The sequence below is a fragment of the Pseudomonas sp. IT-P395 genome (assembly GCF_949767675.1).
Classification (GTDB): domain Bacteria; phylum Pseudomonadota; class Gammaproteobacteria; order Pseudomonadales; family Pseudomonadaceae; genus Aquipseudomonas.
The window spans coordinates 1-55392 of sequence record NZ_CATKPW010000022.1; the positions used below are offsets into that span (position 1 = coordinate 1).

Sequence of the window (55392 nt, forward strand, 5' to 3'; positions counted from 1 at the left end):
TCAAACACTTGCAGATTGGTTAAAAAGCGACCAAAGACAGCCATATATAGGTAGAAAACACGATCCCTTCTATATAGAAGGGATCGTCAGAGCACCCCAGCCGACTTCAACTCCGCCACCGCACCTGCGCCCAAACCCAACACACCCTGCAAAACCTCCAGCGTATGCTCGCCTAACAAAGGAGGCGCACGGCGATACTCCACCGGCGTCTGCGACATGCGGATAGGGCTAGCCACCTGCGGCACCATTCCCGCCAACGCGTGCGGCAGCTCTATCGCCAGGCCACGCGCCTTAACCTGTGGATCTTCAAACACCTGCGACAGATCATTGATCGGCCCACACGGCACGCCCGCCTGCTCCAGTTGAGCCACCCATTCGGCGGTAGTCTTGAATACCGTCGCCTGGCGAATCAGCGGAATCAACACCGCCCGATTAGCCACACGCAGCTTATTAGTAGCAAAACGCGGATCGTCAGCCCACTGCGGTTGCCCTGCCACCTCAGCAAACTTGCGGAACTGCCCGTCATTGCCCACGGTAAGAATGAAATCACCGTCGGCCGTAGGAAAGTCCTGATAAGGCACAATGTTCGGATGCGCATTGCCCAGACGCTTGGGCGCATTACCCGTGGTCAAATAATTCATCGCCTGGTTGGCCAGACAAGCCACCTGAACATCCAGCAACGCCATATCAATGTGCTGACCACCAACGTCGTGATCGCGATGAGCCAACGCCGCCAGAATCGCGACCGTCGAATAAAGCCCCGTCAGGATATCCGTCAGCGCCACACCGACCTTCACCGGCCCGGCACCTTCATCACCCTCGGGACGACCGGTCAGGCTCATCAGCCCGCCCAGCCCCTGAATCATGAAGTCATAGCCGGCACGCTTGGCATACGGCCCGGTTTGGCCGAATCCGGTAATCGAGCAATAGATCAGATTCGGATTGATCGCCTTCAACGATTCATAGTCGAGCCCATAAGCCGCTAGCCCACCGACCTTGAAGTTCTCGATAAGGATGTCCGACTTGGCCGCCAGATCGCGCACCAGCTTCTGCCCCTCGGGACGCGTGAAGTCGATGGTCACCGATTGCTTGTTGCGGTTGGCTGACAGGTAATAAGCCGCCTCTGACGTATTCTCGCCATAAGCGTCCTTAAGGAAGGGCGGTCCCCAGGCGCGAGTGTCGTCACCATTACCAGGGCGCTCGACCTTGATCACCTCGGCGCCAAGGTCGGCGAGTATCTGCCCGGCCCACGGCCCGGCCAACACGCGCGATAAATCCAGTACCCGCAGATGCGACAGCGCGCCCATGGTCGCTCTCCTATTAATAGAACGCCTGCAAGCCGGTTTGTGCACGCCCCAGGATCAGAGCGTGAACGTCGTGAGTGCCTTCATAGGTATTCACCACTTCCAGGTTGACCAGATGACGGGCCACGCCGAACTCGTCGGAGATGCCATTACCACCGAGCATGTCACGAGCCATGCGGGCGATGTCCAGCGACTTGCCGCAGGAGTTGCGCTTCATGATCGAAGTGATCTCGACCGCAGCGGTCCCTTCGTCCTTCATGCGCCCCAGACGCAGGCAGCCTTGCAGGGCCAGGGTGATCTCGGTCTGCATGTCAGCCAGCTTCTTCTGGATCAGCTGAGTAGCGGCCAATGGGCGACCGAACTGCTGACGATCCAGCGTGTACTGGCGAGCGGTGTGCCAGCAGAACTCGGCAGCGCCCAGCGCGCCCCAGGAGATGCCATAACGCGCAGAATTGAGACAGGTGAACGGGCCTTTCAGGCCGCGCACGTCGGGGAAAATGTTTTCTTCCGGCACGAACACGTTGTCCATGACGATCTCACCGGTGATTGACGCACGCAGACCGACCTTGCCGTGAATCGCCGGAGCGCTCAGACCTTTCCAGCCCTTCTCCAGTACGAAACCACGGATGTCGCCAGCATCGTCTTTAGCCCAGACCACAAACACATCAGCGATCGGGCTGTTGGTGATCCACATCTTCGCGCCGGTCAGGCTATAGCCGCCTTCGACTTTGCGGGCACGGGTGATCATCGCGCCCGGGTCGGAACCATGGTTTGGCTCGGTCAGGCCGAAACAGCCGATCCATTCACCGGAAGCCAGTTTCGGCAGGTATTTCTGTTTCTGCGCTTCGGTACCGAATTCGTTGATCGGCACCATTACCAGCGACGACTGCACACTCATCATCGAGCGGTAGCCAGAATCGACACGCTCCACTTCGCGAGCAATCAGCCCATAGCTGACATAGTTGAGGCCGCTGCCTCCGTACTGCTCGGGGATGGTCGCACCCAGCAGGCCGACTTCGCCCATTTCGCGGAAGATCGCCGGGTCAGTTTTCTCATGACGGAAAGCTTCGAGGACACGCGGTGCGAGGCTCTGCTGAGCGAACTGCTCGGCGGTGTCGCGGATCATGCGCTCTTCTTCGGTGAGCTGTTGATCCAGCAGCAGGGGATCGATCCAGTTGAAGCTAGCTTTAGCGCCCATGATTGTGTCCTCGCAAATCGGCTGAATTAACGTGGCATTGATCCTAGGCGCGGTTCGCTGTCGCGGCAAACGAGGATTTCGCATTCTGTTGTGCTAATTTCTCACTCCGAAACGTCGTGAAATGCCTTTTATGCGGCGCATTAGTGAGGTTGACGTACATGCGCAGGAAGATCCCCAGCACCACCGCCCTGATCAGCTTCGAGGCCGCCGCACGCCACGAGAGTTTTACCCGCGCTGCCGAAGAACTTTCCCTCACTCAAGGGGCCATTTGCCGACAGATCGCCAGCCTTGAGGAGTTCCTTGGCGTGGAACTGTTCCGACGCTCGCGACGCGGGGTGAAGTTGACCGAGGCGGGGCTTTCATACAGCCGCCGAGTTGCGACGCAACTCGACGCGGTTGAGCGCGACACCCTCTCAGTGATGGGTCAGCAAGGCACCAATGTGATCGAACTCGCGGTGGTGCCGACCTTCGGCACACAGTGGCTACTGCCACGTCTCAAGGATTTCCAGCTCAAGCACCCGGAGGTCACGGTCAACCTGACCAACCGCACCCGGCCCTTTCTGTTTGCCGATACCGAATTCGATGCGGCGATCTACTTTGGCGATGCCGACTGGTCGGGTACCGAATCCCACAGGCTGATGGGCGAAAATCCGATGCCGGTGTGCAGCCCCGCCCTACTCGGTAACAAGACGCACCTGACAGCCGAGGCAATCGCCGAGCTACCGTTGTTGCAGCAGACCACCCGCCCCTATGCCTGGCGTCAGTGGTTCAACTCACAACACCTGAATATCCCCCGGGACATGACAGGCCCGCGCTACGAGCTATTCTCCATGCTTGCCCAGGCCGCCATGCACGACATGGGCATTGCGCTGATTCCACCGTTCCTGATTCAGCGTGAGTTAGCCGAGAAGCGCCTGGTGATTGCCAACCCCCAGGCACTCTCAAGCATCAAGGCCTATTACCTGATGATTCCCGAACGAAAAGTCGAATCAGCGTCATTAAAGGCATTTCGTGACTGGCTGGTAACCCAAGCGCAGAGCTACAGCCTAGAAGGGTAAAGGCTCACAGCGATAGCTAACCCCGTAGTCAGGAAATTCAAAGCCCTACAGATATAAGTATTTGTCGCAATTGCACAGACTGTATCCGAAAGTCGTACAGACGTCCCACAAGCGCCTGAAGACGTGGCTTTGAGCCTTCATTGACGACGCATTGATGCCTATTCACGTCACCGATGAGAAATTTTTCCATAATCGGCCAGAATCCTTGCAAGGCACGGTCTGCAAGGGATTCAGCTAGCCATCTGCGACATTCGGTCACGGCATGACTTGTAGTTAATTTTCCGTCACCCGTCATAATCCCTTGAAGGGCATAAACTTCGCCTGCAAAATGCCGCGCCCCGCCCTGATTTGGCGGGATCGTGCTGATCGGCCGCCCCAGTCGCACCATCCGTAGTGCATGGGTTTACTCAATAAGATCACGCAGGAGATTTGACGTGCACATTGGTGTTCCTCTCGAAACCCAGACCGGTGAAACACGGGTTGCTGCAACCCCGGAAACCATTAAAAAGCTGATCAGCCAAGGTCATAAGGTCACTGTGCAAACCGGCGCCGGCGTAAAAGCCAGTGTGGTCGACAGTGCCTATGAAGCGGCAGGCGCAACCATTGGCAGTGCCAATGATGCGTTTGGCGCCGAGCTGATTCTCAAGGTGGTCGCCCCGAGCGATGCCGAACTGACGCTGATCAAGCGCGGTACGGTGCTGGTCGGCATGCTCAACCCGTTCAACAACGAAACCATTGCGAAGATGACCGAGTGCGGCATTACCGCGTTCGCCCTCGAAGCGGCGCCGCGCACATCGCGCGCGCAGAGTCTCGATGTGTTGTCGTCGCAGGCGAACATTGCCGGCTATAAGGCTGTGTTGCTGGCCGCTCACCACTACCCACGCTTCATGCCGATGTTGATGACCGCTGCGGGCACCGTGAAAGCGGCGCGCGTGCTGATTCTTGGCGCGGGCGTGGCCGGGTTGCAGGCGATTGCCACGGCGAAACGCCTGGGTGCGGTGATCGAAGCGTCTGACGTGCGTCCGGCGGTAAAAGAGCAGATCGAATCCCTCGGTGCGAAGTTCGTCGACGTGCCTTACGAGACCGATGAAGAGCGCGAATGCGCCGTCGGTGTCGGTGGTTACGCGCGGCCAATGCCAGCGAGCTGGATGCAGCGTCAGGCGCAGGCTGTGCACGAGCGCGCCAAGCAGGCTGACATCGTCATCACCACCGCGCTGATTCCGGGCCGCAAGGCACCGACCCTGCTGAGCGCGGAGACTGTGGCGCAGATGAAACCGGGCTCGGTGGTCATCGACCTCGCCGCTGCTCAGGGTGGCAACTGCCCGCTGACCGTGGCTGATCAGGTCGTGGTCGAAAATGGCGTGACCATTTGCGGCCCGACCAACCTGGCCGGTGAAGTCGCTGCAGACGCTTCGGCACTGTACGCACGCAACCTGCTGGACTTCCTCAAGCTGGTTTTCACGAAAGAAGGCCAGTTCGACGTCAACCTCGAAGACGACATCGTCGCCGCGTGCCTGATGTGCCGCGACGGCCAAGTCATCCGCAAAAACGCCTAAGCAGGGATTCAGACGATGGAAGAGCTTATCTCCCCCGGTATCTACAACCTGATCATCTTCGTGCTGGCGATTTATGTCGGTTACCACGTGGTCTGGAACGTCACACCTGCGCTGCACACGCCGTTGATGGCGGTAACCAACGCCATTTCGGCGATCGTGATCGTCGGCGCCATGCTCGCTGCTGCACTGACTGTCACGCCGCTGGGCAAAACCATGGGCACCCTCGCCGTGGCACTGGCGGCGGTCAACGTGTTCGGTGGCTTCCTGGTCACCCGCCGCATGCTTGAGATGTTCAAGAAGAAAGCCCCGAAAGTAAAAGAAGAGGCGCCGAAGTAATGAGCATGAATCTCGTCACGACGCTCTACCTGATCGCGTCGATCTGCTTTATCCAGGCCCTCAAAGGCCTGTCGCACCCGACCACCTCACGGCGCGGCAACCTGTTCGGCATGCTCGGCATGGCCTTGGCGATCCTGACCACCGTCGGCCTCATCTATAAGTTGGGTGCTGAGCTGGCCACGGCCGGTATCGGTTACGTGATCGTTGGCCTGCTGGTCGGCGGTACGGCCGGTTCGATCATGGCCAAACGCGTTGAAATGACCAAGATGCCGGAACTGGTCGCCTTCATGCACAGCATGATCGGTCTGGCCGCAGTGTTCATCGCAATTGCCGCTGTTGTTGAGCCGCAGTCGCTGGGCATTGTCAAACAGCTGGGCGACTCGATTCCTGCGGGTAACCGTCTGGAGCTGTTCCTTGGTGCGGCGATCGGTGCAATCACCTTCTCCGGTTCGGTGATTGCGTTCGGCAAGCTGTCGGGCAAGTACAAGTTCCGTCTGTTCCAGGGCGCACCGGTACAGTTCGCCGGGCAGCACAAGCTCAACGCAGTGCTGGGTCTGGCAACGCTGGCGCTCGGTCTGACCTTCATGTTCACCGGCAACCTCACCGCGTTCGCGCTGATGCTGGCATTGGCGTTCGTGATGGGTGTGCTGATCATCATCCCGATCGGCGGCGCCGACATGCCGGTCGTGGTGTCGATGCTCAACAGCTACTCGGGCTGGGCGGCGGCGGGTATCGGTTTCTCGCTGAACAACTCGATGCTGATCATTGCCGGTTCACTGGTGGGTTCGAGCGGTGCGATCCTCTCGTACATCATGTGCAAGGCGATGAACCGTTCCTTCTTTAATGTGCTGCTTGGCGGTTTCGGCAATACGGCTGATGCTGGCCCGGCCGGTGCGAAAGAAGCACGTCCGGTGAAATCCGGTTCGGCTGACGACGCGACCTTCCTGCTGACCAACGCCGACACCGTGATTATCGTGCCGGGCTACGGTCTGGCGGTAGCACGTGCGCAACATGCACTGAAAGAACTGACCGAGAAGCTGACCCACCGTGGCGTGACCGTGAAGTATGCGATCCACCCGGTTGCCGGCCGTATGCCAGGGCACATGAACGTTCTGCTCGCCGAGGCCGAAGTGCCTTACGATCAGGTGTTCGAGATGGAAGACATCAACTCCGAGTTCGGCCAGGCCGACGTGGTGCTGGTGCTCGGCGCGAACGACGTGGTCAACCCGGCGGCGAAGAACGATCCGAAATCGCCGATTGCCGGCATGCCGATTCTCGAAGCGTTCAAGGCCAAGACCATCATCGTCAACAAGCGCTCGATGGCCAGCGGTTATGCCGGTCTGGACAACGAACTGTTCTATCTGGACAAAACCATGATGGTCTTCGGCGACGCGAAGAAAGTCATCGAAGACATGGTCAAAGCGGTCGAGTAATCCATCGCTGTTGCACCGAACGCCCCGACTCGTCGGGGCGTTTTTGTTTGCGCAAACGTCGGACAATTTGCCGCGTTGTTGCAGATCCGGTAACGGTGTTTTACTTCAAACCCGCTAAATAGACGCCTCGTTTGCGACCTTGGTAGCGGGACAGGCGCCCGTCAAATTCACTAGACTGCGCATCCTGCTACTCGTTGCCCGAGATAATAATCCATGTACCGTGACCGTATTCGCCTGCCTTCGTTGTTGGATAAAGTGATGAGCGCCGCCGACGCAGCTGCTCTGATTGAAGACGGCATGACCGTCGGCATGAGCGGTTTCACCCGCGCCGGCGAAGCCAAGGCTGTTCCTCACGCACTGGCCGAGCGCGCCAAGATCACGCCGCTGAAGATCAGCCTGATGACCGGCGCCAGCCTCGGCAACGACCTCGACAAGCAACTGACCGAAGCCGGCGTACTCTCGCGGCGCATGCCGTTCCAGGTCGACAGCACCCTGCGCAAGGCAATCAACGCCGGCGAGGTCATGTTCATCGACCAGCATCTGTCGGAAACCGTCGAGCAACTGCGCAACCAGCAACTGAAGCTGCCGGACATCGCGGTCATCGAAGCCGTGGCCATCACCGAACAGGGTCACATCGTGCCGACCACCTCGGTGGGCAACTCGGCGAGCTTCGCAATTTTCGCCAAACAGGTGATTGTCGAGATCAACCTGGCGCACAACGCCAACCTCGAAGGCCTGCACGACATCTATATCCCGACCTACCGCCCGACGCGCACGCCGATCCCGCTGGTAAAAGTCGACGACCGCATCGGCAGCACCGCGATTCCGATCCCGCCGGAGAAGATTGTCGCCATCGTTATCACTCAGCAGGCCGATTCGCCGTCCACCGTGTCATCGCCGGATGTCGACACCAACGCCATCGCCGATCACCTGATTACCTTCTTCAAGCAGGAAGTCGACGCCGGGCGCATGACCAACAAGCTCGGCCCGTTGCAGGCCGGGATTGGCAACATCGCCAACGCGGTGATGTGTGGCTTGATCGATTCACCGTTCGAAGACCTGACCATGTACTCCGAAGTGCTGCAGGACTCGACCTTCGACCTGATTGATGCCGGCAAGCTGAGCTTTGCTTCGGGCAGTTCGATCACCCTGTCGGAGCGGCGCAACAGCGACGTGTTCGGCAATCTGGAGAAGTACAAGGACAAACTGGTACTGCGGCCGCAGGAGATCTCCAACCACCCGGAGGTGGTGCGCCGCTTGGGCATCATCGGCATCAACACGGCGCTGGAGTTCGACATCTATGGCAACGTCAACTCCACCCACGTCTGCGGCACGCGGATGATGAACGGCATCGGCGGTTCCGGCGACTTCGCGCGCAACGCGCACCTGGCGGTGTTCGTGACCAAGTCGATCGCCAAGGGTGGCGCGATTTCCAGCGTGGTGCCGATGGTCAGCCACGTTGACCACACCGAGCACGACGTCGACATTCTGGTGACCGAAGTGGGTCTTGCCGATTTGCGGGGCCTGGCGCCACGGGAGCGGGCGCGGGTGATCATCGATAACTGTGTACACCCGGACTTCCGTCAGGCGCTGAATGATTACTTCACGGCGGCTTGCGCAATCGGTGGCCACACCCCGCACATCCTGCGGGAAGCGTTGAGCTTGCACATGAATCTGGAAGAAACCGGGCGCATGCTCGCGGTCTGATCCACACAGATAAACCGCCGACGCAAACACAGTTTGCGTCGGCAGAGTTTCTCAAGCCTCCCTCCCTGACAAAAACTGTACTGCTGTACTGGTCATTTCCTACAGACCTTGCCTACCTTTCCGAGTGAATTGAGCAAAAATGCACCACTTAAGTGCGGACAGGTACAGTTTGCTCAATTTTGACCCATACACCCCCTATAAACAGTTAACTGGTCACTCACAATACAGTTGAACTGTATCTAGAGAGACTTGGCAAACGAGAGGATCATGGGCACCAGTCAAACCACTACCTGATCCCGCCACAAGCGGAAGGATGTCAACCATGGAACGTACACTCAGTTCCGAACTGTTCTTCGAAGACAAAGCTGTAAACACCCAGGCTTCCCTGCCTCTGCGCGTTATCGCCAACCTGATGTTGTGGCAGCGCCGCATCTCCAGCCGCCATCAACTGGCTCGTCTGGATTCGCGTCTGCTGGCTGACGCCGGTATCAGCGAAGCACAACGCTACGAAGAGCTGAGCAAGCCGTTCTGGCGCTAAGTAGCGTCGCTGGCTCTGGTCGTTAGACCCACCGCCAGCAACCCGAATTGAAAAAACGAAACCCGTCGTGGGAAACCACGACGGGTTTTGTCGTTTTGGGCTCTTAAAAAGCCATACCAGTACAGTTCACATAATTCGAAATCAGACCATTACAATTGTAAGAGCTGCCGAAGGCTGCGATCTTTTGATCTTCAAAAAACCCAAGATCGCAGCCTTCGGCAGCTCCTACAGGTTTTTCGTCTGAGTGCTGGTTAGGTAACGGGTTCTGCGCCTAATATCCATACAGAACGTGGCGAATGTTGTGTCACTGGCGTCTGACTCCTCAGATACCGAGCCACCTCTCTCTACGGTTTATCCAAAGGAGTTACACCATGTCCCGTCTTCGTCTGCTCAGCGCTGCCGCCCTGCTGGCCGTGGCTGCCAACGCCAGCGCCACCAGCTTTATCGTCACCACCGACGCCGTTGTCGGTGCACTGAAGTCTTCGTCCGACGCAACTTCCGACGTCACCTCGTCCTTCCGTGACGACAAAATCGTTCTTGCCGCCCGTGACGACGCTGCCAGCTTCGTGGCCAGCGAGGGCGAAATCCGTGGGGTGAAACTGGAAAGCGCGCTGGATCACATCCGTCATCAGGCGCCACAGCTGCAAGCTACCGACGCGCAGTTGGCTCAAGCCATCCTGACGATCTAAGCGACTGGCACCGTTCGGGACACGCCGGTCGTGTCCCGATGTTTCGGCGCTGGCTCTGGCCCGGGCATTGCGCTAGCCTTTGGGCTCGCCAACAGTTACCGAGTCCAATGCGCTTTCTTCCAAATCTGCTGATCCCTTCCTTATTGTTTACCGCCTGCTGGGCGACGTCCGTCGATGCCTTTGATGCTTTCAATGCGTCGACCCAAGGCACTGTCGTCAGTGGTTACGCCACCAGCATGGTGTCTTCCGCGCCTTTCGACCGTAAACTGCTGCTCGCCGCTCACGATGACGCGGCCGCGTTTGTTGCCAGTGACGGTGAATGGCGAGGCGCTCGTCTGGAATCTGCGCTGCATTACTTGCGCAAAACCCGGCCGAAACTTCATGTCAGCGACCTTGAACTGGCAGAGGCAATTCTCGTCCAATAGTTATCCTGTACCCCCGTTATCCTTGCCCCTTCGGAGTCGTTCCATGCGTAGCCCGCTGATTGCTGCCGCCCTTGGCCTGTTTTTGTTGGCCGACGTGGCCCAGGCGCACACCCTGGTAGCCACCAGTAACATCATCGTTCGTGCCTCCCAGCGCACTATCGATTTCACCTCCGATACCACTACGTCGATTCGCGATTCGAAAATCATCCGCGAAGCCCACGACGACGCTGCCAGTTTCGTCGCCACTAACGGTGATATCCGTGGCGCACATCTGGAAGCGGCGCTCAATACCCTGCGCACTCGCGTGCCGGAAGCGCGCGACGCCAGTGATCAGGTTCTCGCCGAAGCCATCCTCGCGCTGTGAGGTCATTCGGCACCTGGCTGCTGGCCGGGGCGTTGTTGTTGCTTGGCAACAGCGCTCACGCCGGCCTGCAATTGCGGCTCAAGACCGACGGTCTGAGCCCCGCCCAACAACAGGCCAGCCAGGCGCTGATCGATGAGGCGATGCAAAAACTGCCGCCGAGCTTTATCGAGCGGCTGGATCGGCGCATCGATGTCGGCTGGACCGACGACATGCCCGCCAACGCCTATGGCCAAGCCACACTGGTGGCCGAGCTCGATCTGAATCGAAAACTGCTCGCCGGTCTCACGGATGGCAGCGCAGCCAAAGAAAAAACCAATCGCCCCCACGGCACTGTGCGCCAGGAACTGCTCGCCACGGTGCTGCATGAAATCACCCACATTTATGACCGCGCCCGCTTATGGCCGAATGCCGAGCGCACGCTGATTCAGCGCTGCACGCGCCGCTTTAACAGCGCCGGGCTGATCGGCATTCCCGACGAGTGTCGCGGCCAGAACGGCCGGCGCTTCACCCTCAGCGATGACCCGCGCCTGCTCGACCTCGCCGGTTGGCAGCAATACGTCGGCCGTCGGGGTGAACGCGAACAACACAACCGGCAGATCGCCCGCAGTCCGGACCTGTACGAAATCTCCAGCCCCAAGGAGTTCGTCGCGGTCAACATGGAGTATTTCCTCCTCGACCCGAGCTACGCCTGCCGCCGCCCGGCGCTGTATCGCTATTACCAGCAACACTTCGGCTGGGCACCGCCAGCCAAGGACGCCTGCAGCAAAACCTTCTCGTTCCTCAATGCCGGCAACGACTTCGCCAAACAACCCTTGGGGCAAGTCGATCCGGAACGGGTCTATGCCGTGGACTACCTGCTGGCCGAGGCCAATCAGAACTGGGTCAGCCGCTGGGGCCACAGCATGTTGCGTCTGGTGATTTGCGCACCGGGCCGCCCGCGTGGCCCGGATTGCCGGCTCGATCTGGATCAGCATCTGGTGCTGTCCTACCGCGCCTTTGTCGGTGATGTGCAGTTGTCGAGCTGGGACGGCCTGGTCGGCAAATACCCTTCGCGATTGTTCGTACTGCCGCTCGCGCAGGTCATCGACGAATACACCAAGACCGAGCTGCGCAGCCTTGCGTCGGTGCCACTGAACCTGTCCCGCGACGAGATCGAAGGCGTGGTCGAACACGCCGCCGAAATGCACTGGAGCTATGACGGCAACTACTTCTTCCTGTCGAACAATTGCGCCGTGGAAGGCCTGAAACTGTTGCGCAGCGGCAGCAACAACACACAGTTCGTCGGCCTCGACAGCATCATGCCCAACGGCTTGCTGGAAGTGATGAAAGGCCGTGGTCTGGCGGACACCAGTGTGCTGGATGATCCAAAAGAAGCGCTGCGTCTGGGTTACCGCTTCGACTCGTTCCGCGATCGCTATCAGGCGATGTTCGATGTGTTGAAGAAGCAATTGCCGATCAAGCAGAACACTGTTGAGGAATGGCTTTCGCTGACAGCCGAGGAACGCCGCGAGTGGTTCGAGCGGGCGGATTTGCGCACCAGCGCCGCGCTGCTGTTGCTGGAACAAGCCAGTTATCGGCGCCAGTTGTTGCTGGCTCAGGACGAGGTCAAGCAGCGTTACCTCGGTGCGCGTGAGCTGGAAAACGGCGGCATGGACAAGGCCAATGCGACCTTGCAGGAAATCCTCGCCAATAGCGGGTTCCTCAGCCGTCCGGCAGAACTGCTCGACACCAAGGGCTACGGATTGCCGCAGCCGACCGAGTTCACTCGACTGGAAGCGGAGAGCAGCCAGCGGCAGAAGAAGCTGCTGGCACTGTCCGGTGATCTCGACGCCGAAGTGCGCAAGTTGCTGGAGCCCAAGCGGGCCGCAGAGATTGCCGCCAGCGAGGAGAATGTGAAGCAGATTGGCGCGCATTTGCGCAAATTGCACAAGGCCTCCGGCGGACTGGAGCTGCCCTGAAAAAAAAACCGCAGCCATTGGCTGCGGTTTTTTTATTGCCTGCGGATCAATACAAAACGCCATCGAGAATTTCGTAGACGATCCCGGTGCCCACCGCGATCAGCACGATATCGCCCCCCGCCCGACGCCATTCGTAACCCGGATACACCGGCAAACGACCCAACGCGCGACCGTCCAGACGCTCACCGTAATACCCGTGTGGCAACGGCCGGCCACGTTCCAGATGAATCCCCGGAGGCGGCGGTGCACCGCGTACAAAGTAGCCATGATTGTCACGAATGGTCTGACGCACCGGGCCAAAATCGCGCGGCGGCGGACCGCCACGGTGATCGTTTTGCGGGCCACGATGATCATCGCGATGGTCATTACCATGATTGTCGTACTGGCCCTGCTGCGGGCCGCCGTGGTCGTGATCGTCGCGCGGATCGGCGCTGGCCAGCAGCGGTGTCGCACTGATCATCAGTACGCCCAATCCGGCCATCAGACGTTTCGGCATTTTCATCGGGTCTTTCCTCACGGCACAAACAGCAAAAAGGGATTCAGAACGTGGTTCTGAATCCCTCGGTCTTGCTGGATTAGTCTGTGTCGCGAGACGCTAATTCCTCTGTATCAGGAACTTTACCTTCAGCTGACGCGGGCCTTACGCACGCCTTCGGAGAGTGCCGAGCACAAGCTCAGTACACCGTCGACGGCTTGCGCCGGCGTAGTCGCATTGGCGATGTGATCGATCAACGCCGAGCCCACCACAACACCATCAGCCAGACGCGCAATGGCCGCTGCTTGCTCCGGGGTACGGATGCCGAAACCGATGCTGATCGGCAGATCGGTATGACGACGCAGACGAGTGACCGCCTCTTCAACATGCTCCAGGGTCGCAGCACCGGCACCGGTCACACCGGCTACCGAAACGTAGTAAACAAAACCTGAGCTGCCATTGAGCACTTTCGGCAGACGCGCATCGTCGGTGGTTGGCGTGGTCAGACGGATGAAGTCCAGACCGGCAGCCTGCGCCGGGTCGCACAGCTCGGCATTGTGCTCAGGCGGCATGTCTACGACGATCAGGCCATCGACGCCGGCCTCTTTCGCATCGGCGATGAAACGCTCAACGCCGTACATGTGGATCGGGTTGAAGTAGCCCATCAGCACCAGCGGCGTATCGCTGTTGCCTTCGCGGAATTCACGAACCATCTGCAGGGTTTTCAGCAGGTTCTGCTTGGCACCCAAGGCACGGATGTTCGCCAGTTGAATTGCCGGGCCGTCGGCCATCGGGTCGGTGAACGGCATGCCCAGCTCGATCACGTCGGCGCCAGCACCCGGCAAGCCTTTAAGGATCGCCAGCGAAGTGTCGTAGTCCGGATCACCGGCGGTGACGAAGGTCACCAGCGCGGCGCGGTTCTGTTCTTTGAGGTCGGCAAAACGCGTTTGCAGGCGGCTCATCAGTGTTTCTCCTGCTTGGACTGTTCCATGTGATGCATGACGGTCTGCATATCTTTGTCGCCCCGGCCGGACAGGTTGACCACCATCAGGTGATCTTTAGGCAGCTTCGGCGCACGTTTGAACACTTCAGCCAAGGCGTGAGCGCTTTCCAGGGCAGGGATGATCCCTTCCAGGCGGCAGCATTTGTGGAACGCGTCGAGGGCTTCGTCGTCGGTCACCGAGGTGTATTGAACGCGACCGATGTCATGCAACCACGCGTGCTCAGGGCCGATGCCCGGATAGTCGAGGCCAGCGGAAATCGAGTGGGCGTCGATGATCTGGCCATCGTCGTCCTGCAGCAGGAAAGTCCGGTTACCGTGCAATACACCCGGAACGCCGCCATTCAGGCTGGCCGCGTGCTTGCCGGTTTCGATGCCGTAACCCGCCGCTTCAACGCCGATGATTTCAACGCTCTTGTCGTCGAGGAACGGGTGAAACAGGCCCATGGCGTTGGAACCGCCACCGATGCACGCCACCAGGCTGTCCGGCAGACGACCTTCCTGCGCTTGCAACTGATCGCGGGTTTCCTTGCCGATGACGGCCTGGAAGTCGCGAACCATCGCCGGATAAGGGTGCGGGCCAGCCACGGTGCCGATCAGGTAGAAGGTGCTGTCGACGTTGGTTACCCAGTCACGCAGCGCTTCGTTCATTGCGTCTTTCAGGGTGCCGGTGCCGGCCACCACCGGAATCACTTCAGCGCCCAGCAGTTTCATGCGGAAGACGTTGGCCTGCTGACGTTCGATGTCAGTGGTGCCCATGTAGATCACGCAATCGAGACCGAAACGTGCCGCTACAGTGGCAGTGGCCACGCCGTGCATGCCGGCGCCGGTCTCGGCGATGATGCGTTTCTTGCCCATGCGTCGCGCCAGCAGGATCTGGCCGATGCAGTTGTTGATCTTGTGCGCGCCGGTGTGGTTCAGCTCTTCGCGCTTGAGATAAATCTTCGCGCCGCCGCAGAACTCGGTCAGGCGCTCGGCGAAATATAGTGGGCTCGGACGTCCGACGTAGTCACGCTGGAAGTAGGCCAATTCTTCTTTGAACGCCGGATCTTCCTTGGCCGCTTCGTATTCGCGGGCCAGATCGAGGATCAACGGCATCAGGGTTTCCGCCACGTAACGGCCACCGAACGAGCCGAACAGGCCGTTGGCGTCAGGGCCGTTACGCAGATCAGAGGTGTTCGAAGTCTGGGTCATGAGTCGCTCCAGGTGAATTCGGGTGGGAAGACAATGACGACCACTCTACCCCTGACCTTCTAAGCTGAAAACCGATAAGATCGCGACAACCTGTCAGGAAAACTCACAGATACCATGAGCCATGACCTTCCCCCGCTGAACGCCCTGCGCGCGTTCGAAGCGACCGCCCGGCTGAACAGCGTCAGTCAGGCTGCCGAACAGCTGCACGTCACCCACGGCGCGGTCAGTCGTCAGCTCAAGATGCTGGAAGAGCACTTGGGTGTCAGTCTGTTCGTCAAGGATGGGCGCGGCTTGAAACTCACAGATGCCGGCGTGCGGTTACGCGATGCCAGCGGCGACGCGTTTGACCGGTTACGCAGTGTGTGTGCGGAGCTGACGCAGAGTACCGCCGATGCGCCGTTCGTCTTGGGATGCTCTGGAAGTCTGTTGGCGCGCTGGTTTATTCCGCGCCTGGGGCGATTGAATGCGGATCTGCCGGACTTGCGTCTGCACCTGTCGGCGGGAGAAGGCGATCTTGACCCCCGTCGTCCAGGACTGGATGCCTTGCTGTTATTCGCCGAGCCACCTTGGCCGGCAGACATGCAGGTCTACGAACTCGCCGCAGAACGCATCGGCCCGGTGATGAGTCCGCTGTTCAGCGGCTATCAACGTTTGCAAACCGCGCCAGCCTCGGCACTGCTCAATGAACCGCTGCTGCACACAACTTCTCGCCCACAAGCGTGGCCAAGCTGGGCACAGCAAAACCACCTCGACGCAAAAGCGTTGAAGCTGGGGCAAGGTTTCGAGCATTTGTATTACTTGCTGGAAGCAGCAGTGGCAGGCCTTGGCGTCGCCATCGCACCGGAGCCGCTGGTGACGGAAGATTTGAAGGCCGGTCGCCTGGTTGCGCCATGGGGCTTCTGTGAAACCCCGGCGCAACTGGCGTTGTGGCTACCCAAGCGCGCCGCAGACGGGCGCGCTCGGCAACTGGCGCAATGGCTCAAGAACGAGCTGCGCCAAGGCGATCACTCGCCGCGCTTGAACAGCAAGTAAGCCGCAAGAAGGCCGATCGCACCGACTGCAACACCGGCAGTCGTCCACGGATGCTCCTGGGCGTAATCACGGGTAGCGATCCCGGTTTCGCGGGTTTTCACTTTAACTTCTTCATAGGCATCGCTGAGCAGATGGCGCGAGTGTTTCAGCGCGCTTTCAGCATTGCTTTTCAGCGCCTTGAGGGTCTTGCGCGACTCGTCCGAAGCGTCATCCTTCAGGCTTTCCAACGACTTGAGCAGACTCTCGATCTCGGCTTCCATGCTTTGCAACGAGGCTTTACGTAAAGAGGTGTTGGCCATGGTGGCTCTCCTGCATTGGTGATGAGTGGCGTGTGTTGGTTGGGACTTCAGCGGTTTGAGAAAGTGCAGAAAATCTGAACTTCGCCTGCACAAAGCCACCGAAATCAACAGTGCAGATTCACTGCTAGTCTCAATTCCACACGCCAAGGAGATCGTTATGAGTGACCATCACACGTACAAGAAAGTCGAGCTGGTCGGTTCGTCCGCCAGCAGCATCGAAGACGCCATCAACAACGCGCTGGCCGAAGCCAACAAGAGCATCAAGCATCTTGAGTGGTTTGAAGTGGTCGACACCCGTGGCCACATCAAGGACGGCAAGGCTGCGCACTTTCAGGTGACGCTGAAAGTCGGCTTCCGCATTGCCAGCAGCTGAGTTTGGTCTAGTCTTCTGAACTTGCGCGCTGGCCGAGTGCCATAGGAATGGCAAAGCGCTACAGGGTGAGTGCATCGGGTGAACGCTCGATGCCCGCCTTTTTTAATCCGACCAGGGAGTGCGACCGATGAAGAAGTTCATGTTGGCAGTAGGTTTGTTGAGCCTTGCGGGTGGTGCGTTTGCTGCCGGTAAGCCATGTGAAGAGCTGAAAAGCGAGATCGCGGCGAAGCTGGATGCCAAGGGCGTTTCCGGGTATTCGCTGGAGATTGTCGATAAGGGCGCAGCGGCTGGCGGCGACGTCGTCGGTACCTGCGAAGGCGGAACCAAGGAAATCGTCTACAAGCGCGGTTGATTGCGCCTGAAATACAAAAAGCCGACGTGAAGGCGTCGGCTTTTTTGTGTCTGAAAGTTTTGTGGTGTGTTTGAGATTGATCCCCCTCACCCCAGCCCTCTCCCCCAGAGGGGCGAGGGGGAAAGGGAGCAGATCGGGGGTTGTTCAGAACCTGAGTACGACTGGAGTTTTCAGGTCGATGTTGGGCGCAAGAACACCTCGGTCAGTCCCCTCTCCCTCCGGGAGAGGGCTAGGGTGAGGGTGTTTTTTGGCCTTTCAGCCCTTCATCACCTGCGCCAACAACTCGTAGGAATGCACACGATCAGCGTGTTCGTAGAGATCACTGGTAAAAATCAGCTCATCCGCCTGCGTCTGCTCAATCAGCACTTCAAGTTTGGCGCGAATCTTCTGCGGGCTACCCACCATCGCGAGCCCAAGGAAATCACCCACCGCTTCACGCTCATGCGGCAGCCACAGGCCGTCCATGGTTTTCACCGGCGGACGCTGCACCAGGCTCTGCCCACGCATCAACGCGAGAATGCGCTGGTACACCGAAGTCGCCAGGTAATCGGCTTGCTCATCAGTATCGGCGGCCACCAGCGGCACGCCGAGCATCACGTACGGCTTGTCGAGCACCGCCGAGGGTTTGAAGTGATTGCGATAAACGCGAATCGCCTCGTGCATGAAACGCGGGGCGAAGTGCGAGGCGAAGGCGTAAGGCAAGCCGCGCTCACCGGCCAGTTGCGCACTGAACAGGCTGGAACCGAGCAGCCAGATCGGCACATTGGTGCCGGTGCCCGGCATCGCGATCACGCGCTGATCCGGCGTGCGCGGGCCGAGGTAGCGCACCAGTTCGGCGACGTCTTCGGGGAAATCATCAGCGCTGCCGGAGCGTTCACGGCGCAACGCCCGAGCAGTCATCTGATCGGAGCCGGGCGCGCGGCCCAGGCCGAGATCGATCCGTCCCGGATAGAGGCTTTCGAGGGTGCCGAACTGCTCGGCGATGACCAGCGGCGCATGGTTGGGCAGCATCACGCCGCCGGAGCCGACACGAATCGTCGACGTACCACCAGCCAGATAGCCGAGTAATACCGACGTCGCAGAACTGGCGATGCCGTCCATGTTGTGGTGTTCGGCCACCCAGAACCGCGTGTAGCCGAATTTCTCGACGTGCTGCGCCAGATCCAGCGAGTTGCGCAACGATTGCGCCGGGCTGCCGTTTTCGCGCACCGGTACCAGATCGAGGGTGGAAAATTTTACGTCGGACAGTTGTTTCATAAACCTGCGTCTCCGAGTGAGGAGGCAGGCTTTTCTTGCAAACGAAAACCTGCCAAATCCATAAGCGTGTTTTGTGCAATGAGGGCATATACCCGAGTTTCAATAGCAGCGATGAAATTTCCTACTAAAAAAGTCAACGATTCAGCCGGGCTGAACTTTGCTGCGGCGTCTATCCTCAGAAGCCTTGCAAGCAAAACCACGACGACGCGGCGTTTCCGCGTCAGATCTTGAGGAGGCAGACATGGCTATCGTGAAGAAAGCATCCGCACATTGGGCAGGCGATCTGAAAACCGGCATTGGCTCGATCTCCACCGAAACCGGTGTCCTCAGAGAGGCGCCTTACGGTTTCAAGGCGCGCTTTGAGGGCGGCAAAGGTACCAACCCGGAGGAACTGATCGGCGCGGCGCATGCCGGCTGCTTCTCTATGGCGTTTTCGATGATTCTCGGCGATGCGGGGCTGAAGGCCGACAGCATCGACACTCAGGCTGAAGTGACCCTCGATCAGGTAGAGGGCGGGTTCGCGATCACGGCGGTGAAACTGATCCTCAAGGCGAAAATTCCGGGGGCGACGCAGGCGCAGTTCGAAGAACTGAGCAACAAGGCCAAGGAAGGGTGCCCGGTGTCCAAGGTACTTAATGCGAAGATTACGCTAGACGCTTCGCTGGTCAGCTAATTTGTCGCTGACCGGTCTGACGCTATCGCGAGCAGGCTCACTCCTACAGTTGATCTCCAGCGGACACAATTATTGTGAGCGACGAAGATCCCCTGTAGGAGTGAGTCTGCTCGCGATAGCCATCTGCAGATCAACCAAGGTTTGAAACCTTCAACACAAGTTGTGAGCGAAGTCAGAACCCTCGCTGTAAAAGTATGGTCGAATCAATGACAGCAGCTTCAGCGCACGCCCGTGCGCGCTGCCTCAGGGAGCTTCACTCATGAAACGTATTGGCTTGGCGATTCTCTGCAGTGCACTGGCCACCTCGGTAATTGCGGCACCCAAAGACTGCGAAGAACTCAAGAAAGAGATCGAAATCAAGATTCAGGCTAAAGCAGTGCCGTCCTATACACTGGAAATCGTAACCAAGGAAGAAGCTGCGAAACATGACATCGCCATGGTGGTCGGTTCATGTGAGAACGGCACCAAAGCGATCATCTACCAGAAAAACGACAGCTGAAACATTTCACATGATGCAGTTGTAGTCACGATCTTCGGCAACGATTTCGCGCTTGGCGTTGTACAGCCGGGCACTCGGAGTGAACCCCAGCGAACGCCCCTCCAGCACATAACGCTGCCCGGCCTCGAAATGGTCATAGCGGATGTACAGATAGCACAGCCGCTCCACCGGGCCGTTCATCAAGCTGCCGCCACCACCAAACACTTCGAAATCGAACCGCACGCGCAGTTCGTGACTGCCGGGGGTGACCTGAAAGTAGCGCCCGTCATTCAGTCGCTGTTTGTCGAGACGCTCGGCCATCAGCACTTTACCGCCGGGTGTCGGCGTCGAAAAATCGACCCAGGCCATGTGCGGATCGGCCGGGGGCAAAGGCGTCTGACAACCGGCCAAAAGACCGGCAGCGAGCAACAACAGCAACTGGCGCATGATGAATATCCACGGATGTGAATCCTCAGCATAGCGCCGATCAGGTGCGCTGACAGCCTGCCGGTGTGCCTTGACCTACCACTTTGCGCTGCTCGTCATAGAGCTTGGCCCAAGGGCGGAAACCGATACTGCCGGCCTGCAGCTGGTATCGCTGACCGGCATTGAAATCCTTGAATTTCACACTCAACTGGCAATCGCGCCACAGCGGTTCAGCGTCGGGACCGATGTTGGTCGCCTCCACCGGAAATTGATAACGCACTTTCAATTCATGGCTACCGGGCTGCACTTCAAAATAGCGTTTGTCGGCGGTCGCCTGAGTATCAACCTGCAGCGCTTGCAGCGCCGTGTCCTGTTGCCGGGCATCGAGATCGATCCAGGCTTGCGAAGGGTCGGGATCGGGCATTCCGAATCCGGCACAACCGGCCAGCGTCAGCAGGCCTCCTGACAGCATCAACATGCGCATAGCGGTGCTCCTTTAGGCGGGATAGTCTTGCGGGCAGACTCTCCGGGGGATTTCTTATTTTGATCAGGCCGTTTCCAAGCCTTGGGTTACTTGATCGCGTTTTTCGGGTTTTGTTTCCGGGTGTGTTGTTTTTGTTGCTCAACGGTTGCGCCAGCGTCAGCTATTACGCTCAGTTGGCCAGCGGTCAGTTGCAATTGCTGCGGGCGCGCGAGCCTGTGGAGCAGGTGATCAACGACCCGAGCCGCGACGCAACACTGCGCGCGCACCTGGCTCAATCGCAGAAGGCCCGCACCTTCGCCAGCGAGCATCTGCACTTGCCGGACAACCAGAGCTATCGTCTTTACGCCGACATCCATCGCCCGTATGTGGTGTGGAATGTGTTCGCCACGCAGGAGTTTTCCCTGACGCCGCAGAATCATTGCTTCCCGATTGCCGGGTGTGTGGCCTATCGCGGCTATTACAGTCAGAGCGCCGCGCGCGGCGAAGCGGCAATCCAGCGATTGCAGGGCATGGACGTATCGATAGGTGGCGTTGAGGCCTATTCGACGCTGGGTTGGTTCAACGACCCGATCCTTAATTCGATGATGGGCTGGGGTGATGAGCGCCTGGCCACGTTGATCTTTCATGAGCTGGCGCATCAGCGCTTTTACGTGAAGGACGACACCGAGTTCAACGAATCCTTCGCCTCGTTTGTCGAGCAGGAAGGCACGCGGCAGTGGCGGGCGTTTCGTGGGTTGCCGGCGGACACCGATTCGCGGCTGAAGCAGCGCGATCAGTTCATTGAATTGGTCCTCGATACCCGTTCACGGCTGGAAAAACTGTATGCCCAGCCATTGCCGGCTGAGCAAATGCGCGAACGCAAAGCGGCCGAGTTCGAGCAGTTTCGCCGGGATTATCGGGTGATGAGGGACAGCCAATGGGCTGGGGACAAACGTTACGACGCTTGGGTGAATGCGCCGCTGAACAATGCGCGGTTGCTGCCGTTTGGGCTTTATGACCAGTGGGTGCCGGCGTTTGCGGCGTTGTTCAAAAAGGTCGGGGGGGATTGGCTGAGGTTTTATGCGGAGGTGGAGAAGTTAGGGGAGCTGCCGGCCGCCGAGCGCAAAGCGGCGCTGAAAGCGTTGGCTGACTCTCAGACCTTTCGTGGCTGAATTGGCCTCATCGCTGGCAAGCCAGCTCCCACAGGGACAGCGGTGAACCTGAGTACATCACTCACCTGTGGGAGCTGGCTTGCCAGCGATGGCGTACTGATCAGCGCTGCAGAAACGCCTGATGCAACGCGTCCAGCGTTTCAAAGTGATAAGCCGGCGCCTCGGCATTCAACTCTTCAAAACTGCCAAACCCATAACCGACCGCCGCCGCATCCAGCCCATTACTGCGTGCCCCGATCAGGTCATGCTTGCGATCACCGATCATCAGCGTATCCGACGGATCCAGCCCTTCTTCCTTGATCAGATGCGCAATCAGCTCAACCTTATTGGTGCGCGTGCCATCCAGCTCGCTGCCGTAAATCACCTTGAAGTGCCGGGCAAAATCAAAATGCCGGGCAATCTCGCGGGCAAATTCCCACGGCTTCGAAGTGGCGATATACAGCTGCCGTCCCTGCCCGCTCAGGGTTTCCAATAAAGGCGTAACACCATCAAACACGCGGTTTTCATACAGGCCGGTGACCTTGAAGCGTTCGCGATAAAAATTCACCGCCTGCCACGCCTTGGCTTCATCAAAATCGTAGAACTGCATGAACGCCTGCAACAACGGTGGGCCGATGAAGTGTTCCAGTCTGGTCAGGTCCGGCTCATCGATACCGAGCTTGGCAAGGGCGAACTGGATGGAACGGGTGATGCCCTCACGCGGGTCGGTCAGGGTGCCATCGAGGTCGAACAGTACGGTCTGGTAATGCATGAGAAATCCTGAGCAGGTGTAAGGCGATTCAGAGCTGGTCGTAGCCTTCGGCCAGATGCAGGTCCTTGAGTTTCACGTAGTTCGCCGCGCTGTAGGTGAAGAAGGCTTTTTCCTTGTCGGTGAGTTCCCGCACCTGTTTTACCGGGCTGCCGACATAAAGGAAGCCACTTTGCAGCCGTTTGCCCGGCGGCACCAGGCTGCCGGCACCGATGATCACATCGTCTTCGACCACCGCGCCATCCATGACAATGCTGCCCATGCCGATCAATACGCGGCTACCGACGGTACAACCATGCAGCATCACTTTATGGGCGATGGTCACGTCATCGCCGATCAGCAGCGGGAAACCGTCCAGATTGAAAGGACCGGCATGGGTGATGTGCAGCACGCAACCGTCCTGGACGCTGGTGCGCGCACCGATGCGGATGCGGTGCATGTCGCCGCGGATCACGGTCAACGGCCAGACCGAGCTGTCTTCGCCGATTTCGACGTCGCCGATGACCACTGCCGAGCCATCGACAAACGCGCCCTTGCACAGGCGTGGGGTGTGATTCTGGTACTTGCGAACGGACACGATAATTTCTCTCTCTGTCGCCGATAGCTGCGGTGAATGCCGATTGTAATTAAGATGGGGCAATGTTTCCCCAGCCAAGGTGCCAACCGTGAGCGTGAACAACCCTCTGCTGCAGTCCTACGACCTGCCACCGTTCTCCACGATCCGTGCCGAACACGTCCTGCCCGCCATCGAAACGATCCTGGCCGACAACCGCGCCGCCATTGCCGAAATCCTCAAGACCCAAGTCCAGAATCCAACCTGGGCCGGTCTGGTGTTGGCGATGGACGAACTCAATGACCGCCTCGGCGCTGCCTGGAGCCCGGTCAGCCACCTCAATGCCGTGTGCAACAGCGCCGAACTGCGCGAAGCCTACGAGTCGTGCCTGCCGGCCCTGAGCGCCTACTCCACCGAGATGGGCCAGAACCGCGAACTGTTCCAGGCTTATGAAGCGCTGGCCAACAGCCCGGAAGCCGCCGGCTTCGACGTGGCGCAAAAGACTATTCTGGAACACGCCCTGCGTGACTTCCGTCTGTCGGGTATCGACCTGCCGGAAGCCGAGCAAAAGCGCTATGCCGAAGTGCAGAGCAAACTGTCCGAGCTGGGCAGCCGCTTCTCCAATCAACTGCTCGACGCCACGCAGGCGTGGACCAAGCACGTCACCGACGAAGCCGCCCTCGCCGGCCTGACCGATTCGGCCAAGGCGCAGATGGCGGCCGCCGCACAGGCCAAAGGCCTCGATGGCTGGCTGATCACCCTGGAATTCCCGAGCTACTACGCGGTGATGACCTACGCGCAAGACCGCGCACTGCGCGAAGAAGTCTACGCCGCCTACTGCACCCGCGCCTCGGATCAAGGCCCGAACGCCGGTCAGAACGACAATGGCCCGGTGATGGAAGAGATCCTCGACCTGCGTCAGGAGCTGGCCAAGCTGCTGGGTTTCGCCAGCTTCTCCGAGCTGAGCCTGGCGACGAAAATGGCCGAGTCCAGCGATCAGGTGCTGAGCTTCCTGCGTGATCTGGCCAAGCGCAGCAAGCCGTTTGCCGCACAGGATCTACAACAGCTGCGCGCCTACGCCGCCGAACAGGGCTGCGCAGACCTGCAAAGCTGGGACAGCGGTTTCTACGGCGAGAAACTGCGTGAGCAACGCTACAGCGTCGCCCAGGAAACCCTGCGCGCCTACTTCCCGATCGACAAAGTGCTGGGCGGTCTGTTTGCCATCGTTCAGCGCCTGTACGGCATCGAAATCGCCGAGCAGAAAGGCTTCGATACCTGGCACCCGGACGTACGCCTGTTCGAGATCAAGGAAAACGGTCAGCACGTCGGCCGCTTCTTCTTCGACCTCTATGCCCGCGCCAACAAGCGTGGCGGTGCGTGGATGGACGGCGCCCGTGACCGTCGCCGCACTGTCGACGGCGTGCTGCAAAGCCCGGTGGCCAATCTGGTGTGCAACTTCACCCCGGCCGACAGCGGCAAGCCTGCGCTGCTGACTCACGATGAAGTGACCACGCTGTTCCACGAATTCGGTCATGGTCTGCATCACCTGCTGACCCGCGTTGATCACGCTGGCGTTTCCGGCATCAACGGTGTCGCGTGGGACGCGGTCGAGCTGCCAAGCCAGTTCATGGAAAACTGGTGCTGGGAGCCGGAAGGCCTCGCGCTGATTTCCGGTCACTACGAAAGCGGCGAGCCGCTGCCCCAGGACCTGCTGGAAAAGATGCTCGCGGCGAAGAACTTCCAGTCCGGCCTGATGATGGTCCGTCAGCTGGAATTCTCGCTGTTCGACTTCGAGCTGCACGCCACCCACGGTGACGGCCGCAGCGTGCTGCAAGTGCTCGAAGGCGTGCGTGACGAGGTGTCGGTGATGCGCCCACCGGCCTACAACCGCTTCCCGAACAGTTTTGCGCACATCTTCGCCGGCGGTTATGCGGCGGGTTACTACAGCTACAAGTGGGCTGAAGTGCTCTCGGCCGATGCCTTCTCGAAGTTCGAAGAGGACGGCGTGCTCAACGCTGAAACCGGTCGTGCCTTCCGCGAAGCGATTCTGGCGCGCGGCGGTTCGCAGGCGCCGATGGTGCTGTTCGTCGACTTCCGTGGCCGTGAGCCGTCGATTGACGCACTCTTGCGCCACAGCGGCCTGAGTGAGGACGCGGCAGCATGAGTGAGGCACCTGTGATTACCAAGAAGCGCTTTATCGCCGGGGCGGTCTGCCCGGCGTGCAGCGAGCCGGACAAGTTGATGATGTGGAACGAGGACAGCGTGCCGCACCGTGAATGTGTGGCCTGCGGTTACTCGGACACGCTGAACGAGCAAGGGCTGTCGGTACCGAAAGAACTGGGCACGCGGGTCAACACCAGTGCATTGAACAAACCTGCGCCGGACAAGACCGTGCAGGCGGTGCAGTTCTTTCCGAATCCGAAGCTGAAGAAAAAGTCCGAGGACTGAGCTGCGACTGGAAAACCTTCCACGATGCAACGTCGTGGAAGGTCGTGGATTACTTCAGATTGACTGACTGAAACCAGCTCTTCATCGAGCAGGTGGCGAACGCGCTGGTGCTGCAATCACCATTGGCCAGCGCTGTGCGCAGTTTGTCGACATCGGCCTGCATTACATAGCGGACACTGTCGCGAAAGTGCCCACTCTCACCGAAACCGCCTTGGGTCATCTCGCTCAAGGCGTCTTCTTTACTCCAGCCCTGCACCACCACGCGGTACATCGCCGCCATCAGGCCGGTGCGGTCGGAGCCGTGTTTGCAGTGCATCAACACCGGCCCCTTGGCTTCGGCAGACTGAATAGCCCGCAGGGTCTTGAGCACGTCGGCGTCGTCAACGTGATTGGTCCGATACGGCAGTTGCACCTGGTTAATGTCCGGCTCGGACAACCAATTACTGTCGGCTTCCGGGAGGAAGTTGATCACCGTGGCGACCTTGAGATTTTTCAGTAACGGTACGGCGCCGCCATCCGGCAATGCGCTGCGATAGAGCGTCGGCGACATCTGGAACAGGTTGTATTGCACTTCGACCGGTTGCGCCCAATCAGTGGGACGGGCCGTCGCTGTCGCAGTCGCCGCAGCCTGGGCTGGCAGCCAGTGCAACAGCGCGACAAGCGATAAACACAAAGCAGGGAACAAACGCACTCGGGACATGCTGGGGTAACCGTGTCGGGGTTCATCGGTGATAGGAACCGCAGCTTCGGCGTTGCGCGGTCAAAGCCCTGTGAGGCGCTTGTCAAAGAATTGTGAATGGACACTGTTTCATTCATCGCCACTCAGAAAACCGGTGTTTTTTCCGATGAATCGGTTCATCGAGAAGCTTAGCCTGCTACCATTTGTCACATGATGTTGCAGGCGCGTCCCCTTTTCCTGGGTCAGACCGCTGTTGTCGCGACGAAAAATCCTCAAGCCGCTCGCAGAAGCGGCTGTCCCTTAATGCCTGATGAGGTGCACCACCATGTCTGATGAAAATCGAGACAACCCGCGGCGTGAGTTTTTGCGCAAATCCCTGACCCTGATCCCGGTGGTCACCCTGGCCGGCACCGGTCTGGGCAGTAGCGTGCTGCAAGCGGCGCCCGAAGCCGCACCCACTGCACCCGCGCCGCAACCGGTCCGCGCTGATGCCGGGGTTTATCAGCCGAGCTACTTCACCGCCGAAGAATGGGCATTCATCAATGCCGCCGTCGCGCAATTGATCCCCAACGATGCCCAAGGCCCGGGTGCGCTGGAAGCCGGTGTGCCGGAATACATCGACCGCCAGATGAACACGCCGTACGCCGCCGGCGCCCTTTGGTACATGCAAGGCCCGTTCAATGCCGACGCCGCGCCGGAAATGGGTTGGCAGAGCAAACTGGTGCCCAAAGAGATCTATCGCCTCGGCATCGCCGCCACGGATCAGTGGGCAAAATCCCTCAACGGTAAAGTATTTGCTGAGCAAGACAGCGCTACCCGAGACGATTTGCTCAAGCAACTCGAAGCCGGCAAGCCGCAATTCGACGCGGTTCCAGCGAAGATTTTCTTCAACCTGCTGCTGCAAAACACCAAGGAAGGGTTCTTCTGCGATCCGATCCACGGCGGCAACAAAGGCATGGTCGGCTGGACCATGATCGGCTTCCCCGGCGCCCGCGCCGATTTCATGGATTGGGTGGAACGCAACGAGCAATACCCCTTCCCGGCAGTTTCGATTCGCGGCGAGAGGGCGTAAGCATGGCAACGGTAATGAAGAAGGTTGACGCAGTCATCGTTGGTTTTGGCTGGACCGGCGCGATCATGGCCAAGGAGCTGACCGAAGCGGGTCTCAACGTGCTGGCGCTGGAGCGCGGGCCGATGCAGGACACCTACCCCGACGGCAACTATCCCCAGGTGATCGACGAACTCACCTACAGCGTGCGCAAAAAACTCTTTCAGGACATCTCCAAAGAGACGGTCACTATTCGCCACAGCGTTAACGACATCGCCCTGCCGAACCGCCAGTTGGGCGCGTTTCTGCCCGGCAATGGTGTTGGCGGCGCCGGTCTGCACTGGTCGGGCGTGCACTTTCGCGTCGACCCGATCGAATTGCGCATGCGCAGCCATTACGAAGAGCGCTACGGCAAAAGCTTTATCCCCAAGGACATGACTATCCAGGACTTCGGCGTCAGCTATGAAGAACTGGAGCCGTTCTTCGATTTCGCCGAAAAAGTCTTCGGCACCTCGGGCCAGGCCTGGACCGTGAAGGGCCAACTGGTCGGTCAAGGCAAGGGCGGCAACCCGTACGCACCGGATCGCTCCAACCCGTTTCCGCTGGAGGCGCAGAAGAACACGGTATCCGCACAGCTGTTCGGTAAAGCGGCGACAGAAGTCGGTTACAAACCCTACAACCTGCCGTCCGCGAACACCTCCGGGCCGTACACCAATCCTTACGGTGCGCAGATGGGCCCGTGCAACTTCTGCGGTTTTTGCAGCGGTTATGTCTGCTACATGTACTCCAAGGCTTCGCCAAACGTGAACATTCTGCCGGCGCTGAAACCTTTGCCGAATTTCGAGTTGCGACCTAACTCGCACGTGCTGCGGGTCAACCTCGACAGCACGAAATCCAAAGCCACCGGCGTGACCTACATCGACGGCCAGGGTCGCGAAATCGAGCAACCGGCGGATCTGGTGATTCTCGGCGCGTTCCAGTTGCACAACGTGCGTCTGATGCTGCTCTCCGGCATCGGCAAGCCGTACGACCCGATCAGCGGCGAAGGCGTGGTCGGGCGTAACTTCGCCTACCAGAACATGGCGACCATCAAGGCGTTCTTCGACAAGGACATCCACACTAACAACTTCATTGGCGCCGGCGGCAACGGCGTGGCGCTGGACGACTTCAACGCCGACAACTTTGACCACGGCCCGCACGGCTTTGTCGGCGGCTCGCCGATGTGGGTCAACCAGGCCGGCAGCCGGCCGATTGCCGGCACCTCGAACCCGCCGGGCACCCCGGCCTGGGGCAGTGACTGGAAACGCGCGACCGCTGATTACTACACCCACCAGGTGTCGATGGACGCCCACGGCGCGCATCAGTCTTATCGGGGCAACTACCTTGATCTCGATCCGGTGTACCGCGATGCCTACGGCTTGCCGCTGCTGCGGATGACCTTCGACTGGCAGGAAAACGACATCAAGATGAACCGCTTCATGGTCGAGAAAATGGGCAAGGTCGCCGAAGCGATGGGGCCGAAAGCCATTGCCGTGATCGGCAAGAAAGTCGGCGATCACTTCAACACCGCCTCTTACCAGACCACCCACCTCAACGGCGGCGCGATCATGGGCACCGATCCGAAGAAGAGCGCACTGAACCGCTACCTGCAGAGTTGGGACGTGCATAACGTCTTCGTTCCGGGTGCCTCGGCGTTCCCGCAAGGCCTGGGTTACAACCCGACCGGCCTGGTTGCCGCACTGACCTACTGGTCGGCGAAGGCAATCCGCGAGCAGTACCTGAAAAACCCCGGCCCGCTGGTTCAGGCTTAAGGAGCGATGACCATGAAAAATCTCGTTATCGCGACCCTGGCGCTGCTCGGCAGTGCCTCCACTCATGCGGCCGACGTTGATCAAAGCTTGATCAAACAGGGCGAATACCTCGCCCGCGCCGGTGACTGCGTGGCCTGCCACACCGCTAAGGGTGGCAAACCGTTCGCCGGTGGCCTGCCAATGGAAACCCCGATCGGCACGATTTACTCGACCAACATCACCCCGGACAAGACCGGCGTCGGAGAATACAGCTTCGAAGACTTCGATCAGGCCGTGCGCCATGGCGTCGCCAAAAACGGCAGTACGTTGTACCCGGCGATGCCGTATCCGTCCTACGCCCGTGTCAGCGAAACCGACATGCAAGCGCTGTACGCCTACTTCATGCACGGCGTAGAACCGGTGGCGCAAGAGAACAAGGCCAGTGATATTCCATGGCCGTTGAGCATGCGCTGGCCGCTGATGGGCTGGCGCTGGATGTTTGCGCCGAAGGTCGAGGACTACAAAACGACAAGTGCCGACCCGGTGATCGACCGCGGTGCCTATCTGGTCGAAGGCCTTGGCCATTGCGGCGCTTGCCATACGCCGCGCGCCCTGACCATGCAGGAAAAATCCCTGAGCGCTGCCGATGGCAGCAACTTCCTCGCCGGCAGTGCGCCGCTGGAAGGCTGGATCGCCAAGAGCCTGCGCGGCGATCACAAGGATGGCCTCGGCAGCTGGAGCGAGGAGCAACTGGTGCAGTTCCTCAAGACCGGTCGCAGCGATCGCAGCGCCGTGTTCGGCGGCATGAGTGATGTGGTCACCCACAGCATGCAATACATGACCGACGCGGATCTGACCGCAATTGGCCGCTACCTCAAGTCGTTGCCGGCCAGTGATCCGAACGATCAGCCGCATCAGTACGACGAGAAAGCGGCGAAAGCCCTATGGAATGGCGATGACAGTCAGCGCGGTGCTTCGGTATACATCGACAACTGCGCCGCGTGCCACCGCACCGATGGCCACGGCTACACCCGGGTGTTCCCGGCGCTGGCGGGTAATCCGGTGCTGCAATCGGAAGACCCGACTTCGTTGATCCACATCGTGCTCAAGGGCGGCACGTTGCCGGCGACGCACACGGCACCGTCGACCTTCACCATGCCGGGCTTCGCCTGGCGCCTGTCGGATCAGGAAGTGGCGGATGTGGTGAGCTTCATCCGTGGCAGTTGGGGTAATAAAGGTGCGCCGGTTGACGCTGAGGATGTGGCCAATCTGCGCAAGAACGATATGCAGACGACTTCCGGGGATGATTTGGGGCAAGTCACCACGCATAACTGACGGATGTGATTGATACGCCGCTGGCACGGTTCGACTTTTCGTGTGGTGTCAGCGGCCAATCAACGCTTGGACTGAAAGCCTTTGAACTGCACGAATGCATCGGCCAACTGCAGATAAAGCTTCTCGTCGTATTTGTCGGTGTCGCCATCGCCGTCAGTATCGATGGCGTCTTCGGAGATCAAGTCATAACGGCCATTGGCCTGCGACGACGAAGCAAAAAGCGAATAGTCGTAATCCATCATTTCGGTCGCGTCTTCACTGTAGTGGTAAAACGCGATTTCCGGACTTCCATCTCGATCCATATCCGCAATTTCCAGCAGTATTCTGATAGCCATGGATGAAACCCTTCAGATTGATTGCGTGTTTGAGATTAGGCTTGGCGAGAATTCCGGTCTACTGTCAGAGTTGACAGGGTGTATGCCCAGCCAGCCCTTGACTGATCACCTTCCATTCACAGTGTCTTCTTCTAAAACAATAAAGCCCTGCATGAATTTTCATGCAGGACTTTATTGTTATTTGTTTGCGACTCTTGCACTTTCAATTACGGATTAACGATACTTACATAAGCCTTGGCCAATGCAATCAACTTCGCCTTGTCGTCGTTATCAATATCGCCATCACCGTCTACATCTTTCTTGTTGTTACGAATAGTGAATGTCTTGCCACGGTCGCTGGACACCGCCACCACGTAGATCGAATCGACCAGCCCCTCGGTGGGCAGCTCTTCCTCGGCATTCCAGCCCAACTCCTTACGGGCCAGTTGCATGGAAACAATAGTATTTGGCTCCGAAGCATTCGGCAGCATCAACTGCAAGAACACACCACGTTGATTGAGATAAGACACGAATTAAATCCTTTTTAATTTAGTTATCGACCAAGTGCCGATAGAAGTAACCAAGACTATATTCGATAACTTGTCGCGACAACGGGGCATATGTATCTCGGATTGTACTTTGCACTTATATATAAACTTTTCCAGTCAGCAAGTTTCCCATCGCTGAACGGTACTGGATCACAGTGGCCCCGCTCATGTACTGTATGCATATACAGATCAGGAGCCTGCCCAATGATCAATCCTCTACCGCCTCGCGGTCGCGGCACCGCCAGCAACCCGCACAACCGCTTCGCGCCGAACCGATCGGTGGCCGAGGATGACGGCTGGTACCAGGAAGTGCCGCTGACTCAAGGCACCGAGGTGATGATCGAAACCGCAAAGACCATCATCACCCGCAACACATCTCCCGATCTGCCCTTCGACCGCTCGATCAATCCTTATCGCGGCTGCGAGCATGGCTGCATCTATTGCTACGCACGGCCCAGCCATGCCTATTGGGATATGTCGCCCGGGCTGGATTTCGAAACCAGGCTGATCGCCAAGACCAACGCCGCCCAGGTGCTGGAGGAACAGCTCGGAAAGAAAGGCTATCAATGCGCGCCGATCAACCTGGGCTCCAATACCGATCCGTATCAGCCGATCGAGCGCGAACACAAAATCACCCGCCAGACCCTCGAAGTGCTGCTGCGTTATAAGCACCCAGTGACCATCGTCACCAAAGGCTCGCTGATTCTTCGCGATCTAGATCTGCTGACCGAGTTGGCCGAACAACGGCTGGTCGCGGTGATGATCAGCCTGACCACACTCGATGATGAGCTCAAACGCATCCTCGAACCGCGCGCCGCGGCACCCAAAGCGCGCTTGCGCGCCATTCGGGTCATGCGCGAGGCCGGCATTCCGGTCGGCGTGCTGTGTTCGCCGATGATTCCGATGATCAACGACAGTGAAATCGAAAACCTGCTCAACGAGGCCCACGCAGCCGGTGCGCAAAGCGCGGCATACATGATGCTGCGCCTGCCGCTGGAGGTGGCGCCGTTGTTCGAGGAATGGCTGGCGGCGCACTATCCGCAACGCGCCGCACACGTGCTGAGCCTGATCCGCCAGAGCCGTGGCGGTGAGCTCTACGACAGCCGTTTCGGCGCACGCATGCGCGGCGAAGGGGTGTTCGCCGACCTGCTCGCGCAACGATTTGCCAAAGCCATCAAGCGTCTTGGCATGAATCATCGCGAAGGCTATAACCTCGATTGCACGGCCTTCTGTCCGCCGGGTCGCCAGATGTCGTTGATTTAGCGACAATTGGCCTATGGTTGAGGGGTTGGAATCCTTCCGCCGAAATCACCCAGTCACGTTTTTTGTGACCTGGAACACACGTTCTAGAGCGTTTGATTCAGTTTGAGTTAAGTTTCGGCGGCTACCTTGTTCATCGAGTGACTGACGGGTCGGGATGACCCGGATGTTTTAAACAGCCACTGGCTTCATACCGGAATACATGGGAATGACTCCCCTAATCCGCCAAAGAGGATGAATCATGAGTGACAAGGATAAACAGCCTTTGGCTGCGTCGGCGCAAACCCCTGAAGCGGAATCCGCCGATGCAGCGCTGCGACAGATCGTAGACGGCTTTTTGCATTTTCATCATGAGGTCTTCCCACAGCAGGAAGAGCTCTTCAAGAAACTTGCCACGGCCCAAGCGCCCAAGGCGATGTTCATTACCTGCGCCGACTCGCGCATCGTCCCTGAGCTGATTACCCACAGCTCGCCCGGCGATCTGTTCGTGACCCGTAACGTCGGCAATGTTGTGCCGCCGTACGGGCAGATGAACGGCGGCGTTTCCACCGCAATCGAATACGCGGTATTGGCGCTCGGCGTGCAGCACATCATCATCTGCGGCCACTCCGATTGCGGCGCCATGCGTGCAGTGCTCAATCCGGACAGCCTGGAAAAGATGCCGACGGTCAAAGCCTGGCTGCGCCACGCTGAAGTCGCGAAAACCATGGTGCATGAGAACTGTAACTGCGCCGACGAAAAAGAAAGCATGCCGATCCTCACCGAGGAAAACGTCATCGCCCAACTGCAGCACTTGCGTACCCATCCTTCGGTAGCTTCGCGCATGGCGAACGGTCATTTGTTCATCCATGGCTGGGTCTACGACATCGAAACCAGCGAAATCAAAGCTTACGACGCGGATCAGGGCCGTTTCCTGCCGCTCGACGGCAGCCATCCGATTCCGGTGGCGACGCCCAAAGCGCGCTTCTAAATCCTCCTAAACATCTGTGTGGTTTGACGCCGGTCGCTGATTCAGCGACCCGGCCTCGCCATGCCTGAAGAAAACTTCGGGAGAATCGCCATGCGTGCGGCTCAATTGAAAGCGGTGTTTCCACGGGAGCTGCTCGCTTCAGTGGTTGTGTTTCTGGTCGCCCTGCCGCTGTGCATGGGTATTGCTATTGCCTCCGGGCTGCCACCGGCCAAGGGTTTGATCACCGGGATCATCGGCGGTCTGGTGGTCGGTTGGCTGGCGGGCTCGCCGTTGCAAGTCAGCGGGCCGGCGGCGGGGCTGGCGGTGTTGGTGTTTGAACTGGTGCGCCAGCACGGCATTGAGATGCTCGGGCCGATTCTGTTGCTTGCCGGTTTTCTGCAACTGGTCGCCGGCCGCTTGAAGCTCGGCTGCTGGTTTCGGGTTACGGCGCCAGCGGTGGTGTACGGGATGCTGGCGGGGATTGGCGTGTTGATCGTGCTGTCACAGGTGCATGTGATGCTCGATGCGTCACCGAAGCCCTCGGGGCTGGATAACCTCACGGCGTTCCCGGCAGCAGTGGCACAAGCGCTGCCGTCGTTTGGCTGGCAGGCGGGTTTGCTCGGACTGTCGACGATTGCAGTGATGTGGTTGTGGGAGAAGTTTCGCCCGCATTCGCTGCGCTTCGTTCCGGGCGCATTGCTCGGTGTCGGTCTGGCAACCGGGGCAAGTCTGTTGCTCGCTTTGCAGGTCAAACGCGTCGAGGTGCCGGCGAATCTGGCGGAGGCCATTGATTGGCTCAAGCCTGCGGACCTGCTTAGCCTGGCCGACCCTACGCTGTTGATCGCCGCGTTCGCCGTGGCATTCATTGCCAGCGCCGAGACGCTGCTCTCCGCTGCTGCGGTGGATCGCATGCACAGCGGCGTGCGATCGGACTTCGACCGTGAACTGTCGGCGCAAGGGGTCGGCAACATGCTCTGCGGTCTGCTCGGTGCGCTGCCGATGACCGGGGTAATCGTGCGCAGTTCGGCCAACGTCCAGGCCGGTGCGACCACGCGTTACTCGACGATCTTCCATGGCCTGTGGCTGCTGGCGTTCGTGTTGTTGCTGTCGAGCGTACTGCAAAGCATTCCGGTGGCGAGTCTGGCGGGGGTGCTGGTTTACACCGGGTTCAAACTGGTCGATCTCAAAGCGTTTCGAGGTCTGGGCCGTTATGGACGGATGCCGATGTTCACCTATGCGGCGACGGCGCTGGCGATCATCTTCACTGACCTGCTGACCGGGGTGTTGATCGGTTTCGGTCTGACGCTGTTGAAACTCGCGTTCAAAGCGTCGCGGTTGAAGATCAGCCTGATCGATCTGCCACAGGATGGTGAGATGGAGTTGCGTCTGGTCGGCGCGGCGACATTCCTCAAGGTGCCGGCGCTGACGCAAGTGCTGGGCAGTATTCCGCAGGGGACGACGGTGCATGTGCCGCTCAATAACCTGAGCTACATCGACCATTCGTGTCTGGAGTTGCTGGAAGAGTGGGGCCGGGCGAATGCGGCGAAGGGCTCGAAGCTGTTGATTGAGTCGCGTGGGTTGAAGCGCAGGCTTGAGGGACGGATTCGAACTACTACCGGTATCGGCGCCGCCGGCTAAATCTTCCCGCCTGAACAAAAACCCTGTGGGAGCTGGCTTGCCAGCGAAGACGGAGTGTCAGTCACAGACAATGCTGACTGATCCACCGCTATCGCTGGCAAGCCAGCTCCCACAGGTATTTGGGTGTCGCTCAGGATTACGCGGCAGGCTGGTCCAGTTCCAGGCCCACACCCAGTCGGCGGCTCATGCACGGCCAGCGTTTCCACGCGGCGCCGGTGTCCGGGCTGCTGAGTTTTTCGCGGTAGGCTTCTACCGATTCCAGCGCAAAACTTTCGTCGTTGAGCATCTCGTCGATCGCGTGATGCACCGCTTCGTCCAGTTGGTTGGCAAATTCCTCACCGATCAATTGGTGAGCAATCAAGTTGGCGACCGTCATGTCCAAGGGGATCAGTGGCTGGCCGAAATGCTTGATGTACAGGTCGTTGACCTCTTCGACAAAACGGTGCGCCAGATAGGCTTCATCCAGCAGGCTATCCAGGCCAACGTGCCCGGCCATGATGGCTGGCGGCTGGAGGAAATACTGCTCGGCGATTTTCAGCACCGGTTTGATCTGCGATTCGATTCCCGCTTCCCTGGCGACTTCATTGGCTGCATCCAGCAGGTCTGGCACTTCATCAATGTAGGCGGCGACAAAACGCGTCAGCACACCGTTGGCGTCGGCTTCCGGCAATTGGATCGCCGGGTGTAAATGAGGCAGCTTGCTCTCCAACTGACGGGTCAGCAGGCCGGTGTCTTTTTCGTGTTGTTGGGCTTTTTGGATCTGCTCGCGCAATGCGGCGGTGTTCATGAAAACTCCAGGAAACAAGGCAATGAAATAGGGAAGACATAAGTTAGCTGGCTTACGAAAAATGCTAAGACGCATTTGTCATAATTATTTCATCCTTGATGCGCCTGCGTTATATCGGTTTGCCACCACTCGTCTGCATCCTTCTCCATTCGTGCCCTTGAACGCAAGTACCGGCTGTTTCAGTTGATTTACGTGTGCACATTGCAATTTCCCGTCGCTGTCTATACTCGCCAGTGAATGGAGTTAGCTGATGACGCCCGACTGCACCCGCAGCAAGGCCCGGCGATTCAAGTTCGTAGTCTGATGCAGCCGCTCCCTTGCCGCAGGCGAAAGCCGGCGGGATAACAAGAACGATAAGGGGAACCCGCAATGATGCGACATCCACACGTCTGGATGGGCCTCCTGTTGTGGTCGATTTTCAGTCCCGCGCATGCCGCATGGACTGTGAATATGGCGCCTGGAGCGACTGAAATCAGTCACGCAGTATTCGACCTGCACATGACCATATTCTGGATCTGTGTGGTGATCGGGATCATCGTCTTCGGCGCCATGTTCTGGTCGATGATGGTGCACCGCCGTTCTACCGGGCAGGTCGCCGCAAAATTCCACGAAAGCACCACCGTCGAAATTCTCTGGACCGTCGTACCGTTCCTGATTCTGGTAGCGATGGCCGTGCCGGCGACCGCCACCCTGATCAAGATGTACGACACCAGTGAGCCGGATATCGATATCCAGATCACCGGTTATCAGTGGAAGTGGCACTACAAATACCTGGGTCAGGACGTCGAGTTCTTCAGCAATCTGGCCACCCCCGCCGAGCAGATCCACAACAAGGAAACCAAGGGCGAGCACTACTTGCTCGAGGTCGACAAGCCATTGGTGCTGCCGACCGGCGCCAAAGTGCGCTTCCTTGTGACTTCTGCCGACGTTATTCACTCCTGGTGGGTACCGGCCTTTGCGGTGAAACGCGATGCGATTCCGGGGTTCGTCAACGAGGCGTGGACGCGCATCGACAAGCCCGGCATTTACCGTGGCCAGTGCGCCGAACTGTGCGGCAAGGATCACGGCTTCATGCCGATCGTGGTCGAGGTCAAGGACAAGGCCGACTACGACAAGTGGCTCGCCGAGCGCAAAGCCGAAGCCGCGCAGCTTAAAGAGCTGACCAGCAAGGAATGGACCCTCGACGAACTCAAGGAACGTGGCGACAAGGTCTACCACACCACCTGCGTTGCCTGTCACCAGGCCGAAGGCCAGGGCCTGCCACCGATGTTCCCGGCGCTCAAAGGCTCGAAAATCGCCACCGGCCCGATCAAGGATCACCTGAGTATTGTCTTCCACGGCAAGCCCGGTACCGCCATGGCGGCGTTCGGCAAGCAGCTGTCGGAAGTCGATATCGCAGCGGTCGTGACCTACGAACGTAACGCCTGGGGCAACAACAAAGGCGACATGGTCACGCCAAAAGAAGTGCTGGAGCTGAAACAGGCGGAAAGCAAATGAGCCGGTCTATCGCGTACCTCGTGAACCGGCCGGGGCAACGCGCCCCGGCCCGCCCCGTCCACTCACGTAAAGGAGACCGGCCATGAGCGCTGTCATTGATGACCATGGTCATGCCGACCACGCCCACGGCCCCGCCAAAGGCCTGATGCGCTGGGTGCTGACCACCAACCACAAGGACATCGGCACGCTGTACCTGTGGTTTGCGTTCTCCATGTTCCTGCTCGGCGGCACGTTCGCGATGGTGATTCGCGCCGAACTGTTCCAGCCCGGATTGCAGATCGTCGAACCGGCGTTCTTCAACCAGATGACCACCATGCACGGTCTGGTGATGGTCTTCGGTGCGGTGATGCCGGCCTTCGTCGGCCTCGCCAACTGGATGATCCCGTTGATGATCGGCGCGCCGGACATGGCCCTGCCACGGATGAACAACTTCAGCTTCTGGCTGCTGCCGGCGGCGTTCCTGATCCTGGTGTCGACCCTGTTCACCCCCGGTGGCGGGCCGAACTTTGGCTGGACGTTCTACGCGCCGCTGTCGACGACCTACGCGCCGGAAAGCGTGACGTTCTTCATCTTCGCCATCCACTTGATGGGGATCAGTTCGATCATGGGCGCGATCAACGTGGTCGCGACCATCCTCAACCTGCGCGCCCCCGGCATGACCCTGATGAAAATGCCGCTGTTCGTCTGGACCTGGCTGATCACCGCGTTCCTGCTGATCGCGGTAATGCCGGTGCTGGCCGGGTGCGTGACGATGATGCTGATGGACATCCACTTCGGCACCAGTTTTTTCAGTGCTGCCGGTGGCGGTGACCCGGTGCTGTTCCAGCATGTGTTCTGGTTCTTCGGCCATCCCGAGGTGTACATCATGATCCTGCCGGCCTTCGGCGCAGTCAGCTCGATCATCCCGACCTTCTCGCGCAAGCCGCTGTTCGGCTATACCTCGATGGTCTACGCCACGGCGAGCATTGCGTTCCTGTCGTTCATTGTCTGGGCGCACCACATGTTCGTGGTCGGCATTCCGCTGGTGGGCGAGCTGTTCTTCATGTACGCGACGCTGTTGATCGCGGTGCCAACCGGGGTGAAGGTGTTCAACTGGGCCAGCACCATGTGGCAAGGCTCGCTGACCTTCGAGACGCCGATGCTGTTTGCCGTGGCGTTCGTGATCCTGTTCTCCATCGGCGGTTTCTCCGGACTGATGCTGGCCATCGCTCCGGCGGACTTCCAGTATCAGGACACCTACTTTGTGGTCGCGCACTTCCACTATGTGCTGGTGCCGGGGGCGATCTTCGGGATCTTCGCCTCGACCTACTACTGGCTGCCAAAATGGACCGGCCACATGTATGACGAAACCCTCGGCAAGCTGCATTTCTGGCTGTCGTTTGTCGGCATGAACCTGACCTTCTTCCCGATGCACTTCGTCGGTCTTGCGGGAATGCCGCGACGGATTCCGGACTACAACCTGCAGTTCGCCGACTTCAACATGGTCTCGTCGATTGGCGCGTTCATGTTCGGCGCGACGCAGATCTTCTTCCTGTTCATCGTGATCAAGACCATTCGCGGCGGTCCGCCAGCACCGGCCAAGCCTTGGGATGGTGCGGAAGGTCTGGAGTGGAGCGTGCCGTCACCGGCGCCTTATCACACCTTCACCACACCGCCGGAAGTGAAATGAAACGCCTGACTTTTGTAGGAGTGAGCCTGCTCGCGATGGCGGTGTGTCAGGCACACCGCGGTGGACCCATCGCGAGCAGGCTCACTCCTACAGGGTTTGGTGGGGAGGCATGAACCATGGCTGACTCGATCTCGCTGAAAAAACTCGTCACCCGTCTGCTCGGGGTGGTGGTGGCGATGTTTGTCTTCGGCTTTGCCCTGGTGCCGATCTACGACGTGATGTGCAAAGCCTTCGGCATCAATGGCAAGACCGGTGGGCAGTACGAGGGTGAGCAGGTGGTCGACACTTCCCGCCAGGTGCGCGTGCAATTCCTGTCGACCAACAACGTCGACATGCCGTGGGACTTTTATCCCAAGCATGACGAACTCACTGCCAACCCCGGCGCGGTCAACGAGATGATCTTCATCGCGCGCAATCCCACCGACAAACCGATGAGTGCGCAAGCCGTGCCGAGCATCGCGCCGAGCAACGCGGCGGCGTATTTCCACAAGACCGAATGCTTTTGTTTTACCCAGCAGGTGCTGCAACCCGGTCAGCAGATCGAGATGCCGGTGCGCTTCATTGTTGACCGCGACATGCCCAAGGATGTGAAGCACCTGACGCTGTCCTACACGCTGTTCGATATCACCGCCCGACATCCACCGGTGGCTGTAAACACTGGCGGTTGAGCGTGCCCGATAAGGAGAACAATAAATGGCAACTCATGAGCACTATTACGTTCCGGCCCAGAGCAAATGGCCGATCATCGCCACTTTCGGCATGGCCATTACCGTGTACGGCCTGGCCGTCTGGTTCAACGATCTGAAGGCGACGCGTCCGGAATCCCACGGCCCGTACATCTTTTTCGTTGGCAGCCTGTTGCTGGCGTACATGCTGTTCGGCTGGTTCGGTACGGTGATCAAGGAAAGCCGCGCAGGGCTCTACAGCGCGCAACTGGATCGCTCGTTCCGCTGGGGCATGAGTTGGTTCATCTTCTCTGAAGTGATGTTCTTCGTCGCCTTCTTCGGTGCGCTGTTTTATGTGCGCCACGTCTCCGGGCCGGCGCTCGGCGGTGAAGGCACCAAAGGCATCGCCCATATGCTGTGGCCGAACTTTCAGTTCACCTGGCCGCTACTGCACACGCCGGACCCGAAACTGTTCCCGCCGCCCAAGGACGTCATCAGCCCGTGGGGCCTGCCGCTGATCAACACGATCCTGCTGGTCAGCTCCAGCGTGACCATCACCATCGCCCACCATGCCTTGAAGAAGGGCCATCGCGGCGCGCTGAAAATCTGGCTGGCGATCACCGTGCTGCTCGGCTGCGCGTTTCTCGGTTTCCAGGCTGAGGAATACATTCACGCCTATCACGAACTGGGGCTGACCCTCGGTTCGGGCATTTATGGCGCGACGTTCTTCATGCTCACCGGTTTCCACGGCGCCCACGTGACCATCGGCACGATCATTCTGTTTGTGATGCTGATGCGCATCATGAAGGGCCACTTCGACAACGAGCACCAGTTCGGTTTCGAAGCGGCGAGCTGGTATTGGCACTTCGTCGACGTGGTCTGGATAGGCCTGTTTATCTTCGTTTACGTGCTCTGAGGACCAGAGTTACCAAGGCGCATGCGATACCAGTTGGCCGCTGTAGAAACCCCAGGCGATCAAGCCGACGGTGGCGGCGGCCAATGCCACCCGAACACTCAAGGCGATGACCAGGCGATTCGAGCTGCTGTCGTCCTTGACCAGGAAAAACAGGCCGCTGAACAGGCTGATCACCGTGGCAATCAGCATCAGGACGATGGCTGTTTTGAGCATGGGAAGAACTCCGGGGGACAGGCGATGCAGTTGAGTATAGCGATCGCAACGACTGACTTTGTGGCGCAGCCATGAAGCGTTTTCGCCCGGGCGTGATACCGACTGTGGTGGTGGCGTTGCTGCTGCCGCTGCTGGTGTCGCTGGGCTTCTGGCAACTGAGCCGGGGCGCGGAGAAAACCGCCCTGCTCGCCAGTTACGCCGAACGCCGCGCGGCCGAACCGATGGCCAGCACTGAGTTGCTGAACAGCGCCGATCCGGCCTATCGCCGCGTGCATCTGCACGGTCAGTTCGATGCCGGGCACAGCTTGTTGCTGGATAACCGCCAGCGGAATGGCAAGGTTGGCGTCGAGTTGCTGCAACCGTTTCAGGATCAACGCAGCGGTCTGTGGCTGCTGGTCAATCGCGGCTGGTTGCCGTGGCCGGATCGCCGCGTGCCGCCACAATTCACTACGCCCACTGAAGCGTTGAATGTCGATGCCTGGGTCTACGTCGCCCCCGGCGCTACTTTCCAGTTGCACGCCGATCCGGTCAGCAGCACCTGGCCGCAAACCATCACTGCCGTCGAACCCACCAAGCTGTGGAAACCCCTGGATCGCGACGGCTTCGCCTACGAATTACGCGCCGAACCCGGCCCGGCCAGCTACGAGGCCGATTGGCCGGTGGTTGCCATGGGCCCGGAAAAACACCTCGGTTACGCCGTGCAGTGGTTCGCCATGGCCACCGCCCTGCTCGGCCTCTACGTCTATTTGGGCTTGCACAACGCAAAGGAGAACCACCATGGGAACGGCCATGAATCCACCCAGCATGTCTGAGGCGAAACCTGCCGCCACCCGTCGGCGCGGACGCATTCAATTGCTGCTGATTGTGCTCGGCGTGATCGGGCCGATGGTGCTCGCCACGGGTATGTACAAATTGCAGTTCTGGGTACCGGAAGGTCGCAGCTATCACGGCGAACTGATCGGCAACGGCCAGACCCGCGCCAACCTCGGCGTGCAGGCCAACGAGGAGCGCTGGCAGATCCTGGTCACCGCGCCGAAGGATTGCGCGGTGGATTGCCAGCAACTGGTGTATCTGGCGCGGCAGATCCAGATCGGCCTCGGTCGCGACGCCGGCCGCGCCAGCCACGCCCTCGCCGTTGCGCAACCGGTCAGCACTGATTACGACGCCAAGCTGACCCGCGAATATCCACAGCTGCAACGCTACCCGCTGGACGCCGCTGTGTTCAGTAAAACCACTGGCGACAAAGCCACGCCGCAACTGTGGATCATCGACCCGCACGGCAACCTCGTGCTGCGTTACGAGCCGAATGTGAAGGGCAAGGATCTGCTCAACGACCTGCGTCATCTGCTGAAACTGTCGAACATCGGATAAGGGCATCGTCATGGCCAAACCTGGATTTCGCCTCGCGCTGTTTGCCACCCTGCTGGCCCTGATTGTGGTGCTGCTCGGCGCCTATACGCGCCTGACCCACGCCGGCCTCGGCTGTCCGGACTGGCCAGGCTGCTACGGCTTTATCAGCGTGCCGAAAAGCGAAGCCCAACTGGCCCATGCCGAACTGCATTACCCGGACTCGCCGGTGGAGGCGCACAAGGGCTGGAACGAGATGATCCACCGCTACTTTGCCGGCACCCTCGGCCTGCTGATTTCGATACTGGCCGGGCGCGCCTGGGTCAATCGTCGTCATCCGGGGCAACCGCTGAAGCTGCCGCTGTTCCTGCTGGCGGTGGTGTTTGCGCAAGCGGCGTTCGGCATGTGGACGGTGACGCTCAAACTCTGGCCGCAAGTGGTCACCGGACATTTGCTCGGCGGTTTTGCGACGTTGAGTTTGCTGTTTTTGCTGACCTTGAGACTGTCCGGCGTGCTACCGGCGCTGACCGTGCCCAAGCGTTTGCAGTATTGGGCGACAGCGGGATTGTTGTTGGTGATTGGTCAGATTGCGCTGGGTGGCTGGGTCAGCTCCAACTACGCGGCAGTGGCGTGCATCGACTTTCCGACCTGCCATGGGCAATGGCTGCCGCCGGCGGATTTCGCCAATGGTTTTCACCTGACCCAACACATCGGCCCGAACTATCTCGGTGGGCAACTCGACAGTGATGCGCGCACGGCGATTCACCTGACTCATCGTATTGGTGCGCTGTTGGTGACGTTGGTGCTGCTCGGTCTGGCCTGGCAACTGAAAGTGGTCGGCATGACGCGGCTGGCCGGCCTCGTGCTGATCGCCCTCGCCGCACAGATCAGCCTCGGCATCAGCAACGTGTTGTTCCATCTGCCGCTGCCGGTGGCGGTTGCGCATAACGCCGGCGGTGCGGCGCTGTTGCTGACCATGGTGCTGGTCAATTACCACGCGCGCACCAGTCTGGTTCGGGTCAAACAACCGGTGCTCGCGCGCTGGCGCTTGAGCCCGCGTAAACACGCGGCCGCGCCCATCACTATTAAAGGAGAAACGCCGTGGCGATTCTGATTGGCGAACGCCCGCATCAGGCGATCTGGCGTGATTATCTGGAACTGACCAAACCGAAAGTCGTGGTGCTGATGCTGATCACCTCGCTGGTCGGCATGTTCCTCGCGACCCGCGCCGGGGTGCCGTGGACGGTACTGGTGTTCGGTAATCTGGGCATTGCGTTGTGTGCCGGTGGCGCGGCGGCGGTCAACCATGTGGTGGATCGGCGCATCGATGCGGTGATGGCGCGCACGCACAAACGGCCGCTGGCTGAAGGCCGGGTGTCGCCTGCGGCGGCGCTGACCTTTGCACTGGTGCTGGCGCTGCTCGGGCAGGCCTTGTTGCTGACCTTCACCAACCCGCTGACAGCTTGGCTGACCCTGGCTTCGCTGCTCGGTTACGCAGTGATCTACACCGGTTTCCTCAAACGCGCGACGCCACAGAACATCGTTATCGGTGGCCTCGCCGGCGCCGCGCCACCGCTGCTCGGCTGGACGGCTGCCACCGGCCACGTCAGCGCCGAACCGTTGTTGCTGGTGCTGATCATCTTCGCCTGGACCCCGCCGCACTTCTGGGCGCTGGCGATCCATCGCAAAGAGGAATATGCCAAGGCTGACATCCCGATGCTGCCGGTCACCCACGGCGAGCACTACACCAAGGTGCACATTCTGCTCTACACCTTCGCTCTGCTGGCGGTGAGTCTGCTGCCGTACGTGATCCACATGAGCGGTGTGCTCTACCTGATTTGCGCGCTCGCCCTCGGTGCAAGGTTTCTGCAATGGGCCGTGGTGCTGTACCGTGGCACTCAGCCGCACGCGGCGATCAACACCTTCAAGTACTCTATCTGGTACTTGTTTCTGCTGTTCATCGCCCTGCTCGTAGACCACTACTTACTGTTGAACCTATGACTCGAACCCAGAAAACCGTCTTCATCCTCGTCGCCGTGATCGCGCTGATCCTGGGACTTACCGTCAACAAAGTGCTGAGCGGCAAGGGCCAGGGCGACCCGACTGCGTTGATCGACGCCGGCATTATTCTGCTGCCGCAGAGCCGCAATCTGCCGGACGTGACGATGACCGATCAGGACGGCAAGCCGGTGGCGATCAACGAGCTCAAAGGTAAGTGGAGTCTGCTGTTTTTCGGCTACACCTTCTGCCCGGACATCTGCCCGACCACCCTCGCCCAGTTGCGGCAAATCAAAAGTGAACTCCCCAAGGACGCTGTGGACAAGTTGCAGATCGTGCTGGTCAGCGTTGACCCGAACCGCGATAACCCGAAGCAGTTGAAACAGTACCTGGGTTACTTTGATCCGCAGTTTGTCGGCCTGACGCCGACCTCGATCGAAGAGCTGCAGAAGGTCGCGAATGCGGTGAGTATTCCGTTTATTCCGGCGGATACCAGTAAGCCGAATTACACCGTCGACCATAGCGGCAATCTGGCGGTGATCGGGCCGGATGGTACGCAGCGCGGGTTTATTCGAGCGCCGTTGAACAACGCCAAACTGGTTGCGCAGTTGCCGGTGATGCTTAACCGCAAATAAAAGCTGAAGAACGAAAAGCCCCTCACCCTAACCCTCTCCCGGAGGGAGAGGGGACTGATTGGGGGATGCTGACGAAATACGCCGACGTGAAAGTGCTGTGCTGAATCCATAATCGCCAAGATCGTTCAGGTCGATGTGCTGTGTCGAATCCATGATCGACTGGATCTTTCAGGTCGATGTATGACGCCAGACACCTCGGTCGGCCCCCTCTCCCTCCGGGAGAGGGCTGGGGTGAGGGGCTGCTCCACAACAGCTCTAAAGCCAAACACCAGACATAAAAAAGGGGACGCTCATAGCGTCCCCTTTTTCGTTGCAGCGATCTAAATCAGAACGCCGGCAATACCGCGCCCTTGTACTTCTCGGTAATGAATTTCTTCACTTCCGGGCTGTGCAGCGCAGCGGCCAGTTTCTGCATGGCGTCGCTGTCCTTGTTGTCCGCGCGGGACACAAGGATGTTCACGTACGGCGAATCGTTACCTTCAATCACCAGCGCATCCTTGGACGGATCGAGCTTGGCTTCCAGCGCGTAGTTGGTGTTGATCAGCGCCAGATCGACCTGGGTCAGCACGCGCGGGATGGTCGCGGCTTCCAGTTCACGGATCTTCAGGTCTTTCGGGTTGGTCGCGATGTCCTTGACGGTCGACAGGATGTTGGTCGGATCCTTCAGCGTGATCACGCCAGCCTTGGCCAGCAGCAACAGGGCACGGCCGCCGTTGGTGGCGTCGTTCGGGATCACCACGTTGGCACCGCTTGGCAGATCCTTCAGATCCTTGAGCTTGCTCGAGTAAGCACCCAGCGGTTCCAGGTGCACACCGGTCACGGCGACCAGGTTAGTACCCTTGGCCTTGTTGAACTCATCGAGGTACGGCTGGTGCTGGAAGAAGTTGGCGTCCAGACGCTTTTCCGCGACCTGTACGTTCGGCTGAATGTAGTCGGTGAAGACCTTGACCTTCAGATCCACGCCTTCTTTGGCCAGCGCCGGTTTCACGAACTCGAGGATTTCTGCGTGCGGCACCGGAGTGGCGGCAACGGTCAGGGTTTCGGCGTGGGCCGAGAATGCTGCAACGGCAGCGAAAGCAGCGATCAGTTTTTTCATTCAGCTAACTCCTTATGAGGCGCCCGTCTGGCGCCTGCCAGCGAATGGCCGGCTCATCTGTTCAATACAAAACCGCTTATTTGCGCGAGAAATGCACGACCAAACGGTCGCCCACCATCTGCAGCACTTGCACCAGAATCAGCAGCAACACCACGGTGACGATCATCACGTCAGTCTGGAAACGCTGGTAGCCGAAACGGATCGCCAGGTCACCCAGACCACCGGCGCCGACCACACCGGCCATTGCCGTGTAGGAAACCAGTGTAATCGCCGTCACCGTAATCGCTGCATAGATGCCCGGACGGGCCTCTGGCAACAACGCGTTGAGAATGATCTGCCGCGTGGTCGCGCCCATGGCCTGGGTCGCTTCGATGATGCCGCGATCGACTTCACGCAGCGCGGTTTCCACCAGACGCGCGAAGAACGGCGTGGCACCCACCACCAGCGGCGGAATCGCACCGGCCACGCCCAGCGACGTGCCAGTGATCAGCACGGTGAGCGGGATCATCACGATCAACAGAATAATGAACGGCAGCGAACGCAGGATGTTCACTGCCAACGACATGATCGCGTAGAGAACGCGGTTTTCCAGCAACTGGCGCGGGCTGCAGAGAAACAGCAGCACGCCCAGCGGCAGGCCGAGCAACACGGTGAACAACAGCGAGCCGCCGAGCATCATCATGGTGTCGTTGGTCGCCAGGCCGATTTCCAGCCAGTCGATGTTCTGGAAGAACAGCTTGATGGCTTCTATCGCGGCGTCGTAATTCTTGATTGCAGCGTCGAACATTTCCATTAACGCAGCACCTCCATGTGGACATCAGCGGCGGTGAAGCGGGCGAAGGCCGCTTCCATGTCGCCACCGGTGACGGCCAGGGTCAATTGCCCATAGGGGATGTCTTTGATGCGGTCGATACGACCGGCGAGGATGCTGTAGTCGACCCCGGTTTCCCGGGCGACAGTACCGAGCAACGGCGCGTAGGTCGCTTCGCCCTGGAAGGTCAGACGCACGATACGGCCCGGCACGTGAGCGAAGTCATCGCGCTGCTCGCTTTCGTCGATCTGCTCGCTTTCCTGAACAAAGCGCTTGGTGGTCGGGTGCTGCGGATGCAGGAACACATCGGCGACCGAACCTTGCTCGACGATTACGCCGGCATCCATCACCGCCACCTGATCGCAAACGCGACGGATGACATCCATCTCGTGGGTGATCAGGACGATGGTCAGTTTCAGTTCGCGGTTGATCTCGGCCAGCAGTTGCAGGACCGACGCCGTGGTCTGCGGATCGAGTGCACTGGTGGCCTCGTCGCACAGCAGAATCTTCGGCTTGGTTGCCAGGGCGCGGGCGATGCCGACGCGCTGTTTCTGACCGCCGGACAATTGCGCCGGGTACTTCTTGGCGTGGTCGGACAGACCGACGCGCGCCAGCAATTCGGCAACACGCTTGTCGATTTCGCTGCCCGACAGTTCGCCGGCCAGAGTCAGCGGCAACGCAACGTTGTCGGCCACGGTCTTGGAGGCGAGCAGGTTGAAGTGCTGGAAGATCATCCCGACTTGCTGGCGGAAACGGCGCAGGCCGTTGGCGTCCAGCGCGGTGACTTCTTCGCCGTCGACGATGATCTTGCCGCCGCTGGAGTTCTCCAGGCGATTGATCAGACGCAGCAGGGTACTTTTGCCCGCGCCGGAATGACCGATCAGACCGAACACCTGCCCGTTCTCGATGGCGAGACTGGTCGGGTGCAGCGCGGGAATGTCCTTACCGGCGACGCGGTAAGTCTTGTGGACGTTTTGAAACTCGATCACGTAGCGAACCTTGTGGGGCGCGTTAGAAAAGGATCAGCGGTTAGCCGGGCGCGCATTTTAGCCTGTCCGTATAGAGGTTCTTAGCATTTATTTCGCAATTAACCTTCGATTTGGCAATAACAAGATCAAAGGTCATAAAAAAGGAACGTCCAAAGCAGCCCATCAGTCACTAAGTAAGCGACTTGAAAACCCTGGGTGCCGTGCCCGGGAACCACTCAAGAGTCCCCGGCGAGCATCGGGGTCAACCGAGGAGTTTACGACTGATGAGCAAGAAGCCTACGTCCGACAAAAGCCAGATGGCCGGAACCGATGCCCCGGATCGAGCCAACACCAACGCCAAACTCGACAGCTTGGAGAAATTCCGCTCCGACGCCACTGGCCAAGCCCTGCGCACCAATCAGGGCGTCAAGATTGCTGACAACCAGAACACCCTGAAGGCCGGCCCGCGCGGGCCATCGCTGCTTGAAGACTTCATCATGCGTGAAAAAATCACGCACTTTGACCACGAACGCATCCCGGAGCGCATCGTCCACGCGCGCGGCACTGGCGCGCATGGTTTCTTTCAGGCTTACGAGAACCATTCGACGCTGACCAAGGCCGGTTTCCTACAGGATCCGGGGAAAAAGACGCCGGTGTTTGTGCGCTTTTCCACGGTGCAGGGCCCGCGTGGTTCCGGCGACACCGTACGCGACGTGCGCGGTTTCGCGGTGAAGTTCTTCACTGATGAAGGCAACTTCGACTTGGTCGGCAACAACATGCCGGTCTTCTTCATTCAGGACGCGATCAAGTTTCCCGACTTCGTCCACGCAGTGAAACCCGAGCCGCACAATGAAATCCCTACCGGTGGCTCTGCCCACGATACCTTCTGGGACTTCGTCTCGCTGGTGCCGGAATCGGCGCACATGGTCATCTGGGCGATGTCCGACCGGGCGATCCCGAAAAGCCTGCGCAGCATGCAAGGCTTCGGCGTGCACACCTTCCGCCTGATCAACGCCGAGGGCAAATCGCGCTTCGTCAAATTCCACTGGCGCCCTACTGCCGGCACTTGCTCACTGGTGTGGGACGAGGCGCAAAAGCTCGCCGGTAAAGACACCGACTACCACCGTCGCGACCTCTGGGAAGCGATCGAGATGGGCGACTACCCTGAATGGGAACTCGGCGTGCAGATCATCGAGGAGGAAAACGAACACGACTTCGATTTTGACATCCTCGACCCGACCAAGCTGATCCCCGAAGAAATCGTGCCGATCACGCCGCTGGGCAAAATGACCTTGAACCGTAACCCGGACAACTTCTTTGCCGAGACCGAGCAGGTTGCGTTCTGCCCTGGCCACATCGTGCCGGGCATCGACTTCTCCAATGACCCGCTGCTGCAAGGTCGGTTGTTTTCCTACACCGATACGCAAATCAGCCGACTCGGTGGGCCGAACTTTCACGAGCTGCCGATCAACCGTCCGGTCGCGCCATTCCACAACGGCCAGCGCGATGCGCAGCACCGTACGGTGATCGACAAAGGCCGCGCCTCTTATGAGCCAAACTCGATTGATGGTGGCTGGCCGAAAGAAACGCCGCCAGCCGCGCAGGACGGTGGCTTTGAGAGCTATCCGGAACGCATCGATGCGAACAAGATCCGCCAGCGCAGCGAGTCGTTCAGCGATCACTTCTCTCAGGCAACATTGTTCTTCAACAGCATGAGCGATCACGAGAAGGAGCACATCATTGCCGCTTACAGCTTCGAGCTGGGCAAGGTTGAGCGCGAGTTCATCCGTGCGCGAGAAGTGAACGAGATTCTGGCCAACATCGATCTGGAACTGGCCAAGCGTGTGGCGGCCAACCTGGGTCTGCCGGCACCGAGCAAAGGTACGGTGGATGTGCGCAAGGTGTCGTTCGATCACTCGCCGTCATTGAGCCAGGCTAATTTGCTGCCAGAGAACATCAAAACCCGAAAAGTCGCAATTCTTGCTGCGAACGGCGTTGATGGTGCAGCGATTGATGCGATGAAGAAGGCATTGGCGGCTGAAGGTGCGCACGCGAAATTGCTCGGCCCGACTTCGGCGCCGGTGAAAACCGCGGACGGCAAAATGTTGCCTGTGGATGCTTCGATGGAAGGCATGCCATCAGTAATCTTCGATGCGGTTTTCGTGCCGGGTGGCGCGGCGTCGGTCAAGGCATTGAGCGGCGACGGTGTGGCATTGCATTACCTGCTGGAGGCCTACAAGCACTTGAAGGCGATTGCGCTGCAGGGTGACGCCAAGCAATTGCAGGATCTGCTGAAGCTGGAGGCGGATGCCGGGTTGTTGCAAGGCAAGGATGTACCGGCGTTGACCAAGCCGTTCTTCGCGGCGATCGGGCAGCATCGGGTTTGGGATCGTGAGCCTAAGGCGAAAGCGATTCCAGCTTAAAAAGCAAAAGATCGCAGCCTTCGGCAGCTCCTACAGGGTGTACCTCAATCCCATGTAGGAGCTGCCGCAGGCAGCGATCTTTTTACGGTTTACGCGGACTCAAAACCATCTGCGCCGGCACCGTGCGCACGGTCTGCTTCTCAATCTTCAGATCAAAATCCGGATCGAGCTTCTTGACCCGCTTGGTCAGCAACGTCGCCAACCAAGGATAATCATCGGTCCGTGGCGCCTGAATCGTCACCCCACACTCATAATTCACCACATCAGCGGCGATCGCATCGAGTTGGCGACGAAGTTTGTGGCTATCGGTGATATTCAACGCAACCGTGGTGCTCTCGGCAGTCGGATCGATCACTTTGGCTTTCGGCTTGGCTTCGGCTGCCAACAGCGCCGCTTCAGCCTTTTCCAGTTCAGCCCTGCGCGCCTCGGTAATGGCGCCATTGACGCCACCGGTCAGCGCCGGGGCTTTCGGCATCAGCGCGCGGGCACGGCTCAACGCTGTGGCGGCCGCATTCACATCACCCTTCTGCAGCACGATCTGGCTGCGACGCAGATACGCTTCGGCAAGCTGCCGCTGGTATTGCTCAAGGGATTGATCGTTGGGGGTTTCTTTCTGCAAAGCAGCCAATTGATCTTCGGCAGTGGCCAGTTCGCTGCTGGCCAGGCTTTGCTCCAGCTGTGCGATGGCCGTAGCCCGCGCATCGGGGACTTCGGCCACCGGCGGCGTGCTTTGGCAGGCGCCGAGCAGCACTGAAAATGCGACAAGGAGCAGATAACGGGAGGCGAACGGCTTCATTCCTGCGACTCTCTAATTGCGCAAAAAGCGGCCAAGTCTACACCCCACGACGGGGCAGAACAAAACTCAACAGAAACAGTGCGGCCGCCGTCACAACGATTGACGGCCCGGCCGGGGTGTCCTTGAACCACGACAGCGCCAGCCCGCCACACACCGCGAGCATGCCCAGCAGGCTCGCGCCCAGTGCCATCTGCTCCGGCGAGCGGGCGTGACGCTGTGCCGCAGCCGCCGGGATGATCAACAGCGAGGTAATCAGCAACACACCGACGATTTTCATCGCCACCGCGATTACTACCGCAATCAACAACATCAGCGCCATGCGCAGGCCTGCGACCGGCAGGCCTTCGACCTTGGCCAGCTCTTCATGCACGGTGATCGCCAGCAATGGCCGCCACAGCGTCACCAGCAACATCAGAACCGCTGCGCTGCCGCCGAGGATCCACGCCAGATCGGTCGGGCTGATCGCCAGCAGGTCGCCGAACAGATAGGCCATCAGGTCGATCCGCACTTCATGCATGAAGCTTAGTACCACCAGGCCGAGAGAGAGCGTACTCGGTGCGAGAATTCCCAACAGCGTGTCAGACGCCAGCGGTTGACGCTGTTGCAGCGTGACCAGCAGCACCGCCAGCAGCAGGCATCCGACCGTCACTGCGACCGTCGGGCTGACATCCAGCAGAAAGCCCAACGCCACGCCGAGCAGCGCCGCGTGGGACAAGGTGTCGCCGAAGTACGCCATGCGGCGCCAGACCACAAACGACCCCAACGGACCTGCAACGATCGACAACGCCAGACCTGCAAGCAGGGCATACAACAGAAAATCAGCCATGCTTGCAGTTGTCTCCGTGAACGTGGGGTTGGCCAATCACCGGCCCTTTGACGACCGAACCGTGCAGATCGTGAGCGTGGTCGTGATGGTGGTGATAGACCGCCAGGCTCTGCGCGTTCTTGCCGAACAGCTCGACAAACGCCGGATCGCCGCTGACCTGCTCGGGATGCCCGGAGCAGCAGACGTGACGGTTGAGGCAGACCACCTGATCGGTGGTGCTCATCACCAGATGCAAATCGTGGGACACCATCAACACGCCGCAGCCATGGCGGTCGCGTAGACGGGTGATCAGGCTGTACAACTCGGCTTGCCCGGCGACGTCGACGCCCTGCACTGGTTCATCGAGCACCAGCAATTCAGGTTCGCGTAGCAGTGCCCGCGCCAACAGCACACGCTGCATTTCACCACCGGAAACGCTTTGCACCGGGCTGTCGATAACGTGTTCGGCGCCGACTTCCTTCAACGCGGCCAGCGCACGCGGACGATCAACGCCCGGCACCAGGCGCAGAAAGCGCAGCACTGAAAGCGGCAACGTCGGATCGACGTGGAGTTTTTGCGGCATATAACCGACGCGCAGTTTCGGCTTGCGCCAGACGCTGCCGCTGTCTGGCTTCAACAGGCCCAGCACGGCGCGCACCAGCGTGGTCTTGCCGGCGCCATTGGGGCCAATCAGGGTGACGATCTGCCCAGGTTCGACGCTCAGTTCGATATTGTCCAGCACAGCCTGCCCGGCAAACGTGACGGCGACCTGCTCCAGACGGATCAGCGCATTGCTCATCAAGCCCCCTGGCAACCGGAGCACAGGCCGACGACTTCGACGGTTTGCGCTTCGACAATGAAACCAACGTCCTTGGCGCTGTTGATAATCGCGTCGCTGATCACTTTTTGCTCAAGTTCAATGGCAGCGTGGCAATCGCGGCAAATCAGGAACTGGCCCTGATGCGCATGCTCCGGGTGCACGCAGCCAACGAAGGCGTTGAGCGAGGAGATGCGGTGCACCAGGCCGTTTTCCAGGAGGAAATCCAGTGCGCGATAAACGGTCGGCGGCGCGGCACGGCGACCGTCCTGCTCGCTGAGCACGGCAAGAATGTCGTAGGCACCCAGCGGCTTGTGGCTCTGCCATACCAATTCCAGCACCCGGCGGCGCAACGCGGTCAGGCGCAAGCCTTTCTGGGCGCACAAGGTATCGGCCTCGGACAAAGCGCTGTGCACGCAATGAGAGTGGTCGTGGGGACGGCTGGCAATCGGTGTAATAGGCATGGGCGGCGACGAGTTTTGATAGAGACGTTATTATGTTACCCGTTCTCGCCTCCTTGAGTGGTCATCGTGTCCCGACTTTTTTCTGTTTTTGTGGCTCTTGTCGCCAGTTTTCTGCTGATCGGTTCGGCTCAGGCCGAGGTCAAAGTCCTCACCAGCATCAAACCGTTGCAGCTGATTGCAGCGGCCGTGCAGGACGGCGTAGCGATTCCCGAAGTGCTGCTGCCGCCGGGTGCTTCGCCACACAATTACGCGCTGCGACCATCCGACGTACGGAAGGTGCAATCGGTGGATCTGCTCTACTGGATCGGCCCGGACATGGAAGGTTTCCTGCCGCGCGTGCTGAATGGCCGGACACTGCCGAGCGTCGCCGTGCAGGACTTGCCGGGGATGCATCTGCGCCGTTTCGCTGAAGACAGCCATTCCCACGCCGAAGAGGCTGACGAGCATGATCACGATCATCGTCCCGGCACGCTGGATGCGCATTTGTGGCTATCGCCGGTGAACGCGCGGGTGATTGCCGACAAGATGGCCGCCGACCTCAGCGCCGTCGACCCGGCTAACGCCGAGCGTTATCAGAGCAATGCCAAGGCGTTTGATGAGCGTCTGGATGCACTGGATCAGCGTTTGAAGAAGCGTCTGGCCAGTGTTGAAGGCAAGCCTTACTTCGTCTTCCACGAGGCGTTTGATTATTTTGAAGAGGCTTACGGCCTGAAGCATGCCGGTGTGTTCAGCGTGGCTGCCGAAGTGCAGCCGGGCGCGCAACATGTCGCGGCGATGCGCAAGCGTTTGCAGGAAGTGGGCAAGACTTGTGTGTTCAGTGAACCGCCGTTGCGTCCGCGTTTGGCCGAAACATTGGTGGCTGGCCTGCCGGTGAAACTGGCTGAGCTGGATGCGTTGGGCGGGTACACCCCGGCGACGGCTCAGGGCTATGAGCAGGTGTTGGAAAAGTTGGGCAATGATTTGGCGGGATGCCTGGCATCTCTGTAACCCCATAGAAAAAGATCGTCCGAAGGCTCGGGCCGCGTTCGGACGATCTTTTGATCTTAAAGGGCGAAAGGCAACGGTGTGTGCACCTGCTGCCGCTGCGCCAAGCGCTGCTCAAACTCCTTGGGATCGTGAATCAACACGTCCTGCCCGGCAAACTGCTCCGCCGCGATCAACCGCGACAGCCAGAACCGCACACAGGCCACGCGCAACATCGTCGGCCACAACTCAGCCTCCGCCGCCGTGAACGGGCGCAACGCTGCATAAGCGCCAAGGAATGCGCGAGCACGCGGGCCATCGACCAAACCGTCCTCGTCCGAACACCAGTCGTTCAAGGCAATCGCCACGTCATAGAGCATCGGCCCCGAGCAGGCGTTGTAAAAATCGATCAGCCCGGTCAGGTGCGTGCCTTCAAACATCGCGTTGTCGCGAAACAGGTCGGCGTGAATGTTCGCCCGAGGCAGCGCGAGGATCTTGTCTTTACGCTCGGTGATTTCATCCAGGGCCTTCTGCAGCAAGGCACGCGGCTCATCGCTCAGGTGCGAGAGCAACTCGCTGCCCTCCTCCTGCATCCAGTCCAGGCCCCGATCGGTCTTGCGCTTGATCATGCGCTCGCCTTGGGTCGCCAGGTGCAGGTGCGCCTGCAACTCGCCAACCTGCGCGCAATGCTGAGCATTGGCGACCTTGATGTGCTTGCCGGACAGGCGCGGCTGCAGCAGCGCCGGTTTGCCTTTCAGCTCACGCAGCGCCACGCCGTCGGTGGTGCGCAGTGCGTAAGGTACAGGCAAGTCGGCTTCATGCAGCACGTCGAGCAGGTCGATGAAGAACGGCATCTCCTGCACCGGGCCGCGTTCGACCAGGGTCAGGACGAACTCGCCCTGCTCCAGGCTGATAAAGAAGTTGGTGTTTTCGCTGCCGGCGGCGATCCCCTGGAAATCAAGCAGACGGCCAAGCCCGTAGGGGGCGAGAAAGGTTTCCAGCTCGGGCCGAGCCAGGGGAGTGAACACAGACATGGTTAAAAACTGCTCAGTTCAGGCGTCGCGGTCAGGCGACGCCGATTAAAAGTCGGGAATCTTACTTCCAGGTAAAGATTTCCCACGACGGAATCAGCATATCCGGCTGGTCGGAGCGAATGTAGTTCGCGTCCGTGCCATCGGCGCGCACCAGGAAATAAGGTTTGCCACCCTTTGGCGTGACCTTGATCGCATAGACGAAGCCACTGCGACTGTATTCCTGGATGACCTTGTCACCTTCAGTGTGCGTGTTGATCGTAACTTCCGGCTCCGAAGCGGGCGCATCATCCGCCGCCATCGCGGCCAACGGTGAGGCAGCAATCAGACCGACCAGCAGCAAGCGATTTAACGTACGCATGATAACCTTGTCCCTTTGTCGTCAACGGTCCCGCTATTCTAGCGCCGGACCCGCCGAAAA

Annotated in this window: 60 protein-coding genes; 35 read left to right on the forward strand and 25 right to left on the reverse strand. The window is 59.4% G+C overall.

What is annotated here, in order from left to right; translation table 11 throughout:
* Window positions 1-86: 86 nt before the first annotated feature.
* Together ACM6IN_RS15210 and ACM6IN_RS15215 are read right to left on the reverse strand one after the other, a co-directional pair.
* Entirely contained in the window at window positions 87-1307 is a 1221-nt protein-coding gene (locus tag ACM6IN_RS15210; RefSeq protein ID WP_414916299.1) for a CaiB/BaiF CoA transferase family protein, read from the reverse strand.
* Between the two features lie 13 nt (window positions 1308-1320).
* Window positions 1321-2502, reverse strand: coding sequence for an acyl-CoA dehydrogenase (locus ACM6IN_RS15215; protein ID WP_007911645.1), 1182 nt, complete (start codon window positions 2500-2502; stop codon window positions 1321-1323).
* 158 nt (window positions 2503-2660) lie between these two features.
* On the opposite strand from ACM6IN_RS15215, the gene ACM6IN_RS15220 reads away from it, so the two are divergent.
* The 10 genes from ACM6IN_RS15220 to ACM6IN_RS15265 all read left to right on the forward strand — a co-directional run bounded on the left by ACM6IN_RS15220 (window position 2661) and on the right by ACM6IN_RS15265 (window position 12566).
* On the forward strand, window positions 2661-3560 hold the full coding sequence (locus ACM6IN_RS15220) for a LysR family transcriptional regulator (protein WP_007949773.1): 900 nt from the start codon (window positions 2661-2663) through the stop codon (window positions 3558-3560).
* A 434-nt stretch (window positions 3561-3994) separates the two neighbouring features.
* Window positions 3995-5116, forward strand: a complete 1122-nt coding sequence (locus tag ACM6IN_RS15225) for a Re/Si-specific NAD(P)(+) transhydrogenase subunit alpha (RefSeq protein WP_414916300.1) — start codon at window positions 3995-3997, stop codon at window positions 5114-5116.
* Between the two features lie 15 nt (window positions 5117-5131).
* Window positions 5132-5452, forward strand: coding sequence for an NAD(P) transhydrogenase subunit alpha (locus tag ACM6IN_RS15230; protein WP_003187417.1), 321 nt, complete (start codon window positions 5132-5134; stop codon window positions 5450-5452).
* On the forward strand, window positions 5452-6885 hold the full coding sequence (locus ACM6IN_RS15235; RefSeq protein WP_007911651.1) for an NAD(P)(+) transhydrogenase (Re/Si-specific) subunit beta: 1434 nt from the start codon (window positions 5452-5454) through the stop codon (window positions 6883-6885). Before ACM6IN_RS15230 ends, ACM6IN_RS15235 begins: the two co-directional genes overlap by 1 nt.
* A gap of 213 nt (window positions 6886-7098) precedes the next feature.
* The gene (locus tag ACM6IN_RS15240; protein WP_414916301.1) at window positions 7099-8592 is read left to right on the forward strand and encodes an acetyl-CoA hydrolase/transferase family protein; all 1494 of its coding nucleotides are present in this window, start codon (window positions 7099-7101) and stop codon (window positions 8590-8592) included.
* Window positions 8593-8914: 322 nt separating this feature from the next.
* Window positions 8915-9130, forward strand: coding sequence for a DUF1127 domain-containing protein (locus ACM6IN_RS15245; RefSeq protein ID WP_007911656.1), 216 nt, complete (start codon window positions 8915-8917; stop codon window positions 9128-9130).
* Window positions 9131-9501: 371 nt separating this feature from the next.
* Complete coding sequence (locus ACM6IN_RS15250) at window positions 9502-9819, forward strand: DUF2388 domain-containing protein (protein ID WP_007911658.1); 318 nt, start codon at window positions 9502-9504, stop codon at window positions 9817-9819.
* Window positions 9820-9926: 107 nt separating this feature from the next.
* On the forward strand, window positions 9927-10244 hold the full coding sequence (locus tag ACM6IN_RS15255) for a DUF2388 domain-containing protein (protein WP_007911660.1): 318 nt from the start codon (window positions 9927-9929) through the stop codon (window positions 10242-10244).
* A 43-nt stretch (window positions 10245-10287) separates the two neighbouring features.
* Window positions 10288-10608: a DUF2388 domain-containing protein gene (locus ACM6IN_RS15260; protein ID WP_007911662.1), complete on the forward strand. Its 321-nt coding sequence runs from the start codon at window positions 10288-10290 to the stop codon at window positions 10606-10608.
* Complete coding sequence (locus ACM6IN_RS15265) at window positions 10605-12566, forward strand: DUF4105 domain-containing protein (protein ID WP_414916302.1); 1962 nt, start codon at window positions 10605-10607, stop codon at window positions 12564-12566. Before ACM6IN_RS15260 ends, ACM6IN_RS15265 begins: the two co-directional genes overlap by 4 nt.
* 46 nt (window positions 12567-12612) lie before the next feature.
* Here the strand turns inward: ACM6IN_RS15265 and ACM6IN_RS15270 are convergent, their stop codons facing one another.
* The 3 genes from ACM6IN_RS15270 to trpB all read right to left on the reverse strand — a co-directional run bounded on the left by ACM6IN_RS15270 (window position 12613) and on the right by trpB (window position 15235).
* Complete coding sequence (locus tag ACM6IN_RS15270; protein WP_007911666.1) at window positions 12613-13068, reverse strand: anti-virulence regulator CigR family protein; 456 nt, start codon at window positions 13066-13068, stop codon at window positions 12613-12615.
* A gap of 122 nt (window positions 13069-13190) precedes the next feature.
* On the reverse strand, window positions 13191-14003 hold the full coding sequence (gene trpA, locus ACM6IN_RS15275; protein WP_007911667.1) for a tryptophan synthase subunit alpha: 813 nt from the start codon (window positions 14001-14003) through the stop codon (window positions 13191-13193).
* Window positions 14003-15235 carry a tryptophan synthase subunit beta gene (gene trpB / locus ACM6IN_RS15280; protein WP_007911669.1) on the reverse strand — a complete coding sequence of 411 codons (1233 nt, stop codon included), beginning with the start codon at window positions 15233-15235 and terminating at the stop codon, window positions 14003-14005. The genes trpA and trpB overlap by 1 nt, the downstream gene beginning before the upstream one ends.
* A gap of 114 nt (window positions 15236-15349) precedes the next feature.
* Here trpB and ACM6IN_RS15285 point away from each other — a divergent pair, with 114 nt between their 5' ends.
* On the forward strand, window positions 15350-16267 hold the full coding sequence (locus ACM6IN_RS15285) for a LysR family transcriptional regulator (protein WP_414916303.1): 918 nt from the start codon (window positions 15350-15352) through the stop codon (window positions 16265-16267).
* Here the strand turns inward: ACM6IN_RS15285 and ACM6IN_RS15290 are convergent.
* Window positions 16240-16566: a DUF883 family protein gene (locus tag ACM6IN_RS15290; RefSeq protein ID WP_007911686.1), complete on the reverse strand. Its 327-nt coding sequence runs from the start codon at window positions 16564-16566 to the stop codon at window positions 16240-16242. The two genes, ACM6IN_RS15285 and ACM6IN_RS15290, sit on opposite strands and share 28 nt — an antisense overlap.
* Before the next feature lie 157 nt (window positions 16567-16723).
* Between ACM6IN_RS15290 and ACM6IN_RS15295 the strand changes: the two genes are divergently transcribed.
* Window positions 16724-16939: a dodecin gene (locus ACM6IN_RS15295; RefSeq protein WP_007911688.1), complete on the forward strand. Its 216-nt coding sequence runs from the start codon at window positions 16724-16726 to the stop codon at window positions 16937-16939.
* 127 nt (window positions 16940-17066) lie between these two features.
* A complete protein-coding gene (locus ACM6IN_RS15300) occupies window positions 17067-17291 on the forward strand; it encodes a DUF1161 domain-containing protein (protein WP_007911690.1) in 225 nt (74 codons plus the stop codon).
* Between the two features lie 255 nt (window positions 17292-17546).
* Here ACM6IN_RS15300 and ACM6IN_RS15305 read toward each other — a convergent pair whose 3' ends face one another.
* On the reverse strand, window positions 17547-18548 hold the full coding sequence (locus tag ACM6IN_RS15305) for an LLM class flavin-dependent oxidoreductase (RefSeq protein WP_095113090.1): 1002 nt from the start codon (window positions 18546-18548) through the stop codon (window positions 17547-17549).
* 241 nt (window positions 18549-18789) lie between these two features.
* Between ACM6IN_RS15305 and ACM6IN_RS15310 the strand changes: the two genes are divergently transcribed.
* Window positions 18790-19221 carry an OsmC family protein gene (locus ACM6IN_RS15310; protein WP_127925340.1) on the forward strand — a complete coding sequence of 144 codons (432 nt, stop codon included), beginning with the start codon at window positions 18790-18792 and terminating at the stop codon, window positions 19219-19221.
* Window positions 19222-19480: 259 nt separating this feature from the next.
* The gene (locus ACM6IN_RS15315) at window positions 19481-19720 is read left to right on the forward strand and encodes a DUF1161 domain-containing protein (protein WP_007911697.1); all 240 of its coding nucleotides are present in this window, start codon (window positions 19481-19483) and stop codon (window positions 19718-19720) included.
* Window positions 19721-19726: 6 nt separating this feature from the next.
* On the opposite strand, the gene ACM6IN_RS15320 is transcribed toward ACM6IN_RS15315, so the two are convergent.
* On the reverse strand, window positions 19727-20146 hold the full coding sequence (locus ACM6IN_RS15320) for a hypothetical protein (RefSeq protein WP_007911699.1): 420 nt from the start codon (window positions 20144-20146) through the stop codon (window positions 19727-19729).
* A gap of 40 nt (window positions 20147-20186) precedes the next feature.
* Window positions 20187-20609 (reverse strand): hypothetical protein, encoded by a 423-nt coding sequence (locus ACM6IN_RS15325; RefSeq protein ID WP_034152270.1) that lies wholly within the window; start codon window positions 20607-20609, stop codon window positions 20187-20189.
* Between the two features lie 59 nt (window positions 20610-20668).
* Between ACM6IN_RS15325 and ACM6IN_RS15330 the strand changes: the two genes are divergently transcribed.
* The gene (locus ACM6IN_RS15330) at window positions 20669-21760 is read left to right on the forward strand and encodes an aminopeptidase (protein ID WP_414916304.1); all 1092 of its coding nucleotides are present in this window, start codon (window positions 20669-20671) and stop codon (window positions 21758-21760) included.
* A 100-nt stretch (window positions 21761-21860) separates the two neighbouring features.
* Here ACM6IN_RS15330 and ACM6IN_RS15335 read toward each other — a convergent pair whose 3' ends face one another.
* Both ACM6IN_RS15335 and ACM6IN_RS15340 read right to left on the reverse strand, forming a co-directional pair.
* Window positions 21861-22511 (reverse strand): HAD family hydrolase, encoded by a 651-nt coding sequence (locus tag ACM6IN_RS15335; protein ID WP_414894475.1) that lies wholly within the window; start codon window positions 22509-22511, stop codon window positions 21861-21863.
* Window positions 22512-22539: 28 nt separating this feature from the next.
* On the reverse strand, window positions 22540-23085 hold the full coding sequence (locus ACM6IN_RS15340; protein ID WP_414916305.1) for a gamma carbonic anhydrase family protein: 546 nt from the start codon (window positions 23083-23085) through the stop codon (window positions 22540-22542).
* A gap of 88 nt (window positions 23086-23173) precedes the next feature.
* Here ACM6IN_RS15340 and prlC point away from each other — a divergent pair, with 88 nt between their 5' ends.
* Together prlC and ACM6IN_RS15350 are read left to right on the forward strand one after the other, a co-directional pair.
* Entirely contained in the window at window positions 23174-25225 is a 2052-nt protein-coding gene (prlC, locus tag ACM6IN_RS15345) for an oligopeptidase A (protein WP_095113094.1), read from the forward strand.
* Complete coding sequence (locus ACM6IN_RS15350; protein WP_007911710.1) at window positions 25222-25509, forward strand: YheV family putative zinc ribbon protein; 288 nt, start codon at window positions 25222-25224, stop codon at window positions 25507-25509. The genes prlC and ACM6IN_RS15350 overlap by 4 nt, the downstream gene beginning before the upstream one ends.
* A gap of 49 nt (window positions 25510-25558) precedes the next feature.
* Here the strand turns inward: ACM6IN_RS15350 and ACM6IN_RS15355 are convergent, their stop codons facing one another.
* Complete coding sequence (locus tag ACM6IN_RS15355) at window positions 25559-26209, reverse strand: dual specificity protein phosphatase family protein (protein ID WP_414916306.1); 651 nt, start codon at window positions 26207-26209, stop codon at window positions 25559-25561.
* A gap of 304 nt (window positions 26210-26513) precedes the next feature.
* Between ACM6IN_RS15355 and ACM6IN_RS15360 the strand changes: the two genes are divergently transcribed.
* From ACM6IN_RS15360 to ACM6IN_RS15370, 3 genes are read left to right on the forward strand one after another with little or no spacing between them, the layout of a single operon-like run.
* On the forward strand, window positions 26514-27260 hold the full coding sequence (locus ACM6IN_RS15360) for a gluconate 2-dehydrogenase subunit 3 family protein (RefSeq protein WP_007911712.1): 747 nt from the start codon (window positions 26514-26516) through the stop codon (window positions 27258-27260).
* Between the two features lie 2 nt (window positions 27261-27262).
* Window positions 27263-29047 (forward strand): GMC family oxidoreductase, encoded by a 1785-nt coding sequence (locus ACM6IN_RS15365; protein WP_414916307.1) that lies wholly within the window; start codon window positions 27263-27265, stop codon window positions 29045-29047.
* A 12-nt stretch (window positions 29048-29059) separates the two neighbouring features.
* The gene (locus ACM6IN_RS15370; RefSeq protein ID WP_414916308.1) at window positions 29060-30361 is read left to right on the forward strand and encodes a c-type cytochrome; all 1302 of its coding nucleotides are present in this window, start codon (window positions 29060-29062) and stop codon (window positions 30359-30361) included.
* A 59-nt stretch (window positions 30362-30420) separates the two neighbouring features.
* On the opposite strand, the gene ACM6IN_RS15375 is transcribed toward ACM6IN_RS15370, so the two are convergent.
* On the reverse strand, window positions 30421-30696 hold the full coding sequence (locus ACM6IN_RS15375; RefSeq protein WP_007911717.1) for a hypothetical protein: 276 nt from the start codon (window positions 30694-30696) through the stop codon (window positions 30421-30423).
* 206 nt (window positions 30697-30902) lie between these two features.
* Window positions 30903-31205 (reverse strand): hypothetical protein, encoded by a 303-nt coding sequence (locus tag ACM6IN_RS15380; protein ID WP_007911718.1) that lies wholly within the window; start codon window positions 31203-31205, stop codon window positions 30903-30905.
* Between the two features lie 222 nt (window positions 31206-31427).
* Between ACM6IN_RS15380 and ACM6IN_RS15385 the strand changes: the two genes are divergently transcribed.
* The 3 genes from ACM6IN_RS15385 to ACM6IN_RS15395 all read left to right on the forward strand — a co-directional run bounded on the left by ACM6IN_RS15385 (window position 31428) and on the right by ACM6IN_RS15395 (window position 35070).
* On the forward strand, window positions 31428-32486 hold the full coding sequence (locus tag ACM6IN_RS15385; protein WP_414916309.1) for a PA0069 family radical SAM protein: 1059 nt from the start codon (window positions 31428-31430) through the stop codon (window positions 32484-32486).
* Between the two features lie 238 nt (window positions 32487-32724).
* Window positions 32725-33453, forward strand: coding sequence for a carbonic anhydrase (locus ACM6IN_RS15390; RefSeq protein WP_007911720.1), 729 nt, complete (start codon window positions 32725-32727; stop codon window positions 33451-33453).
* Window positions 33454-33543: 90 nt separating this feature from the next.
* Window positions 33544-35070, forward strand: coding sequence for a SulP family inorganic anion transporter (locus ACM6IN_RS15395; RefSeq protein ID WP_414916310.1), 1527 nt, complete (start codon window positions 33544-33546; stop codon window positions 35068-35070).
* A 136-nt stretch (window positions 35071-35206) separates the two neighbouring features.
* Here the strand turns inward: ACM6IN_RS15395 and ACM6IN_RS15400 are convergent, their stop codons facing one another.
* Window positions 35207-35857: a hypothetical protein gene (locus ACM6IN_RS15400; protein ID WP_007911722.1), complete on the reverse strand. Its 651-nt coding sequence runs from the start codon at window positions 35855-35857 to the stop codon at window positions 35207-35209.
* Window positions 35858-36226: 369 nt separating this feature from the next.
* Between ACM6IN_RS15400 and coxB the strand changes: the two genes are divergently transcribed.
* The 4 genes from coxB (at window position 36227) to ACM6IN_RS15420 (ending at window position 40604) form a co-directional block, all read left to right on the forward strand.
* Window positions 36227-37354 (forward strand): cytochrome c oxidase subunit II, encoded by a 1128-nt coding sequence (gene coxB, locus ACM6IN_RS15405; RefSeq protein ID WP_007911723.1) that lies wholly within the window; start codon window positions 36227-36229, stop codon window positions 37352-37354.
* An 82-nt stretch (window positions 37355-37436) separates the two neighbouring features.
* A complete protein-coding gene (ctaD, locus tag ACM6IN_RS15410) occupies window positions 37437-39023 on the forward strand; it encodes a cytochrome c oxidase subunit I (RefSeq protein ID WP_007911725.1) in 1587 nt (528 codons plus the stop codon).
* A gap of 116 nt (window positions 39024-39139) precedes the next feature.
* Window positions 39140-39691, forward strand: a complete 552-nt coding sequence (locus ACM6IN_RS15415) for a cytochrome c oxidase assembly protein (RefSeq protein WP_007911727.1) — start codon at window positions 39140-39142, stop codon at window positions 39689-39691.
* Between the two features lie 25 nt (window positions 39692-39716).
* Complete coding sequence (locus ACM6IN_RS15420; RefSeq protein WP_007911729.1) at window positions 39717-40604, forward strand: cytochrome c oxidase subunit 3; 888 nt, start codon at window positions 39717-39719, stop codon at window positions 40602-40604.
* Between the two features lie 9 nt (window positions 40605-40613).
* On the opposite strand, the gene ACM6IN_RS15425 is transcribed toward ACM6IN_RS15420, so the two are convergent.
* Window positions 40614-40817, reverse strand: coding sequence for a twin transmembrane helix small protein (locus ACM6IN_RS15425; protein WP_007911731.1), 204 nt, complete (start codon window positions 40815-40817; stop codon window positions 40614-40616).
* 71 nt (window positions 40818-40888) lie between these two features.
* Here ACM6IN_RS15425 and ACM6IN_RS15430 point away from each other — a divergent pair, with 71 nt between their 5' ends.
* Genes ACM6IN_RS15430 through ACM6IN_RS15450 form a run of 5 tightly spaced genes read left to right on the forward strand, consistent with a single transcriptional unit; the run spans window position 40889 to window position 44797 of the window.
* A complete protein-coding gene (locus ACM6IN_RS15430) occupies window positions 40889-41629 on the forward strand; it encodes an SURF1 family protein (protein WP_414916311.1) in 741 nt (246 codons plus the stop codon).
* Window positions 41595-42188 (forward strand): hypothetical protein, encoded by a 594-nt coding sequence (locus ACM6IN_RS15435; protein ID WP_414916312.1) that lies wholly within the window; start codon window positions 41595-41597, stop codon window positions 42186-42188. The genes ACM6IN_RS15430 and ACM6IN_RS15435 overlap by 35 nt, the downstream gene beginning before the upstream one ends.
* A gap of 10 nt (window positions 42189-42198) precedes the next feature.
* A complete protein-coding gene (locus tag ACM6IN_RS15440) occupies window positions 42199-43278 on the forward strand; it encodes a COX15/CtaA family protein (RefSeq protein WP_007911737.1) in 1080 nt (359 codons plus the stop codon).
* Window positions 43266-44165 carry a heme o synthase gene (gene cyoE, locus ACM6IN_RS15445; protein ID WP_414916313.1) on the forward strand — a complete coding sequence of 300 codons (900 nt, stop codon included), beginning with the start codon at window positions 43266-43268 and terminating at the stop codon, window positions 44163-44165. The genes ACM6IN_RS15440 and cyoE overlap by 13 nt, the downstream gene beginning before the upstream one ends.
* Window positions 44162-44797, forward strand: coding sequence for an SCO family protein (locus tag ACM6IN_RS15450; protein WP_007911741.1), 636 nt, complete (start codon window positions 44162-44164; stop codon window positions 44795-44797). Before cyoE ends, ACM6IN_RS15450 begins: the two co-directional genes overlap by 4 nt.
* Window positions 44798-45122: 325 nt before the next feature.
* On the opposite strand, the gene ACM6IN_RS15455 is transcribed toward ACM6IN_RS15450, so the two are convergent.
* The 3 genes from ACM6IN_RS15455 to ACM6IN_RS15465 form a co-directional block, all read right to left on the reverse strand.
* On the reverse strand, window positions 45123-45893 hold the full coding sequence (locus ACM6IN_RS15455) for a MetQ/NlpA family ABC transporter substrate-binding protein (RefSeq protein WP_095113104.1): 771 nt from the start codon (window positions 45891-45893) through the stop codon (window positions 45123-45125).
* A gap of 76 nt (window positions 45894-45969) precedes the next feature.
* Window positions 45970-46680 (reverse strand): methionine ABC transporter permease, encoded by a 711-nt coding sequence (locus ACM6IN_RS15460; protein WP_172680176.1) that lies wholly within the window; start codon window positions 46678-46680, stop codon window positions 45970-45972.
* 5 nt (window positions 46681-46685) lie between these two features.
* Window positions 46686-47693, reverse strand: a complete 1008-nt coding sequence (locus tag ACM6IN_RS15465) for a methionine ABC transporter ATP-binding protein (RefSeq protein WP_127925315.1) — start codon at window positions 47691-47693, stop codon at window positions 46686-46688.
* Between the two features lie 260 nt (window positions 47694-47953).
* Here ACM6IN_RS15465 and katE point away from each other — a divergent pair, with 260 nt between their 5' ends.
* Window positions 47954-50095 (forward strand): catalase HPII, encoded by a 2142-nt coding sequence (gene katE, locus ACM6IN_RS15470; protein ID WP_414916483.1) that lies wholly within the window; start codon window positions 47954-47956, stop codon window positions 50093-50095.
* Between the two features lie 82 nt (window positions 50096-50177).
* On the opposite strand, the gene ACM6IN_RS15475 is transcribed toward katE, so the two are convergent.
* Genes ACM6IN_RS15475 through ACM6IN_RS15490 form a run of 4 tightly spaced genes read right to left on the reverse strand, consistent with a single transcriptional unit; the run spans window position 50178 to window position 52977 of the window.
* Window positions 50178-50891, reverse strand: a complete 714-nt coding sequence (locus ACM6IN_RS15475) for a PA5502 family lipoprotein (protein WP_007911756.1) — start codon at window positions 50889-50891, stop codon at window positions 50178-50180.
* A gap of 37 nt (window positions 50892-50928) precedes the next feature.
* On the reverse strand, window positions 50929-51717 hold the full coding sequence (gene znuB / locus ACM6IN_RS15480; RefSeq protein ID WP_414916314.1) for a zinc ABC transporter permease subunit ZnuB: 789 nt from the start codon (window positions 51715-51717) through the stop codon (window positions 50929-50931).
* On the reverse strand, window positions 51710-52495 hold the full coding sequence (gene znuC, locus ACM6IN_RS15485; protein ID WP_007911759.1) for a zinc ABC transporter ATP-binding protein ZnuC: 786 nt from the start codon (window positions 52493-52495) through the stop codon (window positions 51710-51712). Before znuC ends, znuB begins: the two co-directional genes overlap by 8 nt.
* Window positions 52495-52977, reverse strand: a complete 483-nt coding sequence (locus ACM6IN_RS15490; protein WP_007911760.1) for a Fur family transcriptional regulator — start codon at window positions 52975-52977, stop codon at window positions 52495-52497. Before ACM6IN_RS15490 ends, znuC begins: the two co-directional genes overlap by 1 nt.
* 66 nt (window positions 52978-53043) lie before the next feature.
* Here ACM6IN_RS15490 and ACM6IN_RS15495 point away from each other — a divergent pair, with 66 nt between their 5' ends.
* Window positions 53044-53964, forward strand: a complete 921-nt coding sequence (locus tag ACM6IN_RS15495) for a zinc ABC transporter substrate-binding protein (RefSeq protein ID WP_414916315.1) — start codon at window positions 53044-53046, stop codon at window positions 53962-53964.
* 56 nt (window positions 53965-54020) lie between these two features.
* Here ACM6IN_RS15495 and ACM6IN_RS15500 read toward each other — a convergent pair whose 3' ends face one another.
* Both ACM6IN_RS15500 and ACM6IN_RS15505 read right to left on the reverse strand, forming a co-directional pair.
* Window positions 54021-54974 carry a homoserine kinase gene (locus ACM6IN_RS15500; protein WP_123376014.1) on the reverse strand — a complete coding sequence of 318 codons (954 nt, stop codon included), beginning with the start codon at window positions 54972-54974 and terminating at the stop codon, window positions 54021-54023.
* A 61-nt stretch (window positions 54975-55035) separates the two neighbouring features.
* The gene (locus ACM6IN_RS15505; protein ID WP_008081231.1) at window positions 55036-55332 is read right to left on the reverse strand and encodes a DUF2782 domain-containing protein; all 297 of its coding nucleotides are present in this window, start codon (window positions 55330-55332) and stop codon (window positions 55036-55038) included.
* Window positions 55333-55392 lie beyond the last annotated feature (60 nt).

Coding starts and splice junctions, on each gene's coding strand:
- ACM6IN_RS15300 (WP_007911690.1), top strand. CDS start 17,067: ATGAAGAAGTTCATGTTGGCAGTAGGTTTGTTGAGCCTTGCGGGTGGT.
- ACM6IN_RS15415 (WP_007911727.1), top strand. CDS start 39,140: ATGGCTGACTCGATCTCGCTGAAAAAACTCGTCACCCGTCTGCTCGGG.
- ACM6IN_RS15370 (WP_414916308.1), top strand. CDS start 29,060: ATGAAAAATCTCGTTATCGCGACCCTGGCGCTGCTCGGCAGTGCCTCC.
- ctaD (WP_007911725.1), top strand. CDS start 37,437: ATGAGCGCTGTCATTGATGACCATGGTCATGCCGACCACGCCCACGGC.
- ACM6IN_RS15215 (WP_007911645.1), bottom strand. CDS start 2,502: ATGGGCGCTAAAGCTAGCTTCAACTGGATCGATCCCCTGCTGCTGGAT.
- ACM6IN_RS15240 (WP_414916301.1), top strand. CDS start 7,099: ATGTACCGTGACCGTATTCGCCTGCCTTCGTTGTTGGATAAAGTGATG.
- ACM6IN_RS15355 (WP_414916306.1), bottom strand. CDS start 26,209: ATGTCCCGAGTGCGTTTGTTCCCTGCTTTGTGTTTATCGCTTGTCGCG.
- ACM6IN_RS15365 (WP_414916307.1), top strand. CDS start 27,263: ATGGCAACGGTAATGAAGAAGGTTGACGCAGTCATCGTTGGTTTTGGC.
- trpA (WP_007911667.1), bottom strand. CDS start 14,003: ATGAGCCGCCTGCAAACGCGTTTTGCCGACCTCAAAGAACAGAACCGC.
- znuB (WP_414916314.1), bottom strand. CDS start 51,717: ATGGCTGATTTTCTGTTGTATGCCCTGCTTGCAGGTCTGGCGTTGTCG.
- ACM6IN_RS15425 (WP_007911731.1), bottom strand. CDS start 40,817: ATGCTCAAAACAGCCATCGTCCTGATGCTGATTGCCACGGTGATCAGC.
- ACM6IN_RS15490 (WP_007911760.1), bottom strand. CDS start 52,977: ATGCCTATTACACCGATTGCCAGCCGTCCCCACGACCACTCTCATTGC.
- ACM6IN_RS15460 (WP_172680176.1), bottom strand. CDS start 46,680: ATGTTCGACGCTGCAATCAAGAATTACGACGCCGCGATAGAAGCCATC.
- ACM6IN_RS15235 (WP_007911651.1), top strand. CDS start 5,452: ATGAGCATGAATCTCGTCACGACGCTCTACCTGATCGCGTCGATCTGC.
- ACM6IN_RS15305 (WP_095113090.1), bottom strand. CDS start 18,548: ATGAAACAACTGTCCGACGTAAAATTTTCCACCCTCGATCTGGTACCG.
- ACM6IN_RS15430 (WP_414916311.1), top strand. CDS start 40,889: ATGAAGCGTTTTCGCCCGGGCGTGATACCGACTGTGGTGGTGGCGTTG.
- ACM6IN_RS15245 (WP_007911656.1), top strand. CDS start 8,915: ATGGAACGTACACTCAGTTCCGAACTGTTCTTCGAAGACAAAGCTGTA.
- ACM6IN_RS15435 (WP_414916312.1), top strand. CDS start 41,595: ATGGGAACGGCCATGAATCCACCCAGCATGTCTGAGGCGAAACCTGCC.
- trpB (WP_007911669.1), bottom strand. CDS start 15,235: ATGACCCAGACTTCGAACACCTCTGATCTGCGTAACGGCCCTGACGCC.
- ACM6IN_RS15450 (WP_007911741.1), top strand. CDS start 44,162: ATGACTCGAACCCAGAAAACCGTCTTCATCCTCGTCGCCGTGATCGCG.
- ACM6IN_RS15385 (WP_414916309.1), top strand. CDS start 31,428: ATGATCAATCCTCTACCGCCTCGCGGTCGCGGCACCGCCAGCAACCCG.
- ACM6IN_RS15290 (WP_007911686.1), bottom strand. CDS start 16,566: ATGGCCAACACCTCTTTACGTAAAGCCTCGTTGCAAAGCATGGAAGCC.
- ACM6IN_RS15325 (WP_034152270.1), bottom strand. CDS start 20,609: ATGCGCATGTTGATGCTGTCAGGAGGCCTGCTGACGCTGGCCGGTTGT.
- ACM6IN_RS15375 (WP_007911717.1), bottom strand. CDS start 30,696: ATGGCTATCAGAATACTGCTGGAAATTGCGGATATGGATCGAGATGGA.
- ACM6IN_RS15455 (WP_095113104.1), bottom strand. CDS start 45,893: ATGAAAAAACTGATCGCTGCTTTCGCTGCCGTTGCAGCATTCTCGGCC.
- ACM6IN_RS15335 (WP_414894475.1), bottom strand. CDS start 22,511: ATGCATTACCAGACCGTACTGTTCGACCTCGATGGCACCCTGACCGAC.
- ACM6IN_RS15220 (WP_007949773.1), top strand. CDS start 2,661: ATGCGCAGGAAGATCCCCAGCACCACCGCCCTGATCAGCTTCGAGGCC.
- ACM6IN_RS15230 (WP_003187417.1), top strand. CDS start 5,132: ATGGAAGAGCTTATCTCCCCCGGTATCTACAACCTGATCATCTTCGTG.
- ACM6IN_RS15360 (WP_007911712.1), top strand. CDS start 26,514: ATGTCTGATGAAAATCGAGACAACCCGCGGCGTGAGTTTTTGCGCAAA.
- ACM6IN_RS15210 (WP_414916299.1), bottom strand. CDS start 1,307: ATGGGCGCGCTGTCGCATCTGCGGGTACTGGATTTATCGCGCGTGTTG.
- ACM6IN_RS15400 (WP_007911722.1), bottom strand. CDS start 35,857: ATGAACACCGCCGCATTGCGCGAGCAGATCCAAAAAGCCCAACAACAC.
- ACM6IN_RS15440 (WP_007911737.1), top strand. CDS start 42,199: ATGGCCAAACCTGGATTTCGCCTCGCGCTGTTTGCCACCCTGCTGGCC.
- ACM6IN_RS15500 (WP_123376014.1), bottom strand. CDS start 54,974: ATGTCTGTGTTCACTCCCCTGGCTCGGCCCGAGCTGGAAACCTTTCTC.
- ACM6IN_RS15420 (WP_007911729.1), top strand. CDS start 39,717: ATGGCAACTCATGAGCACTATTACGTTCCGGCCCAGAGCAAATGGCCG.
- ACM6IN_RS15250 (WP_007911658.1), top strand. CDS start 9,502: ATGTCCCGTCTTCGTCTGCTCAGCGCTGCCGCCCTGCTGGCCGTGGCT.
- ACM6IN_RS15475 (WP_007911756.1), bottom strand. CDS start 50,891: ATGAAGCCGTTCGCCTCCCGTTATCTGCTCCTTGTCGCATTTTCAGTG.
- coxB (WP_007911723.1), top strand. CDS start 36,227: ATGATGCGACATCCACACGTCTGGATGGGCCTCCTGTTGTGGTCGATT.
- ACM6IN_RS15260 (WP_007911662.1), top strand. CDS start 10,288: ATGCGTAGCCCGCTGATTGCTGCCGCCCTTGGCCTGTTTTTGTTGGCC.
- ACM6IN_RS15505 (WP_008081231.1), bottom strand. CDS start 55,332: ATGCGTACGTTAAATCGCTTGCTGCTGGTCGGTCTGATTGCTGCCTCA.
- ACM6IN_RS15350 (WP_007911710.1), top strand. CDS start 25,222: ATGAGTGAGGCACCTGTGATTACCAAGAAGCGCTTTATCGCCGGGGCG.
- ACM6IN_RS15320 (WP_007911699.1), bottom strand. CDS start 20,146: ATGCGCCAGTTGCTGTTGTTGCTCGCTGCCGGTCTTTTGGCCGGTTGT.
- znuC (WP_007911759.1), bottom strand. CDS start 52,495: ATGAGCAATGCGCTGATCCGTCTGGAGCAGGTCGCCGTCACGTTTGCC.
- ACM6IN_RS15285 (WP_414916303.1), top strand. CDS start 15,350: ATGAGCCATGACCTTCCCCCGCTGAACGCCCTGCGCGCGTTCGAAGCG.
- ACM6IN_RS15295 (WP_007911688.1), top strand. CDS start 16,724: ATGAGTGACCATCACACGTACAAGAAAGTCGAGCTGGTCGGTTCGTCC.
- ACM6IN_RS15315 (WP_007911697.1), top strand. CDS start 19,481: ATGAAACGTATTGGCTTGGCGATTCTCTGCAGTGCACTGGCCACCTCG.
- ACM6IN_RS15255 (WP_007911660.1), top strand. CDS start 9,927: ATGCGCTTTCTTCCAAATCTGCTGATCCCTTCCTTATTGTTTACCGCC.
- ACM6IN_RS15390 (WP_007911720.1), top strand. CDS start 32,725: ATGAGTGACAAGGATAAACAGCCTTTGGCTGCGTCGGCGCAAACCCCT.
- ACM6IN_RS15270 (WP_007911666.1), bottom strand. CDS start 13,068: ATGAAAATGCCGAAACGTCTGATGGCCGGATTGGGCGTACTGATGATC.
- ACM6IN_RS15310 (WP_127925340.1), top strand. CDS start 18,790: ATGGCTATCGTGAAGAAAGCATCCGCACATTGGGCAGGCGATCTGAAA.
- ACM6IN_RS15395 (WP_414916310.1), top strand. CDS start 33,544: ATGCGTGCGGCTCAATTGAAAGCGGTGTTTCCACGGGAGCTGCTCGCT.